At 33.8% G+C, this 57,671-nt stretch carries 51 protein-coding genes (2 of these 51 only partly in view); 30 read left to right on the top strand and 21 right to left on the bottom strand.

What is annotated here, in order from left to right; all coding sequences use genetic code 11:
* The 6 genes from paaZ to AAFU52_RS03905 all read left to right on the top strand — a co-directional run.
* Nucleotides 1–698, top strand: the 3' portion of a protein-coding gene (gene paaZ, locus AAFU52_RS03930) for a phenylacetic acid degradation bifunctional protein PaaZ (protein WP_438425599.1). Its footprint begins 1,804 nt before the window's first position; the window shows 698 of its 2,502 coding nt (coding positions 1,805–2,502); its start codon lies off the left edge, out of view; the stop codon is at nt 696–698.
* A 46-nt stretch (nt 699–744) separates the two neighbouring features.
* Complete coding sequence (locus AAFU52_RS03925) at nt 745–1,497, top strand: enoyl-CoA hydratase/isomerase family protein (RefSeq protein ID WP_024772702.1); 753 nt, start codon at nt 745–747, stop codon at nt 1,495–1,497.
* 28 nt (nt 1,498–1,525) lie between these two features.
* The gene (locus AAFU52_RS03920; RefSeq protein ID WP_438425597.1) at nt 1,526–2,122 is read left to right on the top strand and encodes a transferase hexapeptide repeat family protein; all 597 of its coding nucleotides are present in this window, start codon (nt 1,526–1,528) and stop codon (nt 2,120–2,122) included.
* Between the two features lie 170 nt (nt 2,123–2,292).
* Entirely contained in the window at nt 2,293–3,570 is a 1,278-nt protein-coding gene (locus AAFU52_RS03915) for a dihydrolipoamide acetyltransferase family protein (RefSeq protein ID WP_438425595.1), read from the top strand.
* A gap of 82 nt (nt 3,571–3,652) precedes the next feature.
* Entirely contained in the window at nt 3,653–4,726 is a 1,074-nt protein-coding gene (locus tag AAFU52_RS03910) for a branched-chain amino acid aminotransferase (protein ID WP_438425593.1), read from the top strand.
* A 162-nt stretch (nt 4,727–4,888) separates the two neighbouring features.
* Nucleotides 4,889–6,976 carry an alpha-ketoacid dehydrogenase subunit alpha/beta gene (locus AAFU52_RS03905; protein WP_438425590.1) on the top strand — a complete coding sequence of 696 codons (2,088 nt, stop codon included), beginning with the start codon at nt 4,889–4,891 and terminating at the stop codon, nt 6,974–6,976.
* Between the two features lie 56 nt (nt 6,977–7,032).
* Here the strand turns inward: AAFU52_RS03905 and AAFU52_RS03900 are convergent, their stop codons facing one another.
* From AAFU52_RS03900 to AAFU52_RS03880, 5 genes are all read right to left on the bottom strand, one after another.
* Complete coding sequence (locus AAFU52_RS03900) at nt 7,033–7,197, bottom strand: hypothetical protein (protein ID WP_159025524.1); 165 nt, start codon at nt 7,195–7,197, stop codon at nt 7,033–7,035.
* A gap of 149 nt (nt 7,198–7,346) precedes the next feature.
* Entirely contained in the window at nt 7,347–8,078 is a 732-nt protein-coding gene (locus AAFU52_RS03895; protein WP_438425588.1) for a glycoside hydrolase family 25 protein, read from the bottom strand.
* Between the two features lie 50 nt (nt 8,079–8,128).
* Entirely contained in the window at nt 8,129–9,067 is a 939-nt protein-coding gene (locus AAFU52_RS03890; protein WP_024772696.1) for a hypothetical protein, read from the bottom strand.
* A 203-nt stretch (nt 9,068–9,270) separates the two neighbouring features.
* A complete protein-coding gene (locus AAFU52_RS03885; protein WP_161635337.1) occupies nt 9,271–9,441 on the bottom strand; it encodes a hypothetical protein in 171 nt (56 codons plus the stop codon).
* 25 nt (nt 9,442–9,466) lie between these two features.
* A complete protein-coding gene (locus tag AAFU52_RS03880; protein WP_161635336.1) occupies nt 9,467–9,619 on the bottom strand; it encodes a hypothetical protein in 153 nt (50 codons plus the stop codon).
* A 198-nt stretch (nt 9,620–9,817) separates the two neighbouring features.
* Here AAFU52_RS03880 and AAFU52_RS03875 point away from each other — a divergent pair, with 198 nt between their 5' ends.
* Complete coding sequence (locus AAFU52_RS03875) at nt 9,818–10,684, top strand: bile acid:sodium symporter family protein (RefSeq protein WP_438425585.1); 867 nt, start codon at nt 9,818–9,820, stop codon at nt 10,682–10,684.
* Nucleotides 10,685–11,668: 984 nt separating this feature from the next.
* Here the strand turns inward: AAFU52_RS03875 and AAFU52_RS03870 are convergent.
* The gene (locus AAFU52_RS03870) at nt 11,669–15,094 is read right to left on the bottom strand and encodes an amidohydrolase family protein (protein ID WP_438425583.1); all 3,426 of its coding nucleotides are present in this window, start codon (nt 15,092–15,094) and stop codon (nt 11,669–11,671) included.
* 345 nt (nt 15,095–15,439) lie between these two features.
* On the opposite strand from AAFU52_RS03870, the gene AAFU52_RS03865 reads away from it, so the two are divergent.
* Both AAFU52_RS03865 and AAFU52_RS03860 read left to right on the top strand, forming a co-directional pair.
* Nucleotides 15,440–16,282, top strand: coding sequence for a carbonic anhydrase (locus AAFU52_RS03865; protein WP_438425581.1), 843 nt, complete (start codon nt 15,440–15,442; stop codon nt 16,280–16,282).
* 759 nt (nt 16,283–17,041) lie between these two features.
* Nucleotides 17,042–23,269, top strand: a complete 6,228-nt coding sequence (locus AAFU52_RS03860; RefSeq protein WP_438425579.1) for a fibronectin type III domain-containing protein — start codon at nt 17,042–17,044, stop codon at nt 23,267–23,269.
* Between the two features lie 342 nt (nt 23,270–23,611).
* Here AAFU52_RS03860 and AAFU52_RS03855 read toward each other — a convergent pair whose 3' ends face one another.
* Complete coding sequence (locus AAFU52_RS03855) at nt 23,612–24,511, bottom strand: hypothetical protein (RefSeq protein ID WP_024771790.1); 900 nt, start codon at nt 24,509–24,511, stop codon at nt 23,612–23,614.
* A gap of 171 nt (nt 24,512–24,682) precedes the next feature.
* On the opposite strand from AAFU52_RS03855, the gene AAFU52_RS03850 reads away from it, so the two are divergent.
* The 4 genes from AAFU52_RS03850 to AAFU52_RS03835 all read left to right on the top strand — a co-directional run bounded on the left by AAFU52_RS03850 (nt 24,683) and on the right by AAFU52_RS03835 (nt 28,374).
* Complete coding sequence (locus tag AAFU52_RS03850; protein WP_438425576.1) at nt 24,683–25,537, top strand: carbonic anhydrase; 855 nt, start codon at nt 24,683–24,685, stop codon at nt 25,535–25,537.
* 188 nt (nt 25,538–25,725) lie between these two features.
* A complete protein-coding gene (locus AAFU52_RS03845) occupies nt 25,726–26,373 on the top strand; it encodes a Crp/Fnr family transcriptional regulator (protein WP_438425574.1) in 648 nt (215 codons plus the stop codon).
* A gap of 194 nt (nt 26,374–26,567) precedes the next feature.
* Complete coding sequence (locus tag AAFU52_RS03840; RefSeq protein WP_438425573.1) at nt 26,568–27,425, top strand: carbonic anhydrase; 858 nt, start codon at nt 26,568–26,570, stop codon at nt 27,423–27,425.
* Nucleotides 27,426–27,675: 250 nt separating this feature from the next.
* Nucleotides 27,676–28,374, top strand: coding sequence for a Crp/Fnr family transcriptional regulator (locus AAFU52_RS03835; protein WP_438425571.1), 699 nt, complete (start codon nt 27,676–27,678; stop codon nt 28,372–28,374).
* An 18-nt stretch (nt 28,375–28,392) separates the two neighbouring features.
* Here AAFU52_RS03835 and AAFU52_RS03830 read toward each other — a convergent pair whose 3' ends face one another.
* The 9 genes from AAFU52_RS03830 to AAFU52_RS03790 all read right to left on the bottom strand — a co-directional run bounded on the left by AAFU52_RS03830 (nt 28,393) and on the right by AAFU52_RS03790 (nt 36,961).
* On the bottom strand, nt 28,393–29,634 hold the full coding sequence (locus AAFU52_RS03830; RefSeq protein WP_438425568.1) for a cation:proton antiporter: 1,242 nt from the start codon (nt 29,632–29,634) through the stop codon (nt 28,393–28,395).
* 18 nt (nt 29,635–29,652) lie between these two features.
* On the bottom strand, nt 29,653–30,450 hold the full coding sequence (locus AAFU52_RS03825; protein WP_438425566.1) for a hypothetical protein: 798 nt from the start codon (nt 30,448–30,450) through the stop codon (nt 29,653–29,655).
* Between the two features lie 11 nt (nt 30,451–30,461).
* Complete coding sequence (locus AAFU52_RS03820; RefSeq protein WP_438425564.1) at nt 30,462–31,493, bottom strand: Rieske 2Fe-2S domain-containing protein; 1,032 nt, start codon at nt 31,491–31,493, stop codon at nt 30,462–30,464.
* Nucleotides 31,493–31,900, bottom strand: a complete 408-nt coding sequence (locus AAFU52_RS03815) for a hypothetical protein (RefSeq protein ID WP_438425562.1) — start codon at nt 31,898–31,900, stop codon at nt 31,493–31,495. Before AAFU52_RS03815 ends, AAFU52_RS03820 begins: the two co-directional genes overlap by 1 nt.
* Nucleotides 31,897–32,115 (bottom strand): hypothetical protein, encoded by a 219-nt coding sequence (locus AAFU52_RS03810; RefSeq protein WP_438425560.1) that lies wholly within the window; start codon nt 32,113–32,115, stop codon nt 31,897–31,899. The genes AAFU52_RS03815 and AAFU52_RS03810 overlap by 4 nt, the downstream gene beginning before the upstream one ends.
* A 2-nt stretch (nt 32,116–32,117) precedes the next feature.
* Nucleotides 32,118–34,073 (bottom strand): thiamine pyrophosphate-binding protein, encoded by a 1,956-nt coding sequence (locus AAFU52_RS03805; protein ID WP_438425558.1) that lies wholly within the window; start codon nt 34,071–34,073, stop codon nt 32,118–32,120.
* Between the two features lie 19 nt (nt 34,074–34,092).
* Entirely contained in the window at nt 34,093–34,476 is a 384-nt protein-coding gene (locus tag AAFU52_RS03800) for a DUF2721 domain-containing protein (protein ID WP_438425555.1), read from the bottom strand.
* Between the two features lie 5 nt (nt 34,477–34,481).
* Nucleotides 34,482–35,228: a hypothetical protein gene (locus tag AAFU52_RS03795; RefSeq protein ID WP_438425552.1), complete on the bottom strand. Its 747-nt coding sequence runs from the start codon at nt 35,226–35,228 to the stop codon at nt 34,482–34,484.
* A gap of 122 nt (nt 35,229–35,350) precedes the next feature.
* Nucleotides 35,351–36,961, bottom strand: coding sequence for a glutamate synthase-related protein (locus tag AAFU52_RS03790; protein ID WP_438425550.1), 1,611 nt, complete (start codon nt 36,959–36,961; stop codon nt 35,351–35,353).
* A gap of 612 nt (nt 36,962–37,573) precedes the next feature.
* On the opposite strand from AAFU52_RS03790, the gene AAFU52_RS03785 reads away from it, so the two are divergent.
* From AAFU52_RS03785 to AAFU52_RS03775, 3 genes are read left to right on the top strand one after another with little or no spacing between them, the layout of a single operon-like run.
* A complete protein-coding gene (locus AAFU52_RS03785; RefSeq protein WP_438425548.1) occupies nt 37,574–38,866 on the top strand; it encodes a DUF5690 family protein in 1,293 nt (430 codons plus the stop codon).
* Nucleotides 38,853–40,007 carry a TIGR03364 family FAD-dependent oxidoreductase gene (locus tag AAFU52_RS03780; RefSeq protein WP_438425546.1) on the top strand — a complete coding sequence of 385 codons (1,155 nt, stop codon included), beginning with the start codon at nt 38,853–38,855 and terminating at the stop codon, nt 40,005–40,007. The genes AAFU52_RS03785 and AAFU52_RS03780 overlap by 14 nt, the downstream gene beginning before the upstream one ends.
* A gap of 2 nt (nt 40,008–40,009) precedes the next feature.
* Nucleotides 40,010–40,696 (top strand): phosphonatase-like hydrolase, encoded by a 687-nt coding sequence (locus AAFU52_RS03775; protein ID WP_438425544.1) that lies wholly within the window; start codon nt 40,010–40,012, stop codon nt 40,694–40,696.
* A gap of 48 nt (nt 40,697–40,744) precedes the next feature.
* Here the strand turns inward: AAFU52_RS03775 and AAFU52_RS03770 are convergent, their stop codons facing one another.
* Nucleotides 40,745–41,323 (bottom strand): helix-turn-helix domain-containing protein, encoded by a 579-nt coding sequence (locus AAFU52_RS03770; RefSeq protein ID WP_438425542.1) that lies wholly within the window; start codon nt 41,321–41,323, stop codon nt 40,745–40,747.
* 398 nt (nt 41,324–41,721) lie between these two features.
* Here AAFU52_RS03770 and AAFU52_RS03765 point away from each other — a divergent pair, with 398 nt between their 5' ends.
* Together AAFU52_RS03765 and hppD are read left to right on the top strand one after the other, a co-directional pair.
* Entirely contained in the window at nt 41,722–42,882 is a 1,161-nt protein-coding gene (locus AAFU52_RS03765) for a homogentisate 1,2-dioxygenase (RefSeq protein ID WP_438425540.1), read from the top strand.
* Nucleotides 42,883–42,907: 25 nt separating this feature from the next.
* Entirely contained in the window at nt 42,908–44,065 is a 1,158-nt protein-coding gene (gene hppD / locus AAFU52_RS03760) for a 4-hydroxyphenylpyruvate dioxygenase (RefSeq protein ID WP_438425538.1), read from the top strand.
* A 64-nt stretch (nt 44,066–44,129) separates the two neighbouring features.
* Here hppD and AAFU52_RS03755 read toward each other — a convergent pair whose 3' ends face one another.
* Both AAFU52_RS03755 and AAFU52_RS03750 read right to left on the bottom strand, forming a co-directional pair.
* Nucleotides 44,130–44,360 carry a ferredoxin gene (locus AAFU52_RS03755; RefSeq protein WP_024771809.1) on the bottom strand — a complete coding sequence of 77 codons (231 nt, stop codon included), beginning with the start codon at nt 44,358–44,360 and terminating at the stop codon, nt 44,130–44,132.
* Nucleotides 44,360–45,601 (bottom strand): peptidase U32 family protein, encoded by a 1,242-nt coding sequence (locus tag AAFU52_RS03750; RefSeq protein WP_438425535.1) that lies wholly within the window; start codon nt 45,599–45,601, stop codon nt 44,360–44,362. The genes AAFU52_RS03755 and AAFU52_RS03750 overlap by 1 nt, the downstream gene beginning before the upstream one ends.
* A gap of 296 nt (nt 45,602–45,897) precedes the next feature.
* Here AAFU52_RS03750 and AAFU52_RS03745 point away from each other — a divergent pair, with 296 nt between their 5' ends.
* A complete protein-coding gene (locus AAFU52_RS03745; protein WP_438425534.1) occupies nt 45,898–46,551 on the top strand; it encodes an OmpW/AlkL family protein in 654 nt (217 codons plus the stop codon).
* Between the two features lie 92 nt (nt 46,552–46,643).
* On the opposite strand, the gene AAFU52_RS03740 is transcribed toward AAFU52_RS03745, so the two are convergent.
* Nucleotides 46,644–46,979 (bottom strand): single-stranded DNA-binding protein, encoded by a 336-nt coding sequence (locus tag AAFU52_RS03740; protein ID WP_106793280.1) that lies wholly within the window; start codon nt 46,977–46,979, stop codon nt 46,644–46,646.
* Nucleotides 46,980–47,326: 347 nt separating this feature from the next.
* On the opposite strand from AAFU52_RS03740, the gene AAFU52_RS03735 reads away from it, so the two are divergent.
* The 11 genes from AAFU52_RS03735 (at nt 47,327) to AAFU52_RS03685 (ending at nt 57,517) form a co-directional block, all read left to right on the top strand.
* The gene (locus AAFU52_RS03735) at nt 47,327–47,857 is read left to right on the top strand and encodes a hypothetical protein (RefSeq protein ID WP_438425531.1); all 531 of its coding nucleotides are present in this window, start codon (nt 47,327–47,329) and stop codon (nt 47,855–47,857) included.
* 236 nt (nt 47,858–48,093) lie between these two features.
* Nucleotides 48,094–48,720, top strand: coding sequence for a DUF443 family protein (locus AAFU52_RS03730; protein ID WP_438425529.1), 627 nt, complete (start codon nt 48,094–48,096; stop codon nt 48,718–48,720).
* Between the two features lie 351 nt (nt 48,721–49,071).
* On the top strand, nt 49,072–49,704 hold the full coding sequence (locus tag AAFU52_RS03725; protein WP_438425527.1) for a hypothetical protein: 633 nt from the start codon (nt 49,072–49,074) through the stop codon (nt 49,702–49,704).
* A gap of 336 nt (nt 49,705–50,040) precedes the next feature.
* A complete protein-coding gene (locus AAFU52_RS03720; RefSeq protein WP_438425526.1) occupies nt 50,041–50,418 on the top strand; it encodes a hypothetical protein in 378 nt (125 codons plus the stop codon).
* A 25-nt stretch (nt 50,419–50,443) separates the two neighbouring features.
* A complete protein-coding gene (locus AAFU52_RS03715) occupies nt 50,444–51,562 on the top strand; it encodes a serine hydrolase domain-containing protein (RefSeq protein ID WP_438425524.1) in 1,119 nt (372 codons plus the stop codon).
* A 45-nt stretch (nt 51,563–51,607) separates the two neighbouring features.
* A complete protein-coding gene (locus tag AAFU52_RS03710; RefSeq protein WP_438425522.1) occupies nt 51,608–53,074 on the top strand; it encodes a serine hydrolase in 1,467 nt (488 codons plus the stop codon).
* 124 nt (nt 53,075–53,198) lie between these two features.
* The gene (locus AAFU52_RS03705; RefSeq protein ID WP_438425520.1) at nt 53,199–54,623 is read left to right on the top strand and encodes an AraC family transcriptional regulator; all 1,425 of its coding nucleotides are present in this window, start codon (nt 53,199–53,201) and stop codon (nt 54,621–54,623) included.
* Between the two features lie 68 nt (nt 54,624–54,691).
* Nucleotides 54,692–54,937 carry a hypothetical protein gene (locus tag AAFU52_RS03700; RefSeq protein ID WP_024771821.1) on the top strand — a complete coding sequence of 82 codons (246 nt, stop codon included), beginning with the start codon at nt 54,692–54,694 and terminating at the stop codon, nt 54,935–54,937.
* Nucleotides 54,903–55,346 carry a GNAT family N-acetyltransferase gene (locus AAFU52_RS03695; RefSeq protein WP_084050491.1) on the top strand — a complete coding sequence of 148 codons (444 nt, stop codon included), beginning with the start codon at nt 54,903–54,905 and terminating at the stop codon, nt 55,344–55,346. Before AAFU52_RS03700 ends, AAFU52_RS03695 begins: the two co-directional genes overlap by 35 nt.
* Before the next feature lie 264 nt (nt 55,347–55,610).
* Complete coding sequence (locus AAFU52_RS03690; RefSeq protein ID WP_438425515.1) at nt 55,611–56,753, top strand: FAD-dependent monooxygenase; 1,143 nt, start codon at nt 55,611–55,613, stop codon at nt 56,751–56,753.
* Nucleotides 56,754–56,824: 71 nt separating this feature from the next.
* On the top strand, nt 56,825–57,517 hold the full coding sequence (locus AAFU52_RS03685; protein WP_438425512.1) for a nitroreductase family protein: 693 nt from the start codon (nt 56,825–56,827) through the stop codon (nt 57,515–57,517).
* Between the two features lie 76 nt (nt 57,518–57,593).
* Here the strand turns inward: AAFU52_RS03685 and AAFU52_RS03680 are convergent, their stop codons facing one another.
* Nucleotides 57,594–57,671: the 3' portion of a hypothetical protein gene (locus AAFU52_RS03680; protein WP_159025632.1), read on the bottom strand. Its footprint extends 216 nt past the window's final position; 78 of the gene's 294 nt are visible here — the last part of the coding sequence; the start codon falls outside the window, past its right edge — the gene reads right to left on this strand; it ends in the stop codon at nt 57,594–57,596.

Genomic DNA, 57,671 nt, shown 5'->3' with positions numbered 1-57,671 from the left:
CTAATAAAGGTCCGGTAGCAGCGAATTATGGATTAGAAGAATGTAGATTTTTAAGACCGATCTATCATAATGACACAGTATATGTTAGACTAACCTGTAAAGAAAAAGTAGATCGTGATGTTGCAAGTGCAGAGCACCCTAGCGGAATTGTAAAATGGTTTGTAGAGGTTTTTGATACTGAAGACGAGTTAGTAGCTATTGCTACCATTTTAACGATGGTGCAGAAAAAACAAACCTCTCTTGTAGAAATGACTGAAGCAAAAATTAAGGAATGTTTACATAAGCTAACCACAGATGCTAAACCAAAATGGGGAATCATGACACCCCAGCATATGGTTGAACATCTGGAGTATACATACAAAATTGCTTCTGGAGAAATTCAGGATTTCGAGATTGCAACGCCAGAGAAGATTCTGGATAAAGTACATAATAGTTTATATAATTATGAAGCTTTTCCTAAAAACACAAACTTTCCATTGCTTAAAAAAGGAGAGTTAGAAGAGCTAAAGCATCCTGATCTTGAAACAGCTGTAACAAAGCTGAACGAAGCAAGAGAAGTGTATAAAACATATTTTAAGGAAAACCCAGATGCAATACTAAAAAATATTGTTTTCGGAGAGTTGAACAAATATGAATGGTATCTGTTAGAAAGAAAACATTTAAACCATCATTTTGATCAATTTAATTTGTTGGATTAAGAAGTTTTAGAAAAGAAAATATAAACCATAAAATTAAAAATTTAAGTTGACACAACCATACGTAAACATAAACATAGAAAATCAGGTAGGAACCATTGAGTTTTTTCATCCTGCTCATAACTCTTTACCAGGAGATATTTTGGCTAAGCTTGCTCAAACAATTACTGATGCTGGTAATAATGATGACATCAAGGTAATTGTATTAAAAAGTGGAAGAGACAGAACGTTTTGTGCCGGAGCCAGTTTTAAAGAATTGATCAATATTAATGATGCCGAAACCGGAAAAGTATTTTTCTCTGGTTTTGCTAATGTGATCAATGCTATGCGTAAATGTCCAAAATTTGTTATTGGGCGAGTACAAGGAAAAACTGTTGGTGGTGGAGTTGGATTAGCTTCTGCAACCGACTATTGTATGGCGACAAAATATGCATCCATAAAATTAAGTGAACTTAATGTAGGAATAGGACCATTTGTAGTAGGACCTGCGGTAGAACGTAAAATTGGATTGTCTGCGATGACGCAGATAGCGATTGATGCCAATTCATTTTATGATGCAGAGTGGGCTAGAGATAAAGGGTTATTTACCAAAGTTTTTGAAGATATAGAAACATTAGATGCTGAAGTAAAAGCTTTTGCAGAACATTTATGTACCTACAATCCAGAGGCAATGAAGGATATGAAACAAGCATTTTGGAAAGGAACAGAGGATTGGGATACACTTTTGGCAGATAGAGCCGTAATTAGCGGAAGATTGGTCCTAAGTGACTTTACAAAAGAAACATTGAAACGATTTAAATAATAAATTCCTGCCTACGCAGGATTAAGTTATGATATACAGCTTTAAAGGATATATACCCATAGTACACGAAAGTAGTTTTGTGCATCCGTTAGCAGCAGTAACCGGTAATGTTATTATTGGTAAAAACTGTTACATCGGACCAGGAGCCGCGATACGTGGAGATTGGGGAGAGATTATCCTTGAAGATGGAGTTAATGTCCAAGAAAATTGTACGGTACATATGTTTCCGGGTAAATCTATTGTGCTTAAAGAAAGTGCACATGTAGGACACGGAGCAGTGATTCATGGAGCAAATTTGGGACGTAACTGCCTAATTGGGATGAATACTGTGATTATGGATGATGCAGAAATTGGAGATGAATGTATAGTGGGGGCAATGTCTTTTGTGAAAGCAAATGCAGTTTTTCTAAAACGAAGTTTGATTGTTGGTAATCCAGCGAAGGTAATTAAAGAAGTGAGTGATGAAATGATAGCCTGGAAAACAAAAGGAACAAAGTTGTATCAACAATTACCAGCAGATTGTTATGAGTCACTTAAAGAAGTAGAACCTTTAAGAGAGGTTCCGAAAGATAGAACTAAACAAGAAGCATTTTATAAAACGCTGGAAGAGTTTAAGCAAAAATAGATAATTACGAATGTTACACCAAGCTTGTTGAAATATAATCAATGAAGGATATAAAAAAGTCTTCGACAAGTTAAATGTAGCATAAACGAATAAAATTAATATATTACAAATAATAAACTAACAAACATTAGTTAACCAAGATGTCGACAGTAGAATTAAAAATGCCCAAAATGGGTGAAAGTATATCAGAGGCTACCATTCTTAACTGGTTAAAGAATGTAGGTGATACGGTAGAAGAGGATGAGACGATTTTAGAAGTAGCTACAGATAAAGTAGATTCTGAGGTTCCTTCTCCTTGTAATGGAGTGATTACAGAAATACGTTACCAACCTAATGAAGTAGTAGAAATAGGACAGGTAATTGCCGTAATTGATGCAAATGCAAAATCTGTAACACTGAGCCAAAAATCTGAAAAGTCAAAAACGATTGGAAAATCACAAAAAAATCAGGAACCATTGGCTAATTCTGAATCAAGAAAAGCAAATAATTCTGAGTTCAAAACTTTAAACACAGGAGAAAATGATGGTTTCTTATCTCCTTTGATCATTAGTATTGCTCAAAAAGAAAATATAACCGTAGAAGAACTACAAAGTATTGCAGGTACAGGAGTAGATGGTCGTATACGTAAGAGTGATGTGATGCTTTATCTAAAAAATAGAAAATATCCTTTACCAAGCAGACCACAACCACAAGCACCAAAATCAACTTACAATGCACCTCCAATCTCTTTTGTAGAAGGAAAAGATCGTATTGTAGAAATGGATCGTATGCGAAAAATGATCGCAGATCATATGGTGTATTCTAAACATACCTCACCTCACGTAACCAGTTATATTGAAGTTGATGTAACTAATATTGTGAATTGGAGAAATGAAGTAAAGGTAAAGTTTAAGGAAAAACATGGGGAGAAATTAACATTCACTCCAATTTTTGTAGAAGCCGTTGCTAAGGCAATTCAGGAATACCCGATGATTAATGTTTCTGTAGATGACAAGAAGATTGTGGTACATAACGATATTAATGTTGGTATGGCAACTGCACTGCCTAATGGTAACTTGATCGTTCCGGTAGTTAAAAATGCTGATGAGAAAAACTTACTTGGATTAGCTAAACGTGTAAACCACCTGGCTAATAGTGCAAGAAATAATGCCTTAAAACCAGACGAAATACAGGGAAGTACTTTTACTATTTCTAATGTAGGAACCTTTGGAAGTTTGATGGGAACACCAATTATTAATCAACCCGAAGTTGCTATTCTTGCTTTAGGGATTATTAAGAAAAGACCCGAAGTAATTACTACAGAAAAAGGAGACGAAATTGCAATTAGAAGTATGATGTATTTATCCTTGTCTTTTGATCATAGAGTAGTAGATGGGTTTTTAGGAGGATCATTTTTACGTAAAGTAGGTGATGAATTGGAAGCTTTTGATATAAATAGAGAAATATAATAATAAATGCACAAGGGATAGAAGCTGGCTACCATGTAGCGCGAATAGCCCGACCCACTGGGATGTGCCCAAAACAATAATAATGGAGCAAAAAATCAAAATTACAACAACCTCAGATTCAAAATTAAAGGATATTGATTTTGATAATATTCCTTTGGGAAAAGCCTTTACCGATCATATGTTTATCTGTGATTATGAAGATGGAGCTTGGCAAAACCCACGAATCGAACCGTTAGCATTAATTCCTACGCATCCTGCAGCAATGGCTTTGCATTATGGGCAAGCAATTTTTGAAGGAATGAAAGCAACAGTAGGTAATGATAATACTCCGTTGTTATTTAGACCAGAAGAAAATGCAAAACGATTTAATCATAGTGCGGCCAGAATGGGAATGCCTTCTGTACCCGAAGAACTTTTTGTAGAGGCAGTAAAACAAATTGTAGGAATAGAGCATGGATGGATACCACCACAAGAAGGAAGTGCATTGTATTTACGCCCATTTATGTATGCAGATGAACCTTTTATCGGGATGCGAGCAGCATCAAGTTATAAGTTTATTGTAATCTGTTCTCCTGCAGGTCCATTCTTTACTAAAAAAATCAGATTATATGCTGAAACCGAATATATAAGAGCAGCAGATGGAGGAACAGGGGAAGCAAAAGCAGCAGGAAATTATGCAGCGGCAATTCTACCTACCGAAAAAGCCAAAGCCAAAGGATATGACCAAGTATTGTGGCTGGATGCCAATGAACATAAATATATCCAGGAAGTAGGAACGATGAATATCTTTTTTAAAGTAGGTGGCAAGTTTATTACTCCAAGAACCAATGGATCTATTTTAAAAGGAATTACACGGGATAGTGTGATCACTTTACTAAAAGATAAAGGTTTTGAAGTAGAAGAACGCCCGATTACGATCGATGAGGTTATTGCGTATTCGAAAGAAGGAAAACTAGAAGAGGCTTTTGGGACAGGTACAGCAGTTGCTATTGCTATGGTAGAAGCTATTGGATATAATGAAGAATTGATCACATTACCCGATACAAACCCTGTAAGCCAGGATATGAAGGATACTTTGGATGAGATTAAAATTCAGAAAAGAGAAGATAAACATGGTTGGATTATACCCGTACCTGTTAGAGAGAAAGTAAGATAAAAGTTTTGTCATATTGAGCCCTTAAATAAATCTGGAACAGTGCCTTTAAAAATGGCTTTACTCATGAGGTTTAGAAAAGATTTCGACCGGCTCAACCTGACCTGAGATTGATAAATGAAGAATTCGGAATTACAATTATTAGTAATTCAAAAATCAAAAAAAATGTTAGCAGAAAAGACCATAGCAAAAGAAGCATTACAAAAAGCGTTCATGACACTTTGTAAGGCTAAGTCGATGACCGAGTTGTATGAAGAGAATTTCAAAACTGTTTCTAAATATGTACATGCAACCTCAAGAGGGCATGAAGCAATCCAAATAGCTACGGCAATGCAATTATTGCCTCAGGATTATGCGTTTCCGTATTATCGTGATGATGCCATGTTATTAGGAATCGGAATGCGACCTTATGATTTGATGTTGCAATTGTTGGCTAAAAAAGATGATCCATTTTCTGGAGGTAGAACATATTATTCACATCCTAGTTTACGTGATGAGGATAAACCAAAAATCCCACACCAATCATCAGCAACAGGAATGCAAGCAATACCTGCAACGGGAGTAGCATTAGGGATGCAATACAAAGAATTAGTAGGGATAGATCATGTTTCTGGAAACGATTCTGGCAAGAGTGAGGTAACAAAGCTACCTCTGGTAGTTTGCTCTTTAGGGGATGCTTCGGTAACCGAAGGGGAGATTGCAGAAGCTTTTCAGATGGCTGCTTTAAAGCAATTACCCATTTTGTATTTGGTACAGGATAACGGATGGGATATTTCGGCTAATGCAGAAGAAACACGTGCGCAAAGTGCTTTTGAATATGCAGCAGGATTTAATGGATTAGAAGCTATTTCTATCGATGGGGCTAATTTTACCGAAAGTTACCTGGCGATACAAGAAGTAATCAAGACGATTAGAGAAGAAAGAAGACCGATTCTGGTACATGCTAGGGTACCGTTATTAAATCATCATACTTCGGGAGTACGAATGGAATGGTATCGTGATGATCTAGAAGAGGCTCGCTCTCGTGATCCATATCCGGTATTAAGAAACCAATTACTTTCATCTGGTTTTACAGAAGATGAAGTGTTGACTATCGAAGCAGAAGCAAAAGCAGTAGTAGCCAAAGATTTGAAAGAAGCAATGAAGGCTGAAGATCCAAAACCAGAAGATCTGTTTACTCATGATTTTGCACCAACACCAATTACAGAAGAGAAAGGAGAACGATCTCCTGCAGATAAAGAAGAAGTAGTGATGGTAGATTGCGCTCTGTTTGCTGTAGAAGAATTAATGAGAGAGCATAAAGAGTGTTTACTATATGGTCAGGATGTAGGAGGAAGATTAGGAGGTGTATTTAGAGAAGCGGCTACGCTGGCACAAAAATTTGGAGATGAGCGTGTGTTTAATACTCCTATCCAGGAAGCCTTTATTGTAGGCTCTACCGTGGGAATGTCTGCAGTTGGATTAAAACCTATTGTAGAAGTACAGTTTGCCGATTATATCTGGCCTGGATTAAACCAATTATTTACAGAGGTGAGTAGATCATGTTATTTGTCTAATGGGAAATGGCCGGTATCGATGATTCTTCGGGTTCCGATTGGAGCATATGGTAGTGGAGGACCTTATCATTCTTCTTCTGTTGAATCTGTAGTAACCAATATTCGAGGTATTAAGATAGCATATCCAAGTAATGGAGCAGATCTTAAAGGATTGATGAAAGCTGCATATCACGACCCAAACCCTGTAGTTATTTTAGAACACAAAGGATTGTATTGGTCAAAGGTAAAAGGAACTGATGCCGCCAGAACTATAGAACCATCAGAAGATTATATTTTACCTTTTGGAAAAGCTAATGCTGTACAACGTATATGGCAACAGGAAGAAAAAGAGACTATGACTATCGTAACCTACGGAATGGGAGTACATTGGGCTCTTAATGCTACAAAGGATATGAAAGAAGTAGTTGAGGTTATTGATTTACGCACATTATATCCTCTTGATGAGGAAACTATCATGGAATCGGTAAAGAAAACAAAGAAATGCCTTGTTGTAACCGAAGAGCCAACCAATAATTCTTTTGCAAGAGCTTTATCGGGTAAAATCCAGGAAGAGTGCTTTAGATATTTGGATGCTCCTGTAATGACAATTGGGTCAGAAAATATGCCAGCTATTCCTTTAAACAGTACACTTGAGCAAACCATGATTCCTTCTACAGAAAAGGTAAAAGAGAAGATAGACGAATTATTAAATTATTAAGCAATTAATAGTAATAACCCTGGTGACTTTTATTTAAAGCAACCAGGGTATATTTTTTATCCCCACATACAGAATCTACCGTTGCATTCTCCAATGCCGCAAAAACCATTTCGACAACATAGGTCTCCCATTTGGTAACAATTAGGCCCGGATCCACTAATAGATTTTTGAAGCTCTTTACTTAATTTTTTTACCCCATTTACATTTAGAATACTTTTCATTTTTGAAGGTTTTAAGAGTTTATATTCAATAAATTAATGATGGTATAAGATATTAATAATAAGTGTTTTTTACTTGAAGAGATATGATAAGGTTGTGTAAAATTATTGCTGCATCGATATCACCTAAATCACTTTCGTGATGAGATGCATTATTTTTTTAACAATTTCCTGAACGCTTCAGCATTTCCATGAAACAGATCATAATCTACGTCACCTTTGATTCCTTTTAAATCTTTAAGATCTGTACGTTGCCAGATAATCCAGCCTTCATTTTTCCAGGTTTTAGGAACTTTTGGAGTTTTTTTGGTATACTCGGCAATCCATAATTTATATTTTGCAAAATCGGGATGGTCAAGATATTTAATTCCAAAATAAAGATTAGAATATATAATTGGGGCCACTCCCCATTCTTTTTCTACAATTTGTAACCAGAGTAAAGTGTTTTTTTGGTACTCTTTTTTGGTCACAGGGGCTTTAATCCCTAATTCTTCCAGATCTAAAACAGGAGGTAAATCTCCCGGTTCTAATTTACCAACTGCTGCTATAAAATTTTGAGCTTGCTTTGTAGGATCGTAGCCGGTTTCATAAAAATGATAAGCACCTCTGTAGATACATTTACTTTTTGCAGCTGCTCTGTTTGTTTTAAATTTTGGATCTTTAAAATCATCACCTTCAGAAGCTTTGATATAAACAAAATTAACACCGTCTTTCTTAATGTCATCCCATTTGATGTCACCTTGAAAATGAGAAACATCCATTCCTAAAATAGAAGGATCTGTTTCGAGTCTTTGATTTTCTGAATTGCACAAATTGCTTTTGTCTGTTGCACAAGAAAGTAGTATTAACGATAATATAAAAAGTTGAATAGTAATTTTTTTCATGAATTCTATTGGTTAAGTCTTAAGAGTATTTGATTGTATAAAGTTTTAGATTACTGTGAACTATTGGTAAAATCTTTGCCAAGTTTTTTTAAATTTTCCTCTTGGGTTTCTTTGATTTTACTTAATGCAGAAAAATGAAAGAACTTTTTAAGTAAGAAACTCATGAAATAAAAATATAATAGTGGCAAAATAAGAAAAAGAACAATGAGGTTACTAATCATATTTATAATAAGTTTCATCAATTCTTTTTTACCTTCTTTCAAAATTTCAAAAGCTTCAGAAAATCCTTCTCCTACATCCACACTAACATCTTCAACTTTATCAACAACTGCATCTTCAACTTTTTTAAAGAGACCTATTTTTTTATGACCTTTTTCTTTAGCTTTCTCTAATTGCCTTTCTTTTCGAGCTTCTTGTTTTGATTTAATGTGCTTTCTCTTTGCTTCATATTTATTTTTGATAGATGAAAGGTGCTCATGTAATGAAGAACCAAGATCTAGTTCCATAGTATCAGATACATAGTGTATTCCATTAACGTATAAAGAAAGTCCCGGATTGATGAGTAATGCTATAATAAGCAATTTCAAAGCTACTTTTTTATATTTTTCAAAAAATATACCTATAAGGAAAAACACAGGAAGTAATTTAAACAGTAATGATTTACCCATATTTACCAATATGGTTTGAACAGCAATTACAATGTTGGCAAAGGTTAAATAATTGATTGCCCGTGTAAAAATATCAGAAAGCTCTATTGCCAGTCCCCCCACTAAGAGGATACCCGAATGGTCAATACCTGTAGTAATACTTTTTAATTCCATGGCTACACCAAGGCCTAGCATCATATCCCCATTTACATCAGATAAAAAATCAATAGCTGGATCCACTAATAGGTTACTAAATCCCAAGATGATAATAACCAAAGAGATAATGATAACCCAGATTTTATCATTCTTAATAAGGTTGGATAGTGTTTGGTTGATATCCATAGTAATATTGAAGTTGGTTCGTTTTGTGTAGTTTAAAGGTAGAGAATTTTTGAAGTAAAAAGTATAGGTATTTATACGTAATTATTATGAATGTATTGGTATTACAAGGATTGTTATTTATCGGGGCTTCTTATAAAAGTTTCTATGCTTAAAACCATTCAGTAAAGCCCTGTTACCTTCCAATTCGTAACAGGGCACTATTATCACTTATAAAAAATTCTATGTCTGTCGTTTTTACTTTGTATTCCTTCTGAGCCAGGAGGATATAAAGCTTTACTCATGGCCGTGATGTAATTAGATAACCATTTTGTTACTAGTGTATTGATTTTTCTTTTTATATTTTTTTCTTTAGTATTGGTAAGTTGTGTTTTCATAATATTACTTTTTTTGAATTGTTATTTATGTGCCTCGTGATGATTCATATCCGCGTGAGTCAATTTTTTGAAAAGAATTTGCATAATTTTCTGTTCGTTTCTTTGTTGTAGAGTTCACAATGAACTTTCCTGTTTCTTTGGTTTTATGTAAAAACCATTGTGATACATTATTTCTCATGATTGTTGTTTAAAAGGTTAATAGAACCGATAAGGTTATCTTATCAGTTTTTTAGGTATATGTTAATTGTGCATTGTATTAGATGATCTGTAAATTGGTGGCAATTAGATGCTTGAGGAATACCGTATTCCTCATGATGTTTTACCAGAATATCCTTCGAAAATTTCTATATTGCTTATTCAATTAGAACTATAAAACATGGATAGTATATCAACAATTATTTTAGCTTTATCTCTTATTATTATAATGCTTGGAATGGGATTGTCTTTGGTTGTTGATGATTTTAAAAGAATATTTATATATCCTAAAGCAATACTGTTAGGGTTGACTAATCAAATACTAATTTTACCAGTGTTGGGATTTGCATTGGCATCCTTATTCCCGATACAGCCCGAAATTGCAATTGGAATTATGATCTTAACTGCATGCCCTGGAGGACCTACTTCTAATTTAATATCTCATTTGGCAAAAGGAGATATAGCATTATCTGTTACTCTTACTGCATTAAGTAGTTTGATTACTATTTTAACTATACCTTTTATTATAAATTTTGCACTTCTTCACTTTTTGGAAGAAGGACAAATGATTAGATTGAATGTGATGACTACCATTATTCAGATATTGGTAATTACCATTATTCCTGTAGGTATTGGTATGTTGATTAGAAAATATAATGAACGATTTGCTTTAAAAATGGCTAAACCTGTTCGACGAGCTTCTGGGATTGTACTCATACTTGTAATTGTGGGTATCACAATTAAGGAAAAAGATAATATTGTGTCTTATTTTCAACAAGCAGGAGTAGTAGCTTTATGTTTAAATGCTATTACAATGATTGTGGGATATTATTCTTCTAGATTATTTAGAATTAAAGATAAAAGAGCCATTTCAATTGCAATTGAGTCGGGGATTCAAAATGGGACTTTAGCAATAACTATTGCTGTTGTTTTATTAAAAAACACTTCGTTTGCAGTTGCTCCGGCGGTATATAGCTTATTAATGTTTTTTACAGGGGGTGTTGCTGTCTATTTGGGTATTAAGAAAAGTAATACCCAGAAAAATTAGTAGTACTGATCCCGCAGGACGGGATGTACACCCAAGAGACAGTCGGATGCACTAGCAATTGTGCTACAGTACATACTATACTATAGAGGTTCTGGTATTAGAACCTAATACATTTAGTTTTCTTCAATATGTCAATGAACTATATCAATAAAAAAAGACGCCTTATTAGGGCGTCTTTTTTATATCTCGATTTGTTTATAAGTTATATTCTTATAATTATCTTTTCTATATAATAGACACCTTTTATGTTCACTCCAGAACAATACCTCCATTGTTTATTAAAAAGTCGGGTTAACATATGTTGTGAATTACTAGGTGTCATTTTTATTTCTTTAAGTTAAATACGTACTATTGATATTAATCTAAGTTCGTAATTGTTTCGATGCAAAGATCAAAACAATTTTTTAAAAAGTAAATATTTTTTCAAGTTATTTTATTGATAATCAGTTAGTTGTAGTCATTTTGAAACATAGGAATTCCTGTCCGTCTTTCAACAGATTTTGGATAGTTGCAGTAATTGTCTGTCTCCCTGTTGCTTACTTTCCAAATGGTATTTTTTATGTGCTAATTAATTTCTATTCATATGTTTAATTTTTTTGCTGAGTTTTTTCAGATTACTTAATTTATTAGATTAAAATGTATTGTTACTTTATAATATTCTACACTTTAGGGGGATTATTTCGACTAGATTTTCTGTATTCGCTTCATTTTACATCAAAAAGATTCAACAAAAAAAGCGTCCAATTTCTTGGACGCTTGAGTTATATTTAGTCTTTGTTTTAAATCACTTCAAAAAAAATCAAAAATAACTACATAGCATCCTATTATGTTGGGATAATATAATTACCCAACGATATTTACATTGTTTATACAATGTTTTAGGATTAATATGTAGTCTGTTGTTTCTCATTTTGTTATGCAAATATTACTAGTTTCTCTGTTGTTTTCCAAATATTTATTGAAATTAACTCTATTTTCACATACCTACTTCTTAATTCCGGGCAATCCATTAGGCTTTTTGGTTTGCCAATGAAAAATTTCTGCTTTTTGTTTTTTTGGCCACTCTTCATCCAATGTATTGGCATTATACACCCTTCCGTTTTTGATTACATGAGTTAGTGTATTTGTGTTTCTGATATTTTCTAATGGGTTTTTTGATAAAATTAAAATATCTGCCAATTTTCCGATTTCAATACTTCCCAAATCAGTATCTAATCCTAATGCTTCTGCACCGAGTGTGGTGGCAACCCTAAGGGCATCATGATTTTTCATTCCACCACTACCCACAGACCACAATTCCCAATGAAACCCGAGTCCCTGTAATTGTCCATGACTTCCTATTCCGGCCAAGCCTCCTGCTTCTATCAGGTCTTTCATAAATACGGCATGTTTTTTAAACACATGTTCTTCTTCCATAAACCAACCTGGTCTTCTTCTGGATTTTTGTGCTAATTCTTTATATGGTGTGAAATATTGTATTTTTTGATCACCCCAAACATTCTCACGGGAGTAATAATAATTTTCTGCCCAAGGCCCACCATAGGATACTAATAGAGTAGGTGTTACTGCCATTTTTGAATCAGCTATGGTTTTTACGACATCTTTATAGATAGGGTAAATAGGTAAGGAATGTTCATGGCCTGGATAGCCATCTAAGAGTTGAGTCATATTTAATTTAAAATCCAACCCTCCTTCGGTAGTAGGCATTAGTTTTAGTTCTTTTGCAGCCATCATAATCCACTGTCGGTGTTTACGATTACCTACCAAATACATTTTGATACTCTTAGTATTATAATACTCACTATACTGTTTTAATACATCTTTTGCATGATCCAGACTTTCGATTTGATATTTCCAAAACCCAACTCCAGGACCTGTGCTATATACACGTGGGCCATGAATCATACCAGACTCTACCATATCGGCATAGGTAAGAACATCGGTTGTACCGGTTTGCGGATCTCTGGTAGTGGTAACGCCATAGGCCAGATTGGCAGAATACATCCATACCTGGTTTTTATGTACACCCCAACTGGGCCACATGTGAGCATGAGTATCAACAAATCCGGGAACTAATGTTTTTCCAGAAACATCAATGGTATGGGTATCTTCAGGAATTGTTAAGCTCCCCGAAATACCAATAGCTTTAATTCTATTATTTTCTATAAGAATATCTCCTTTTTTAATAACATTGTACCCTTTCATGGTAACAATACGCCCTCCTTGCAATAATAAAGTTCCTTTGGGTATATCCTTTTTATAGTTTACATTGATTTTGAATTCTTCAGCTTCAAATTTTGGATCTTTCTTTTTTTCTTTATCTTCTTTTTTGTCTGTTTTTGTAGTATCTGATTTTTTCTCTGTTTCTTTAAGTTCTTCTTCTTTTTTCTTGGCAGCAGCTATGCTATCATTAAACTTTTTCCCTGCTTCTAAATCATATCTAAAATGACTTGCCCCCAGAGACCAATGTACTTTTTTACTATTCGAGGACCAGGTAGGAAACTCTCCACCTATAACTGTTAATTTCATAGCCGGAAATGCAGCTCCACTAACTTTGGCTACAGAAACTGATGGTGTTTTACCATATCGAGGAATAAGCACAGTATAGATATCATTATTGATTAATGCAAGTGCTGTTTTTCCATCTGGCGAAATTTGTATTTCTGATGGTTTAGAAGCTTTACTTTTATCTCGCCATCCTTCTTCTGATGATGGTAAGGCATTTGATATATAATTGCTAAGATTACCTTCATGATGATCTTTACCAAAGATATCCTGAGAACCATGAGTAGTGATTCCGGTTAATTTTAGATGCTGCTTTTCATCAGATCCATCCCAACGAATAGAAACCAATCCTTTTTCATTATTACTTAGGTAAATACGATTATCTATTTTGGTAAAATGAGGGTTTTGTCTTCCTTTTGTTTTATCTATCAAATTGATAGCACCTCCATTGGCCTGTATCCATACCAAATCTTCCTGGGTTCTATTCGAAAATGGGTCAATGGCATCATCATATGTTTGAGCAACTCCTCGATGAAATGCAATTCTATTTGAAGAATAAGACCATGAGGGTTTTGTGTAAATACCTGGTTGTTTGGTTAATTGTACAGGTGCAGAACGACCATCGAGATTTACTTTAAATAAATGACCTCCTCCTTGTTTCCAGGTAGTGAATACAATATATTTTCCATCGGGAGACCAGGTGGGTTGTGCTTCTGTATACTTATTTGTGGTTAAACGTTTGGGAGTACCATTGGGTAAACTCATTACATATAATCGATTCAGTGCAGTAAACGCCAGTTTAGAGCCATCTGGAGAGGGCTTGGCATCACGAATCTGGGTTACCAGCACATTTTCAGTATCTTTTATTGGGTATTTAAAAGCTAATTTTGGACCTAAATCAAGATTTATATCTGCCTGAAAAGGGATTTCTTTGGCAGTATTATTTTCTACAGAAACGGCATATATTTTTCCGCCATAAGAAACAATTAGGCTCTTATTGTCTGGAGTGAATGACATTGCTGGTAACACTCCCAAAGGAGCAATCGATTCTTGTTCATCACGTTGAACCGGGTATGCCAACCATCGTTCTTTTCCAGTTTTTAAGTTTCGTAATACAAGACCAGTTTCTTCTTCAAAACGAGTTCCGTACACTAACCAGTTACCGTCATTGGATAAAGTAGGAGTAAAAGCAGAACCATATCTAGAGGTTACTACTGCCATATCGCCATCTTCCATATCATAAGTCCCTATTTGATATTGTGGTAATTGTGCATTGTAATCCCAGGAACCTTTACGTTGTGAGAAATACAATAATTTACCATCTGCACTAAAAGCAGGATCAATAGCTTTGATGTTTTTGGGTTTTTCAAACAATTGACTTCCAGAGCCACCTTCTTTATGATAAATATGTAGTTTAATATTTCTACGTCCTTTGCCACCTACAATATATTCTCCATCAGTTGTCCATTCTGCAGAAAAGAAATTATGCTTTTCTTCTTTAGTAATTTGTTTATCTTCTTGAGTAGCAAGATCCAGAGTCCAGATATTATCAGAACCACTTTTATCCGAGATAAAAACCAAAAACTTACCGTCGGGACTATATCTGGGATGTACATCATATGCCATACCACTGGTGATTTGCGTTGCTTTACCACCATTAATAGGAATAGAATAAATATCACCCATAAGATCAAAAACAATAGTTTTTCCATCTGGACTTACATCTAGTGAAATCCAGGTTCCTTGATCAGTTGTAAATGATATTGTACGTTCGGGCTCTAAAGGAAGCTCCTTAGTTGCTTTTTTGATTGAATCTTTTTCCTTTTTAGCACTTTGAGAAAATGTAGTGAGAGTACATAAAAATAACAGTAGGGAAGTAACCCTTAGCGTGATGTGTGAGTTCATTGATTGTGAATGTTGAATTGTTTTTGAGAAGTAAATATAAACAATAAATTGATGGACTCTGTTATTAACCAAGGTGTTAAATACTTGATTTTTGTGAAATATAACATATGCTTTTAAAGATTGAAGAAGGTTTGTTAGACTCTCTGAGAGTAGTAAAAATACGAATTGTATTATTTATCCTTAATCATAGAAATTCTGATCTAAAAGGAATGATTATACCATGAAAACAGATCACTTTTGTCAAATAAATAACTGATAAGTATCATAATTAGAGTTGATGTATCTAAGCGTTTAAAATAGTATTAATAAATACTTTTGACTCATTAATAATACAAACTCAACATTATGAAAATAAACAAGTTAAAAACCCTATTAGTTTTGGCTATAGGAACAGTAATCATCTCTTGTGAGAATGAGCAAACAGAAAATCTGGATTTAAATCAAGATGTTAAAGATGAAATGATTATAGATTATCTAACCGGACGTAAAAGTTCGTCAGATTGTCATTTTGAATACGAAGGTGTAGAAGGACCCGAATTTTGGGATTCTCTTTGTAGTGGAGCCTGGACAGATTGTGGAGGCAATACACAATCACCAATCAATATTGAAGATAGTTCTGCTATCGAAAATCAAGGCCTGGGAGATATTGCCACTAGTTTTGGATCAAGTACAACCGAGATTGTTAACAATGGACATACTATTAAATTTATTTATAATAGTGGTAGTACATCTACTATTAACGGTATTACTTATACTTTGAAACAATTTCACTTGCATACAGGTAGTGAACATACCGTTGATGGAGTGCGATCTCCTATGGAAGCTCATCTTGTTCATCAGGATCCTATTACGGGAGATTTGGCAGTAATCGGAATATTCTTCGAAGAAGGAGCAGAAAATGAAATGCTTAGTAATTTTATGAATGATCTTCCTGTAAATGGAGGAGGTCATTATAACAGCAGTTTTACCTTTAATGTAGAGGATATACTTCCTGCCGATATGAATTATTATACATATAGCGGATCCTTAACCACACCTCCTTGTTCAGAGATTGTAACTTGGTATGTTTTGAAAAATTCTATAGAAGCTTCTCAGGAGCAATTACATTCGTTTGAAACTATCATGCATGAAAACTTCAGGCCAGTACAAGCATTAAACGGGAGGGTTGTTAGTACAAATAATAACTGAAATTGATTTTTTAAACATTTTGGAGTACCCTTTTTTCAATTGAGTTAATTTGAGAAAAACAAGAGTTGTCATTTGGCGGCTCTTGTTGTTTTTTGATAGTATTAAATAATAGAATCATAGTATTTTGATGTAATAGATTCTATTATAAAGTCCATAAATACAAATTTGTAAGTAAGCATTTGTCAAAAAAATAATTGATAAATATCAGGTTTTAGATTGATTAATTCTAGAATTTGAATGATGATAAGAAAGTATTTTTGAAGCATCATTAACCGCAAATCTACTCAAACTCATGAGAACCAGGAAAATACCCTTATCTCTAACCTTATATAATATCTTCTATTACTGTTTTAAATTTCTATTTGTAGAAAAAGACAAAACCACACTACATTTTTATAAGAACACATAGCACTTTTATAAAAGAGTGAATTCAATTTGTGAAAAAATAATGAATTACGTTCAGAATAGGTGTAGTCTATAGTATTAGCTCATAATCTATTGATAGTAAAACTTTTATTTCATTTTAAAAAATAATGTACTAGGGGGAGATCATGATTAATACGTCATAATAAATAGACACAACCATTTTAATTAGTAATCAAATTAAAACCTATGAATACTCAAAAAAATGCAAGTATTAAGACAAAGATTATTATTCCCCGACCCCAATGTCTTTTTTAGACATAAAAGATTTTTCTCTTTTAAAATCTTAAACTAATTTTTTAAAACACACAATCTTAATTAATTAAAACTCAACACATGAAATCAAGGAAGAGTATATTCCTCCTTATTCCTTTTTTGTTGTTTTCGATACTCGTTAACGCACAAAATCAGAATGACCGAGAGAATATTAAAAAACAAACCGATTTACAAGCCCTACAAAAGATTATTAGCAGATCTAATACTATAAACAATGCCAATAAGGCTAAAGTTGCAAATCAAAAAGTACCTCTTACAAAGACCACAATAGATGGTCGGCTAGGAGTTTTTTATTCTTTTAATGAAAAAGGAGAACCCATTTATGCTTATGATGATAATGTCGATGCTGCCGCTTCAGGACGTACAAACAAAATTTGGACGGGAGGATCATCAGGTCTTAATCTTACTGGTGCCGGCATTGAAATAGGTGTATGGGAAAGTGGTTATGCCAGGCCGACTCATCAGGAATTTGGAGGCAGAGCTTCTAATGGAGGTGATGGAGGATCTGTTACTAGTCATGGAACACATACAGGAGGTACATTAATCGCCAGTGGTACCGATCCAGCAGCCAGAGGAATGGCCTCTGGAGCAACTGTCAAAAACTATACAGCCTCTGGGATGGTAACAGAAGCGGCTTCATTTGCTGCTGCCGGAGGAATTTTGGCTAATAATTCAAATACACCAAGTGGTTCGGCGGGAGTTTATGACGCTACTGCTCGTGATATGGATGAAGTTGCTCATAATGCTCCATTTTATCTGCATTGTAAATCTGCAGGAAATAGTGGGAATAATTATGGAGTAGTAAAAACAAACCAGCTGGCAAAGAATTTACTGGTTGTCGGAAATTGTAATGATATCCTAAACTATACAGGACCTTCTTCTGTAAGTATGTCTTCATCTAGTTCTTACGGCCCTTCTGATGATTGGAGAATTAAACCAGATATTACTAATAATGGTACTACGGTATATTCTTCTGATAATGCCAGTGATACAGATTATGGTAGTAAGAGTGGTACTTCGATGTCTACTCCAGCAACTGCAGGTACTATTGCTTTGTTACAGGAACACTATAAAAATATCAACGGAGTTTACATGAGAGCTGCCACAGCTAAAGGATTGATTATTGATACTGCTGATGAAATGGGAGCCAATGATGGTCCTGATTTTGCAAGTGGATGGGGGCTGGTTAATGCAGAAAGAGCTGCTCAGGTTATCAGTAATAATGGTAACACATCTATTATGGATGAGTTAACATTAAATAATGGAAGTACATATACCAGAACTATCATTTCTGACGGATCTACACCATTAGCTTTGACTATCGTATGGAACGATCCTGCTGGAGCAATTGGTTCAGGAAATACACCTGTATTGGTAAATGACCTGGATGTTCGTATAACTGGTAACAGTAATACATATTCTCCCTGGGTAATGGTACCTAATGGAAGCTTTAATAATTATAGTGATGCTGCGCAAAAAGGCGATAATTTTAGAGATAATGTCGAAAAGATAGATGCCGTTTTAGCTGCCGGAACATATACAGTTACAGTTACTCATAAAGGTACACTAACTAATGGTTCTCAGGCTTTTTCATTAATTGCTAATGGTGTAGTTGTTAGTACAGATACACAGGCTCCAAGTGTGCCAGCAAACCTTACTGCTTCTAATACTACTACTAACAGCACAGATTTGTCCTGGACTGCATCGACAGATAATGTAGGAGTTACCGAATATGAGATATTTCAAGGAGCTGCAAGTATTGGTACATCTGTAACCACCAGTTTTAGTGTAAATGGATTAACAGCAAATACTGGATATAGTTTTACGGTAAAAGCGAAAGATGCTGCAGGTAATGCATCTGGAAGTAGTAATGTAGTTAATGTAACTACATTAACACCTATCCCGGATACACAAGCACCTTCTACACCATCGGGATTAACTAGTGCGAATATAACGCAAACAACAGTCGATTTATCCTGGACTGCTTCTACAGATAATGTAGGCGTTACTGAATATGAGATATTTCAGGGCGGTAGTAGTATAGGAACATCGACAACCACTAGTTTTAATGTTACCGGTCTTACTGCTTCTACAGCATATAGCTTTACAGTAAAAGCTAAAGATGCTGCGGGTAATGTATCAGGGAACAGTAATGTTGCTAATATTACTACTACAGTATGTGCTGGGATTAACAGTTTTCCATACAGTGAGAGTTTTGAGTCTGATTTTGGAGTTTGGACCAATGCTACAGGAGATGATATTGATTGGACTAGAGATTCAGGAGGTACTCCATCGAGCGGTACTGGTCCTGCAAGCGGACAGGATGGTTCATTCTATCTGTATACCGAAGCATCGACCAATGTAACTCCGGCAGGTAGTCCAAATAAAGTTGCTTTATTAAATAGCCCTTGTATAGATTTAACAGGAGTTCCTAATGGATCATTAGAGTTTGGATACCATATGCAGGGAACTGCTATGGGTAATATGGAAGTTTTAGCAAGTACCGATAATGGAGTTACTTATACTTCAATCTGGTCAAAGAATGGTAGCCAGGGAGATGTTTGGAACCAAGCTACTGTTGCACTTACTTCCTACGCTGGATCTGTAATCAAGTTACAATTTAAAGCAACTACAGGATCGGGGTGGAGTAGTGATATAGCGATCGATAATGTGAAGATCATTTCTACAACACCTGACATCCAAGCACCAAGTGCACCGGGAAGTTTAGCAGCTTCTAATATTGGAGCAACAACAGTCGATTTATCCTGGACTGCTTCTACAGATAATGTAGGCGTTACCGAATATGAGATATTTCAGGGAGGTAGTAGTATAGGAACATCGACAACCACTAGTTTTAATGTTACCGGTCTTACTGCTTCTACAGCATATAGCTTTACCGTAAAAGCCAAAGATGCTGCGGGTAATGTATCAGGGAATAGTAATGTTGCTAATATTACTACCACGGCTACTCCAGGGTGTGCTGGGATTAACAGTTTTCCATACAGTGAGAGTTTCGAGAGTGGTCTTGGAGTTTGGACCAATGCTACAGGAGATGATATTGATTGGACCCGAGATTCAGGAGGTACTCCATCGAGCGGTACTGGTCCTGCAAGCGGACAGGATGGTTCATTCTATCTGTATACCGAAGCATCGACCAATGTAACTCCGGCAGGTAGTCCAAATAAAGTTGCTTTATTAAATAGCCCTTGTATAGATTTAACAGGAGTTCCTAATGGATCATTAGAGTTTGGATACCATATGCAGGGAACTGCTATGGGTAATATGGAAGTTTTAGCAAGTACTGATGATGGGATTACTTATACTTCAATCTGGTCAAAGAATGGTAGCCAGGGAGATGTTTGGAACCAAGCTACTGTTGCACTTACTTCCTATGCTGGATCTGTCATCAAATTACAATTTAAAGCAACGACAGGATCAGGATGGAGTAGTGATATAGCGATCGATAATGTGAAGATTATTTCTACAACACCTGACACCCAAGCACCAAGTGCACCGGCAAGTTTAGCAGCTTCTAATATTGGAGCAACAACAGTCGATTTATCCTGGACTGCTTCTACAGATAATGTAGGCGTTACCGAATATGAGATATTTCAGGGAGGTAGTAGTATAGGAACATCGACAACCACTAGTTTTAGTGTTACCGGTCTTACTGCTTCTACAGCATATAGCTTTACAGTAAAAGCCAAAGATGCTGCTGGTAATGTATCAGCAAACAGTAATGTTGCTAATGTTACTACCACAGCTACTCCAGGGTGTGCTGGGATTAACAGTTTTCCATACAGTGAGAGTTTTGAGTCTGATTTTGGAGTTTGGACCAATGCTACAGGAGATGATATTGATTGGACCCGAGATTCAGGAGGTACTCCATCAAATAATACCGGTCCTGCAAGCGGACAGGATGGTTCATTCTATCTGTATACCGAAGCTTCGACTAATGTCACTCCGGCAGGTAGCCCAAATAAAGTTGCTTTATTAAACAGTCCTTGTATAGACTTAACAGGAGTTCCTAATGGATCATTAGAGTTTGGATACCATATGCAGGGAACCGCTATGGGTAATATGGAAGTTTTGGCAAGTACCGATAATGGAGTTACTTATACTTCAATCTGGTCAAAGAATGGTAGCCAGGGAGATGTTTGGAACCAAGCTACTGTTGCACTTACTTCCTACGCTGGATCTGTAATCCAATTACAATTTAAAGCAACCACAGGATCAGGATGGAGTAGTGATATAGCGATCGATAATGTGAAGATTATTTCTATCATTCCCGATACACAAGCACCTACAGTACCTGCGAACTTAACAGCTGCTAATATTGCAAACACATCATTAGATCTTAGCTGGGATGCCTCTACAGATAATACAGGGGTTACCGGGTATGATGTATATCAAGATGGAGCAAGTATTGGTTCATCAACCACTACTACGTATAGTGTTAGTGGTCTTACTGCCAATACTAGTTATAGTTTTACGGTGCGAGCCAAAGATGCTGCAGGTAATGCATCTGCAAATAGCACTGCTGCTAATGCCACCACAACAAATGTTGTTCAATATACCTTAACGACCAATACGACAGGACAGGGAACTGTAAGTGGTGGTGGAACTTATAACTCAGGAACCTCAGTTACTGTTACCGCTACTGCTGCATCAGGATGGGATTTTAGTGGATGGTCTGGTGCCTTGTCTGGTAATACCAACCCGGGATCTGTGACCATGAGTTCTGATAAAACAGTAACAGCAACCTTTACTGAAACTCCAGTGATCAGTACATCAACAGAAAAGTATCGATTAACCTGGAGAGGTAACACATCCACGACTATGGTTGTAGGATGGAATCAAGTAACAGGAACCAATCCTGTGGTACATTATGGTACTACAGATTTTGGTAGTAATGCTGCATCATATCCATTTAACAAAGCTGTAGACAGAACTGTTTCCAGTAAAGGAATGAATAATAACTATGCAAGACTAACAGGACTTCAGGCAGATACTGCTTATTATTTTGTGATCAAGGATAGTGAAGGGGTTTCTAAGAGGTTCTGGTTTAAGACAGCACCTAGTGATCCTAATACTCGTTTATCAATTATTGCAGGAGGAGATTCGAGAAACAATCGTACTCCAAGACAGAACGCCAATAGACTGGTTGCTAAGATCAGACCACATGCGGTACTATTTGGAGGAGATATGACAAGTTCTTCTTCTAGTTCTCAATGGAAAAACTGGTTTGACGACTGGCAATTGACTATCGGTGCTGATGGAAGAATGATTCCGGTAGTAGCTGCACGAGGGAATCATGAAAGCTCTAATGATATCAGAGATCTTTTTGATATTCCTACTGCTGCAGGAGGAGAATATTATGCATTGAGTTTTGGAGGGAATCTGATAAGAACCTATACCTTAAACACAGAGGTAACCCCAGCAGGTACACAGGGAACTTGGTTGGCTAATGATTTAGCATCCAATTCTGCTAGTCACACCTGGGCTGTAGCTCAATATCATAGAGCAACCAGACCTCATGAACCTGGTAAATCAGAACAGAATGATCAGTATGAAGCATGGTCTAAACCTTTTTATACTCATGCCGTACAATTGGTGATGGAGAGTGATTCTCATGTGGTGAAACGTACCTGGCCAATCAAACCTTCGACAGGTTCAGGAAGTGATGAAGGATTTGTGAGAGTGGATACCGATCCAAAGAGAGCTGTTTATGTTGGTGAAGGATGTTGGGGAGCTCCCTTACGTAATGCTTCTGATACCAAAACATGGACAAGAGCTGCTGCATCGTTTAACCAATTTAAGTGGTTATGGATCGATAAGAATAAGATAGAGCTTAGAACTATTAAAGTAGATAATGCTACCAGTGTTGGGCAGGTGAGTGATAACAACTTGTTTGTTTTACCAACCAATATCGATGTTTGGAATCCTACAGGAGGTAGTCTTGTGACTATTGATAACCCGCATACTATCGCAGCTGTTGCACAAAGAAATGATACTTCATTGGCAGACGAGAACAGTGTTGTAGAGAAAGAACTGGAAATTTATCCAAATCCGATAGAATCTGGTGTATTACACATCAAATATCCTAATTATACTAAGGCCAATAGGTCTGAAGCTATCATTAGAGATATGTTCGGAAGGGTGGTTGATAAAGTATACTTTAAATCAGAAACAACAACCTATGCTATTGATAAATTAAATGCAGGGGTATATTTCATTGTTATTAAAACAAGAGAAGGAGAGGAAAGTAAGAAGTTTATTAAGAAATAGAATATCTTTCTTACTAGTAGTAAACTGCCTGAACAAGATGTTCAGGCAGTTTTTTTATTCTAAGAAGAGTTAATATCCCAAGATTTGCTCAACAAAATATCATTGTTTTTTTTAAGCTTGATGATTGATCAGATTATGAAGAAAGAAGATTAGTATGAAATTCATTTTCCATTTCACAGTGCCCAATCCTATAACTAACAAAAGTTGTAGCTCAATTCATTAAAAATTAAAGTAAGGAGAAAGAATATGACGTATTATATAAAGATAATTAACTGAACTTAATCTAGTATAACCCTCGGGGTTTATCCCGAGGATTATTTATGAAGTATAGTGATGAATGAATTATATAGTTTGAGGGTTTTTTCTGAAAGAAAGCTTCTTTAGATAACGTAAATTAGGACGATCAGCAATCATCACAAACAAGGGAATTAAACCATGAGGTAATCTAATCAACATTTCCCAGGTCCATTGACTGAATGAGTTCCATAAAAAAGCAACGTGAAAATGACCTACTAGTCGGGCTATAGCGGTTAACCCTCCCCATACAAAGGCATATACTAAAGCAGCATAAGATATCCTGGGAATAAAAATAGCAATGGCAACTACAAAATCAAGGATGCCTGCTGTTTTTAACATTAGATGTGCGCTAGGTTCGCTAATTGGCAAAGTGTTGAGTGTCATGTCAATAAAACTGCCTGGTCTAGGATAATATCCGATAGCATATAAACCATGACAACTAAATGTAAGAGCAATAGCAATAAGAGCAATTAAGCGTATTTTTTTAAATTCAATAGAGGTGAATAATACCATATAAAGAAGTACTGGAGTCATGAATTGAATTGTATATTCAAAAAATTGCCCAACATGTAAAAATTTCTCTTTACAATACAAGATTGCCAAAATAAAAAGTCCGATACTCCCTCCTAATAAAAAGAATTTACCGGTTTTTTTCATGTTAGGTTTTATCATTAAAGTAATGATAGCACAAATGAGATAAAAGACACCTATTGCTTTTATTGAAAAAGAAATTGTATTAGCAGCCGAGAGGCTGGTTACATAATCATTCCAGGCGATACCAAAAACATTTTCAATACTACTTTTTAGGATACTTTCGTCCCATAGAAAAGTTCTGTAGGGAGCGTCCCAAACAATGTGTTGGTAGGCTCTGCCTAAAAAAATAAGAAAAGTAGAGAGCTTTAAAATAGTAATTAATCTATGTTGTAAATCAGAAGATTGTGTCATGAGTTTTGTGTGATAGTTAATACTTTAAAAATATCGATTTATTATGATTTAAACCACTCAATAGTCAATAAATTAATTGATAAATATCATATTCTCGATTGATAGATATTGCACAAAAAATAATAACAAGCCCATATTTTTGAGCACATAAAATTATAAACTCAACACATTATGAAATCAAATTTTTTTAAGTATTTATTTACTTTTGCTTTAATTTATGGATTAGCTTCTTGTGAGAATGAAAAAACAGATATTCAGGATCAAAATGTTAATCAGGATATTAATAAAAATGACGAGACAAATCTAGGGAACATCTTTTTTGGACGAAAAAGTTCATCAGATTGTCATTTTGAGTATGAAGGATCAGAAGGTCCAGCATTCTGGGCTGATCTTTGCGGCGAGGATTGGAAAGATTGTGGAGGTAACGCACAGTCTCCAATTGATATTGTAACAGATGATGCAGATGATGCGGATGATATTAATAATATCAATACCAATTATACTACAAGTACTACAACTATTGTTAATAATGGTCATACTTTACGTTTTGATTATACTTCTGGTAGTTCGGCTTCATTAAACAATATTGATTATGATCTTTTACAGTTTCACTTTCATACTGGTAGTGAGCATACTGTAGATGGAAATAGATATCCTATGGAGATGCATTTGGTACATAGAAACCCAACTACTGGTTTGTTGGCAGTAGTCGGTATTTTCTTTACCGAAGGAGCAGAAAATGAAGTTTTGTCTCAGTTTATGGATAATCTTCCCAGACATAAGGACGAATATTACACAAGTAATGATGAGTATCATATAGCCGATATACTTCCTGGTAATATGGATTTTTATACCTATAGTGGTTCTTTAACGACCCCTGCATGTTCAGAAATTGTTACCTGGTATGTTGTTAAACAACCTATCCAGGCATCACATGCACAGTTAGAGCAATTTAAGCATATAATGCATGAAAATTTCAGACCAGTTCAAGCATTGAATGGTAGGGTTGTTAATACTAATAATTAGTATTTAGGTATATTATTTTTGATAGTTGTAAAAAGAGGTGCTGCCATTTGGTAGTATCTCTTTTTTCTTTAAGAATAAAAAAATAAAAATAAAAGTAGGGTATTTTAAGCTTGACTTGTTTTAGACAAACAAAACTCAACTTAAATATTATGATCAACACTCTTTTTCCTCATAAACGATATTCTTTTATGAGTTCCAATATTTTTGAAATGATTCCGGACAATGTTTCATCTTTGATAGAAGAAAATATAATTCCGATAAAACTAAAGAAAGGACAAGTATTGTTCTATGAAGGTACTATTCCCAGCGGAGTATATGTATTGAAAAAAGGAAAAATAAAAAAATACGCTACTGGGTTAAATGGTAAAGAACATATCTTTTACCTAATCAGAGAAAACGAAATTCTAGGCCATCATAACCTGCTCTGTAAAGAAGTGTATTCTCATTCTGCTGCTTGTCTTACAGATTGCCTACTTCATTTGATTCCTAAAGAAATCTTTCTGTCAATAATTGAAGATAATCAAGAAATACTTCAAGGCCTTTTAAGGAGTATTAGTCATGAATTTGGAGTGTTTATTAGTAACTCTAAGATCATGGCTCAACATAGTGTTAGAGAACGGACTGCTTTATCGATATTAAGACTAGATGAATTCTTTGAAGAAAAGGGTTGCTTCAAATTATCGAGAAAAGACCATAGTAACTTAATTGGTACTTCGATTGAATCTTTGATAAGGGTATTACATGATTTCAAAAAAGAACAAATTATAGATGTTGAAAAAAATACTATTCTCATTAAGGATACAAAAAAATTAATCACGGTTGCTAATTTTAGATAGTTGATTAATTTAAATGTAATGTTTTGATTATCAATAATTTTAAAAAAACTGATAAGCTGTGCTGTGTTTGTAAATAATTAACAAATATCAAATAAACAGTTGATATAAATCAATTATTTACTTGATGAATATGGACTTTTAATTCTAAGCATCTAATACTTTTGGCAAAATAGTAAACACAAATTCAACTTATTATGAAATCAAATTTTTTTAAGTATTTATTTACTTTTGCTTTAATTTATGGATTAGCTTCTTGTGAGAATGAAAAGATAGATATTCAAGATCAAAATGTTAATCAGGATATTAATAAAAATGACGAGACAAATCTAGGGAATATCTTTTTTGGACGAAAAAGTTCATCAGACTGTCATTTTGAGTACGAAGGATCAGAAGGTCCAGCATTCTGGGCTGATCTTTGCGGCGAGGATTGGAAAGATTGTGGAGGTAATGCACAGTCTCCAATTGATATTGTAACAGATGATGCAGATGAGGACGATGATATTAATAATATCAATACCAATTATACTACAAGTACTACAACTATTGTTAATAATGGTCATACTTTACGTTTTGATTATACTCCTGGTAGTTCGGCTTCATTAAACAATATTGATTATGATCTTTTACAGTTTCACTTTCATACGGGTAGTGAGCATACTGTAGATGGAAATAGATACCCTATGGAGATGCATTTGGTACATAGAAATCCAACTACTGGTTTGTTGGCAGTAGTCGGTATTTTCTTTACCGAAGGAGCAGAAAATGAAGTTTTGTCTCAGTTTATGGATAATCTTCCCGAACATGAGGACGAATATTACACAAGTAATGATGAGTACCATATAGCCGATATACTTCCTGGTGATATGGATTTTTATACCTATAGTGGTTCTTTAACGACCCCTGCATGTTCAGAAATTGTTACCTGGTATGTTGTTAAACAACCTATCCAGGCATCACATGCACAGTTAGAGCAATTTAAGCATATAATGCATGAAAATTTCAGACCAGTTCAAGCATTGAATGGAAGAATAGTTCGTTCTAATGATGATTAAAGGTTAAGTTTCCCCATCACTAACCTAAATTGAGAGGAGAGGTTGTCTTTAGAAATAAGGGGAACCTTTTCTTTATGATTAAGATAACGTATACTATTATATTTGTCTCTCTTTCTGCTATTAAGACACAATATAAAGTAGCCTTACCATTACAATAAATTCATGTTTTTTACGTTAAATTAACATAAAAGATGTTAATTTTTGAATCAAATGTCGTTTTTAAATAAGATTCACTAAATAATTATACCCTATGATTAGTGCTCTTTTCCCCAATAAGCAATATTCATTTATACATGAATCGTTTTTACAATGTATTCCAGATGATGTATTAGAAATAATTGAAGAAAAAAAAACTGTTCTTAAGCTTAAAAAAGGTCAGGTATTGTTTCATGAAGGATCAATCCCGACTGTGGTATATATATTAAAGCAAGGAAAAGTAAAAAAATATGCTACTGGGTTAAATGGAAAAGAACATATTTTTCATTTGGTAGGAGAAAATAGAATTCTTGGCCATCATAATATATTATGTAATGAAACCTATTCCCATTCTGCAGCTTGTTTAACAGAATGTACATTTTATTTAATTCCTAAACACATTTTCTTTTCGATCATAGAAAATAATCGAGACATGTTGAATCGTTTATTACAAAATATTAGTCATGAGTTTGGGGTGTTTTTAAATAATTCTAAGATTCTGGCTCAGCATAGTGTTAGAGAACGAACTGCTTTGTCTATCATAAAACTGGAAGAATTCTTTAATGAAGAATCAATTATGGACGTGGGAGTTAAATTATCCAGGAAAGACCACAGTAATATAGTGGGAACATCGATTGAGTCTTTAGTTCGAGTATTGCATGATTTTAAGGAGGAGAGAATTATTGAGATCCAAGAAAATGTAATTATGGTTAAAGACATGGAAAAACTAATAAGTATAACTAACCTCGTATAACAATGATTTCATGGTTGGTTAATCGTATAATTTCTTTACTAATTTCCCTATGCTAAGTCCTTGTATAATAATAGAAAATAGGACTACTACATAAGTAATATATAATATGATTTCTGAAGAAGGATTATCGGCTAAACTTAATGCCAATGCGATAGAAATCCCACCTCTTAAGCCTCCCCATGTTAATATAGTCACCGTTTTTATTGGGTTATTTTCTGAATGTTTCAACAAAGAATAGGGAATAAATACAGAAATGAATCTCGAAATCAATACAATCAGGATAGCTATACTTCCCAGGATTAAATGATCCAGATCAAATTTTAATAAATGAATGGCTAATCCAATAAGTACAAATAAAATACCATTAAATACATCATCAAGTACTTCCCAAATATCATTAAGCATTTTTCTGGTCGGACCTTTATTTGTAGCAATATTTAATTTATTTCCAATGATCATTCCTGCAACTACCATAGCTAATGGACCAGAAACATGGATGAGGGATGCAAATGCATAACCACCCATTACAATTGCCAGGCTAATCATTACTGCCAATTGAGGATTGTCTTTTACAGATTTGATAGATTGATATCCAATAAAACCAAGAAGTCCTCCATATAATATTCCGCCAATAGCTTCTTCAAGAAAAAGCTTGCCTATTTCAGAGATTATAGAGCCTTCTATAGGGTGCTCTCCCATTCCCGCAAGAATCAATATTGCAGAGAAAACGACAACCCCAATACCATCATTAAAAAGTGATTCTCCTTCAATTTTAATGCCAAGGCTTTTAGCAATATTCGCCTTTTTAAGAATAGCCATTACTGCTATTGGATCCGTAGGGGAAATCAATGCACCAAATAGTAAGGCATGTAAAAAAGGAAGCTCAAGACCAATTAATTGTGCAGTTCCAAAGGTTAGTCCACCTACAATAAAGGTTGAGATTAATACACCAAAAGTTGCAAATAGAAGAATGGGCCATTTTTCTTTAGCTAATTCGTCAATATTTACGTGTAACGCTCCTGCAAAAAGAAGAAAACTTAAAATTCCATCCAAAAGTAAAGATCTAAAATCTGAGTTGGTAACAATGTCACAAAAAAACTGATAGAATTCTGGGATAATACTTTTGCTAATGGTTATGATTAAGATTGTAGCCAAACTCATCAGCATCAACCCAATAGTAGTAGGTAGTTTGAGCCACTTATAGTTCACAAAGTTGAAGAAAGCAGCGATAGCAAAAATGATGCTGAAAGATTGTAACATGTTTTCTAAGGTTTTATATTAATATATTTTTGAAGGCCTGTGTAAATCCTTAATGGTATTAACATCAATTCGTAATTGATACCAATCTTCTAATTGTACGATACTACCGGTAAGCAATGATGGCTTTCCGATGTAGGGTAATATCTTTTTGTTGATAGGATTTCCCTTGAGATCTGTAATCAGATAATATTCTGATATATTATTTTCATCTGTAGTAGCCAACACAGGCGGAATCCCTCCAGAAATACATAGTACGGCACAGCTTCTATGAATTTTTCCTTTTCCGGGTTTCATCACTCCAAAATAACATTTGGGATCAATGATTTCTCCTTTAAGTTCCATGTTTTTAACCAATGATTTTATTTCAGGTAATCTTTTTGAATTTGCTTTTTCTACCAATGTTATTTTCTCATCGTTTGTGATTTGCAATAATGTCTTTCCATTATAGTAGATGAGATTACCTTCAATACTTAGCATACTCCCGGATAATTGAGATACTTCATTTCTTATTTTTTTTAGAAATGGATTAGCACTGGATTTTCCAAAACCAAGTAGCAGTATATTTTTAAAAGTATCTTCTGCTGTTTTAACTTTTAGCATAGGATAGGGCATTTCATGATAAACCCCCATGATTTTGGTATTGGTCGTAAGTTCGAATGAGCTGTTCTTAAAAGTATTTTGTGTAAAAGCAAAAGTAACAGCTATGGTTATAAGAGCTAGTATACCAAAGAGTACAAAGCTCTTTATTGTTTTTTTTGTTTTTGTAGAAACATGATCAACGTATCCGATGTAAAAATCATCCTCTTTATTTTCCATAAATCTAATGTTTAAAAGATGATAGGTTCGACCTCGGTTCCTTCTGCAAGGGCTTCTGGTAGAACGTATATTTTATTATTGTCATTTTTAAGTCGATAGGTGGTTATTTTTTCGGTAAAAGGAGGTGGTGATTGCCCATTGTGAGGTAGGTATTGATATCCATGCCAGGGGCAAGTAACGCATCCATCTACTACTTTTCCTTCGCCAAGAGGGCCGCCTTGGTGCTTGCATACGTTAGAGATAGCAGATAATTTATTATCGTATTTAAAAACTGCTATTCGTTCTTTGTCTACAATAAATATTTTGGCTCTGTCTTCTGGTATTTCATCAATATCACATATATATTCCCATCCGTTTTTGATATGTTGAGTTTTAATTTTATCTGCTTTGGTCTCCTTTATTCCGGTTACCAAATGTAATGTAGCAATAGTTATAAACCCTAAGCTCATAATAGCAATAGACCCTATTGATGGTTGCTGTTGTAAAGCACCCAGAAAAACATGTAGAATTATCAATCCATAGGCTGGATATACCATCATATGTAAGCGTTTCCATGTTTTAGGAGAAAGGTTTTTTAGCCAGAAATCATGACTGGTTGCCGCCATTAGAAATAGAATGACCAATGCAAAAAAACCTAATACCTGAAAAGGAAAATTTGCGAGGGAACCATAATCCATATTAGATGTAAAAATGGCATAGATAGGATTTACATTTCCTAAAGAATGAAATTGAAAAATTGAAAACCCGCCATGAACCATCGCGGCCAAAAACATACTTACTCCCAGATGTCTACGGTTATATAATAAAGGCAAAAATCTGGAATTTAATCTGGCGAGAGGTCCAATAGCTAATATGATATGCAATAAAGCAATTGCCAATGTCCCAAAAGCTCGTATAATTAATGTTTCTACACTTGTCCCATTATTAGTGATTATAGTAATTCCTATGAAACATAAAAGATAGATAAGTATACTGATTACGATCCATTTATCATAGATCTTTTTGTTTCGATTCCAAAGGACTGGTTGATAATTTACTCCCATTATAATTCTATATTAATAATGTCATTTTTCTTTATTTCATCATAAACTCTTATACTTCTGATCTTCTTATCGATTTCAAAAGTGTATACTCCTTTCTTATTTATGGTTCCTAAATAGGTATCTTTTTTATGATTAGAAATACCATATATAAGTGATGAAGCACTTTTTAAAGGTCTCTTCAGAATGATTTGAAGCGAGTTGAAGGAACTTTGTTCTTTTATACTAATAAAAAAATTATCATCTTCTATAACTATACGTTCCCCGGATAGTGTAGAGGTTAATGATACATCACCATCTGTGAGTAAAGGTTCCTTAATACTCTTAATAGATAAGATGATTACTACTGGCATGATAATGATCAGTAATATCCATATAATTTTATGCATTTTTCTTAATCCTGAAGTCATGAGTCGATTCTTGATTTATTAATTATTTTCAAAAGAAGAATAGGCCAAAGACCTATTGCTCCCGGAACCAGTAATAAACGAACTGTCCATTTGCTTTCGGTAATTAATTCATCTAATTGAGAAGCACCTTTGATGAAAAAATAGATTCCGAATAAAAAACCTATTCCAAAATACAACCCTAAAAAGCTTACTATAATCTGAATTACTATTGTCATAACTAAATAAGATTTACATCTGTTATTACTTCAAGAAGAGCAGGGCCATTATGGTCTCTTAATTTTTCCATAGCAGTAGGTAGATCTTCTAATTTTTCTATTCGTATTCCTAAAGCACCACAATTCTCTGCATATGCAGCAAAACTTGGGTTATGGAGTGACGTTTGCCAGACATCTAATTCTGCAGCACGTTGTTCTTTAGAGATTTTACCAAGTTCAGAATTGTTTAATACGATATGCTTAATATTCATATTGTATTTTACTAATGTCGAAATCTCTGCCAGATATTGTCCCAAACCTCCATCTCCTGATACAGACCATATGGGTCTCTCATGCCCTTGTGCTGCCCATGCACCCATAGCGGCGGGTAATGCAAATCCTATGGATCCTAAATAACCAGACATTAAAATGGATTGGTTTTTGGGTTCAAAATATCTTCCGAAAGAGTAAGTGTTGTTTCCGACATCTACAGCAATTACTGCATTTGCAGGAGTTATTTTATTCATTGCATCAAAAACAGCAATAGAGCTTAGTCCTTTACTACTAGAATCTTCGAGACGACTTTGTTTTTCTTCTTTCCAAAGTTTCCAGCGTTCGTCTATTTCTGGTTTTTGATCTATTGTATTTGTTTTGCCTTTTGTCTTTTCGGTAAGAATATTTAGTGTTTCTGAAATTTCTCCCCATAAGGCGGCATCAACTTTATGAAATTTACTTAATGCCATTGGGTCAAAATCTACCTGGATAATAGGTTTTTTTGGGGTGATACCGGTATGATTAGAAAAAGAAGCTCCAAAGACGATAAGCAGATCACTTTCGTTCATAAACCAGGAAGCAATAGGAGTACCACTTCTACCTAAAACACCACACCCTAATTCGTGATCATCTGCAATAAGTCCTTTTCCTTTAAATGTAGTAATCACAGGACAATTAAGAGTCTTGGCATAATCAATAATACTAGTCATATTAAAACGAGCTCCATGGCCAACAATGATAACGGGTCTTTTTGCCGAAAGAATCATATCACTCGCTCTATTGACCATTTCTTTTGGTGGAGAAATACCAAAAGTGGTAATTCTGTTTTCTGGAGTTTGTGGTTTTGCGTTACCAGGTTTTTTACTGAAAGCAACTTCATCAGGAAAAGTTAAGTGCGAAACATCTCTTTTAATAAGTGCAGTTTTAACTGCTAATGCCATCAATTCACTATGGTTAGAATTTTGATGAACAGCGTGATTAAATTCTGCTACAGAATCAAATGCTTTGGTAAGATCTACTTCCTGAAAAGCTCCGGTGCCAACTACTTGAGTATTTACTTGCCCTGATAGTGCTAATAGCGGCGCACGATCTACTTTAGCATCCCACATACCAGTGAACATATTGGTTGCTCCGGGGCCTGCGATTCCAAAACAAGCAGCGGGTTTACCAGTTAGTTTGGCATACCCTGAAGCAGCAAATGCTGCTGCACCCTCATGGCGAATACCAAAGAAGCGTAATTTACCTTCCTTTTCCTGTCTTCGCATAGCATCTGCAACACCAAGATTACTATGACCTACCATTCCAAAAACAGTATCTATTCCCCAGTTAACCATGGTTTGAATCATAACATCAGAAACGGTCTCTTCGTGAGCAGGTTCTTCAGGAATACCTACATAAATAGCATCACCTTCTTCTTTAACATCAAAAGTAGTTACACCGTCATCATAACCTCCGGGAGGAAGTCCTGTACATGGATCAAAATCCCAGCCATGCCAAGGGCAACGAAGCAAACCGTTTTCTATAGACCCTTCTCCTAGTGGCCCTCCCTGATGAGGACATCGGTTATCCAATGCAGAGAATTTTCCTTCAAAATGGGTTAGGCATACACCTTGGTGACCAGCAGTAACGGTTTGAACCCTTCCTTCAGGAAGTTTATCTTTATTACTGAGTACTTTATACCATACTATTTCTTTTTCTGAAGTCATGATCGATTATTTTTAGGTGTTAACATTTGTTATTAAATTGATCTTGCCTGATTTTTACCGCTCTAAATGAATATACAATTAGCGCAATCAAACCTAATAAAGCACTAATAATGCCTGCTATGGTAATATATATTGCAGAATCAAAACTGGTTTCTACGCTTTTATATACTCCAGAAATTAGTGCAGAGATCACAAAACTGGCCACAGCGACATATAAGAAAACCATAGCGCTGTTTAATAATTTAAGTTGCTTAAGCTTACGTTTTATGAGGACTTCCTTGAGTGTTACTTCTACAATTAAAGTTTTAATCTCGGTACTGAGATTGACTAATAGATTAGAAGTAGATAATATCAAAAGCCCAATACCTGGTATTATGGTAGCCGGGATATACCAATGTTCCATAGTATTTAATTTTTATAGGCCGTAAATGCTTCTTCAAAAAAGGTAATAACTGTAGCTTTATTTACTCCAGAAATAGGTAAAACAGCGCCTTTAAACTCTGCATCATACCATTTTCCTGTTGTTAATGGTTTGAAATCGGAAGTACCCAGGCTATCATGACCTTGATACCCACTGATATAGAAATAATAATCATTGCACATCGTATCAGGAATGGCAAGTCCTAGACCTATGGCAAGGCCAGATTCGTCTTCTAATGAGGCAAAAGCCCCTGTGTCAAAGTGGTGAGGCCATATTCTAATCTCAGAATTTAGTAGATTGTTTTGTAGAAATTCTTGGATAGCAGATTTGGATAATTTTCTAAATGCTACCAGTTCTCGTAATCTACTTATATTTTTCAGTGTATAGATGTAGTCATCTGTTATCGTATAAGGCAGCTCATAATGCAGAGCATAGGTATAAGGTGTATTGATATTGCTATCTTTTGCCATACGTCTTATCCATTGCAAAACTTCTGCATGTGAAGTACCATCTAATTGCAATGTCTTTGTTAAGTTATGACTGTTCCATTCTAAAGCGAAAAGATTATAATTAAGAGACAGTATATCTTTAGATGAATTAAGAGGTCTGGTATATAAAGTTCCTTTCTCTATAGAAAACCCCAGGTTAGTATGGCTATCATCATTTTTCTTTTCTAGAAAGCTAATCCCCGCAGCTGCCAGATATTGCGCTGCTAAATGCATTTGAGTGGTCATGTTTTGTTGATTTATTAGTTTATCAGGTCAATTTGTTTTCAATACTTCAGAAATTTTCATTTTTGAAGTAAGGCCTATGTCTACCATTTTATACTGGCGTTTTAATCTGTAATGTTTCAATTTTAGACAATACCAGCATAATTAATACCTGCTAATCGGTACATGTTATAATCATAAGTAGAGAGGTCATCATGATTAAATTTTGAAACATCATCATATCCACAAGCTCTTGCAATTACCTTTATAAGGTCATTGGTCGCGTCAAAATAATTATGTAATTGTTTAGCAGAAGATTCTATAATCATTCTGCTTCTTAAAGATTCTTTTTGTGTTGCAATCCCTACTGGACAATTATTACTTCCGCAAGCACGCATCCCCAGGCATCCAATCGCTTGCAGTGCAGAATTGGATACGGCAATAGCATCTGCTCCCAGCATCATTGCTTTTGCAAAATCTTCGGCAATACGAAGCCCCCCGGTAATGATTAGTGTTACATCGGTTGCACCTACTTTATCCAGATATTTTCGTGCTCTTGCGAGTGCAGGTATGGTAGGAACATTAATATTATCACGCAAAATAGTAGGAGCAGAACCTGTTCCTCCACCACGACCATCAAGAATAATGTAATCTACACCTACATCTAATGCAAATTGAATATCTTTTTCGATATGACTGGCAGCAATCTTAAAACCGATTGGGATACCACCAGTTCGTTCACGTACCTGATCTGCAAAAGCTTTAAAATCTTGTACACTATGAAAATCCGGAAAGGTTGCAGGAGAGATTGCGGTCTGTCCTTCCTGTAATCCTCTAACTTCTGCAATCTCTTTACTTACTTTACTTCCTGGAAGATGCCCTCCTGTTCCTGTTTTAGCACCTTGCCCTCCTTTAAAATGAAAAGCCTGTACTTTATCTAATTTGTCCCATGAAAATCCGAATTGTGCCGAAGCTAATTCATAAAAATATTTGGTGTTATTTTCCTGTTCTTGTGGTAGCATTCCACCTTCTCCCGAACAGATACCGGTTCCTGCCATTTCTGCCCCTCTGGATAATGCTATTTTTGCCTCTCGAGAAAGCGCTCCAAAACTCATATCACTTACGAATAGAGGCATATTAATGGTTAAAGGCTTTTTGGCTTTAGAACCTATTATTACTTTGGTGGCTACTTCTTCATGGTCTAATAAAGGCCTGTTGGCTAATTGAGCAGGTAAAAATTGGATATCATTCCATTTTGGTAGTGTATTTCGATCTACTCCCATTGATGCAGAGAATCCATGATGTCCCAGGTTTTTCAAACCATTTTTTGCTAATTCTTTGATGTACCCAGTATATGGTTCTGTATCTTCAGGATGAGTATCCGCATAAGCACCAAGATATTCTTCACGATTAAATGGTTGCGGGTGATCTTCAATATAGGAATTGATTTCAATTTCATCTACATAGAGGTTACCTCCTTCAACTTTAGTACTAAATTTATGTAAAACCTCACTGTTGTTATATTCAGAAACACCAGAATCGTATCGATAATCCCAACCATGTACTCCGCAGATGAGGTTATGTCCATCAATATGTCCATCTGCCATAAGCGCTCCTCTGTGTAAACATCTCCCATATAATACAGAAATGTCATCATCATACTTTATAATGACCAAATCTAATCCATTTACTAAGGCATGAGCGGGTTCTTTATTTTCTAAATCGCTAAGTTGTGCTATTAAGACAGGTTGCTTCATCTATTTTTTTATTAGGTTAGGTAGAATTTATTTTGATCTTGATCAGAATAAATATTGTATTTGGTCTCAAAACTTTAGCAAGACTTTCATCTGTTCATAAAATTTGTTTTTATTCTGCAGATAAAACTGACTAATAATCACTTCGTTATTGGTGTTAAATTATTTAAAAAAACAGACTTTATTATAAAGTCAAATAGATCTCCATATAGACTATTAATAACCTGTGTTGGCAATAAAATAGATTATTCTTCTAGCTCATTATAGAGGGTTAGTTATTAGTAGTATTGTTAAAAATACTCAATTTTAAGAATACTACCGTATAATTGTTTTTGAAAATTATCTTGAGTAAAATCTTGTAATTTCATTGACTATCAGTAAAGTAAAAGATGAAGGAGTGAGGTTTTTGTGTAGTATCCTAATCAAATTATAATAGTTATTATTGCTTTCTCAAGATTAAGAATTCGTTATCAGTCCTCTTTATTTCTGAAACATCCTTAACCATAGTTTTACAATTAATCAAAGCTATGGTAAATATTTCTTAAACCTTATAGTTTTACAAATAGTAAAATATTGTTCAATTTTGAATCATAAAATTTACTAATTGTAAAAAAATTGAAAAAAATTAAGTTCTCTAACCTTAAATTTATTTTACATGCCTGTATAGCTTCTTTTGGAGCATACTTTTGTATGTATGCCTTTAGAAAACCATTTAGTGTTGCTACTTTTGAGAACCTTTCTGTCTTCAATATAGACTACAAAATCATATTGATTATTGCTCAGGTATTGGGATATACCTTATCAAAGTTTTTTGGAATTAAAATAATTTCAGAATTAAAAACAGGGAAGCGTATATTTTATTTAATAGGACTAATTTTTTTGGCAGAATTAGCATTACTATTTTTTGCAATACTTCCGAGACCATACAATGCAATTTCTTTATTTTTTAATGGATTACCATTGGGAATGATATGGGGTATTGTGTTTTCTTATTTAGAGGGACGAAAATTCACAGAAATACTTGGGGTTGCACTATGTTCCAGTTTTATTGTATCTAGTGGAATTGTAAAGTCTATTGGCTTATATCTTATGAATACCTGGGAGATCTCTCAGTTTTGGATGCCTGCAGCAACAGGGGCATTATTTATAGTCCCATTGTTATTTTTTGCATGGTTGTTAGAAAAACTACCTGGTACTACTGAAGAGGATAAGAAAATGCGTTCTGTACGTGTACCAATGTCATCCAAAGATCGTAAACATCTATTGTTTTCTTTTTTTATACCAATTATAGGAATTGTAGTGTTTTATATGATCTTAACTGCATTTAGGGATTTTAGAGATAATTTTGCCCGCGAGCTCTGGGATAGTATCGGTTATCAGGGTGACATATCTGTGTATACCGCTTCAGAAACTATCATTGCTATAGTAGTCTTATTAATCTTAGGAAGCACATTTTATATCAAAAACAATGCAAAAGCATTGTATATCTATCATCTTTTGATTTTAACAGGTATCCTGTGTATTGGAGTTTCTACACTTCTATTTCAGTTAGAGATATTGAACCCTTTTATCTGGATGGTGATTTGTGGTTTTGGACTCTACATTTGTTATGTTCCCTTTAATTGCTTGTTTTTTGATCGATTTATAGCAGCATTCAAAGTAAGAGGAAATGCAGGTTTTTTAATCTATATCGCAGATTCTTTTGGATATTTAGGCAGTATATCTGCTTTATTATATAAAAATTTTGGACAAGCAAATTTAACATGGTTAGACTTTTTTATTTACGGAGCATACGGCGTAACAGTATTAGGAATTTTTTGCATTCTGGGATCTTTGTTTTATTTTAAAAATGCATATCAAACCCGATTAAAAACTATACAAACAGAATTATACTATGAAAAAATATGACCTCATTGTTATAGGAGGTGGAGTGCTGGGTACGTTTCATGCATATCATGCGCTACAAAATGGATTGCAGGTAGCCTTACTTGAGAAAAATAAAATACCGCAAGGAGCTACGACTCAAAATTTTGGGCAAGTGGTTCCATCTGGGATGAATACCAAATGGCAGACCTATGGTAGAGAAAGCTTAAAAATCTACAAAGAGATTCAGCAACAATTCGATATTACACTTCGAGAAAATGGATCCGTTTATCTTGCTTCAAATCCAGAAGAAGTACAACTTATCGAAGAACTACATCAAATTAACAAGAACAACCAATATGCCTCAGTAGTATTAACCAAGGAAGAATGCCTGAAAAAATACCCAGGATTGCGATCAGATTATATACAAGCAGGATTATTTTTTCCAGAGGAAGTTACCGTAGAAGCTCGGGAAATGATCCATCGATTGCAGGATTTTATGGTGAAACATATGAATCTGACCTATTTCACAAATCAAAATGTAATCTCTTGCGAGGAAACAAATACAGGAGTACGAGTTATCTCTTCTTCAAAAGAAATTTTTGAAGCAGAGAAAGTGATCATTTGTAATGGAAACGAGTTTAAAAACCTGTATCCAAAGCTTTTTAATGAAAGTGATCTCGAAGTAACAAAATTACAAATGCTTCAAACTAAACCTCAATCGAGATATCAATTGCCAGGAAATATATTAACAGGTTGGTCTATTAGACGATATGAAGCATTTACCGAATGTGGGTCCTTTGCAGAAGTTAAATCTCAAGAAGATCCGGATTCACTTCAGAAAAAATGGGGAATACATATGTTGTTTAAACAGGCACCAGATGGATCAGTAATTATTGGAGATTCTCATACATATGCCGATGCAAAGCATATAGAAGATTTGGGGTATGATTTAGATATGAATATAGATGATTTTATGATTACCGAAGCACAAAAAATCATTGATTTACCGACCTATGATATTCAACATCGATGGTATGGAATGTATTCTCAATGTAAAACAAAAGATATATTTCAGAAAACGATAGGTAGCAATATCCATATTATTACCGGAATCGGAGGCAAAGGAATGACAGGAAGCGCTGGCTTTGCAAAAGAAAATAGTATTAGAATTTTTAATTTATAAATATGAATAAAAAAATAGAACTCGCTGTTTTTGATATGGCTGGAACCACAGTAGATGAAGATAATATCGTTTATAAAACAGTACAACAAGTTATTAATGACGAAGGGTATGATATAAGTTTGGATAACGTACTTGAATATGGAGCAGGTAAAGAAAAACATCAGGCAATAGTTGATATTTTGACTAGTGTGACTTCTTGTGAAGAAGTAAAAAGTACTGCAAAAAGAGCATTTTCTAATTTTAAACCTATTTTAAAAAAACTATATAAAGAGTTAGATGTTGTAGCTTTTGACAGGGTTGAAGAGTTATTCGATATATTAAAGAATAATGAAATAAAAGTAGTTCTTAATACAGGATATGATTCAAAGACAGCAAATCAACTTATTACGAAATTGGGTTGGAAAAAAGGAGAACATTTTGATGCACTGCTCACAGCAGATGATGTAACCAATGGTAGACCGCATAAAGAAATGATTTGTAAAGCAATGAAAATGTTTGATGTTACAGACGCTTCTAGAGTATTAAAAGCTGGAGATTCTGGGATTGATATTGAAGAAGGTAAAAATGCTGATTGCGGAATTACGGTTGGTGTTTTAACCGGAGCGCAAAATAGAGAACAACTAGAAAAAGCTAAACCAGATTATATTGTAAATGAGTTAATAGAGTTGATCAATATTATATTTTATTAGAATAACGTTTTAATTGTTTGTTTATGAAAACCGCCTTATGGCGGTTTTTTAGTTTTCCTTGTCTAAAAAGAAATATAAAACAATCATTTTAGATGGTGTTTCTCCACGATTAACAGGCACGTGAGGAATCCGCCCGTCAAAGAAAATCGAATCTCCTTCTTTCAAAAGAACTTCTTCATCTCCAATAATATAATGGCATTCTCCAGTTAGGATATATTTAAATTCATAAGCATCGGTCTCTACTTTATTACGTTTAGAACCTGGTTGGATTTCCAAAAAAACAGCTTCAAAACCAATAGAAGACAGCTGTTTGCCAAAAATATATTTGTAGCTAAACCCAATAGCATCGTCCTCTTTTTCAATGACACTATACTCAGAAGCTCTGGTGACTAAAAACTTAAAATTAGTCTGACTAGGCATCCCATTAAAAAAAGCAGGAATCTCTATATCGAGTGCTTTGATGATATTTAACAAAACAGGTAAAGAAGGTATGGTTCTTCCATTTTCAATTCGAGAAATAAGTCCATTGCTAACCCCTGCTTTAGTGGCAATTTCATTAATGGTATTTTTATCGCTTTTGCGAATTTCTTTTAGACGTTTACCGATACCTATTAAATAATCTTCCATTTGTTTGTAAATAGTAAATAATAGTAGAACAATATTCTTAAAAGGAAAGACAAAGAAAATGTTTCTGATCGTAATATCAGGGAAATAACTAGTATTATTTAACAAATTTATTGTTGCTTCTGATTTAAGAATTGAAATGGTAATAGCAGCTCTATCTTCTTTGATATGCTACATATAGTTTTTCTGATTTACTATGTTCTTTGTCAGAAGAATAAATGTGTTGTAATATGATATTTATCATGTTTTTTCTAAGACACAATACTTTTATTAGCGTTGTGAATTCTCAATGGATATACATACTCATCTATTTGCACTTTCTCATCAAGAGAAACCCAGAATAAGGTTTACCTAACCTTACGCCTATTTATTTCCTATTAATCATTTTAACGCTATAATTTATGCCTAGATATCATTCATTGGGAGAGATCCCTCATAAAAGACATATCACTTTTGATAACCCTAAAGGAGGGTTGTATCAAGAAGAATTATTTGGAACAGCTGGTTTTGCCGGGATGTCATCACTTATCTATCATCTATACCCTCCCACAGTAGTTTCAGAAATTAAAAGAGGTAAAGATGTCACTCCAAAAATTGCTATCGATAAAAACATGAAAGCAATGAGTTTTCAGGGATTTTCACTTCCTAAAGGAGAAGAATTTCTGGAAAGCAGAAAAATACTATTTACAAATAACGATTTAAAGATAGGTCTGGCTGCTCCCATAGCATTTTCGCAAGATTATTTTTATAGAAATAGTGATGCAGACGAAATGTTATTTATCCATGTTGGTTCGGGAACATTAAAAACAATGTATGGTAATATTTCTTTTAAATATGGAGATTATTTGATCATACCAAGAGGAACAACTTATCAGATAGATTTTGATACCGAAACCAATAGAATATTATTCATCGAATCATCAAGTGCAATAGAATCACCTAAACGTTACAGAAATAATTACGGGCAGTTTTTAGAACATTCTCCGTTTTGTGAACGTGATTTTAGATTACCACAAAATTTAGAAACTCATGATGAAAAAGGAGAGTTTAAGATCATTTCTAAAAAACAAGATGTATTATGGGAATATACCTATGGCAATCATCCTTTTGATGTAGTTGGTTGGGACGGATTTAATTATCCATTCGCTTTTTCAATTTTTGATTTCGAACCTATAACGGGGCGTATACATCTGCCACCACCAATACATCAGCAATGGGAAGCAGCAGGATTTGTAGTCTGCTCTTTTGTACCGCGATTATATGATTATCACCCTAAAGCAGTTCCAGCGCCTTACCATCATAGTAATATTGATTCTGAAGAGTTGCTGTATTATGTAGATGGCGATTTTATGAGCAGAAATAATATCCAAAAAGGTCAGATTACACTACATCCAGGAGGTATTCCTCACGGGCCTCATCCGGGAGCAATAGAACGAAGTGTTGGTAAAAAATCGACAGAAGAACTTGCGGTTATGATAGATCCTTTTAATCCTGTTATGATTACAGAAGAAGCAATGAATTTACAAGTAGATGATTATTATAAATCCTGGAAAACCGAATAGGGTTTTCTTTTAAAAACTTAAAGATATGCCAGATTTAAAAAATATAGAAAATTATAAATATAGTTTAGAGAAAATATTTCCTGAAGCTGAAGATTTTTTACCACTTTTAGGAACAGATTACGTAGAGTATTATGTGGGGAACGCAAAACAAGCAGCCCATTTTTATAAAACAGCACTTGGATTTCAATCTTTGGCCTATGCTGGATTAGAGACCGGTCTAAAAGACAGAACATCTTATGTTGTGGTACAAGATAAAATACGTTTGGTCTTTACAACACCGATGCCAAGTGGTGAGAGCAAAGAAATATACGATCATATTCAAAAACATGGAGATGGAGTCAAAGTTATTGCATTATGGGTCGAGGATGCACGTAAATCCTGGGAAGAAACTACAAAAAGAGGCGCAAAATCTTATTTTGAACCAAGAGTAGAAAAAGATAAAGATGGAGAAGTAGTGCGATCAGGAATACATACCTACGGAGATACAGTGCATATTTTTGTAGAACGTAAAAACTATAATGGAACATTTCTTCCAAAGTTTGAAAAATGGGAATCTCATTACAATCCAACAAGTTGTGGTTTAAAATATATCGACCATATGGTAGGTAATGTAGATTGGGGTCAAATGAATGTTTGGGCAAAATTCTATAACGAAGTGATGGGATTTGCAAACCTGATTACCTTTGATGATAATGATATTTCTACAGAGTATACTGCTTTAATGAGTAAAGTAATGACCAATGGAAATGGAAGAATTAAGTTTCCGATAAATGAACCTGCCGAAGGCAAAAAGAAATCTCAGATTGAAGAATATATTGATTTTTATGGAGGTGCAGGATGCCAACATATCGCAGTAGCTACCGATGATATTGTTTTTACAGTTAGCGAAATGAAAAAAAGAGGGGTAGAATTTTTATACGTGCCAGGAACATATTATGATACTGTTGGCGATCGTGTAGGAGAAATAGCAGAAGATATGAAACTCCTTAAAAAACACGGGATTATGGTGGATAGAGATGATGAAGGATATTTGCTTCAGATTTTCACCAAACCATTGACCGATAGACCTACATTGTTTTTTGAAATCATTCAACGTAAAGGAGCCCAATCTTTTGGAAAAGGAAATTTTAAAGCTTTGTTTGAATCTATAGAAGCAGAACAAGCAAGGCGAGGAACACTATAGAAATGCATTTATAGAATAGACTGCCCTTTAAAGAAAAACGTTACATTATTAAAGATAGGAGGGGTTATACCATCTTTGTCGTAATAATCTTTACAGGGCAGGCTTTTTGAGCCTGCACACAATCATCATAAATGGTATTATCAGGAGATTTTAAGGTATGAAACCCTTTTTTATCTGTAGCGTGCAGTAATACCGTTTTCCCATCTTTTTTAGACATCTGAAACTGGGTAGGTGCCATTTCTACACAGTAATTACAACCAATACATTTTTCGCGCTGTAAGGTAACTACTACCATTATTCTTGAACGATTTTATAAAGTTTATCAGACGGGCGTATTCTAAAATTAGTGGGGATAGTGCACGAATCTCCTTTTTGTGCAGTATCTAATCGCTCATCGTTTACCATCATCTCTTTGAGTTCAAATTCTTCTACTCCCGTTGTTGGGCCTGTAATTAAAATGGTATCTCCTAGTTTAATATCATAAGCTTCAATTTTAAACTCTGCGATACTGGGCTTAGGAAAAAAGTGAACACCTTTACCGATATACACTTTCTTTTGTGTGGCTTTGGATCCGGAAACATCACTCCATTCTCCTAATTTTTGTCCTAAATAATACCCACTCCAAAAACCTCTGTTATATACTTTTTCTAACTCCTTCATCCAATGATCGACCTTCGTTTTGGTAAAAACTCCATCGGCACAGGCATCTATAGCTTCGCGATAGGTTTTAATTACTTTTGCCACATATTCGGGAGCTCGCCCTCTACCTTCAATCTTTAATACTTTGGCTCCTGTATCTATAACCTGATCTAAGAAATCTAATGTGCATAAATCTTTAGGAGACATGATATACTCATTATCCAATTCCATTTCAAAACCGGTTTCCTGATCTACAACACTGTACTTCTTTCTGCAATTTTGTTTGCAGGCACCACGGTTGGCAGATGAATTGTGTGAGTGTAAACTCATATAGCATTTACCAGACACGGCCATGCAAAGTGCTCCATGTCCAAAAATTTCAACTTCAACTAACCTTCCCGAAGGGCCTTTAATTTGCTCTTTCTCTATCTGATCACAAATTTTCTTTACCTGTCGTAAACTCAATTCCCGACTCATTACCATAGTATCTGCAAATAGGGAATAAAATTTTACCGTTTCAATATTGGTAATATTGATTTGAGTAGAAATATGAACTTCCATATCGATCTGTCTAGCATAGGCTATAACAGCTTGATCCATGGCAATCACAGCAGTCAGATTTGCCGACTTGGCAGCATCTAATAACGTTTTTATAATCGATAAATCATGATCATAAATTATGGTATTAAGCGTGAGGTAGGTACGTACATTTTTTTCGGTACAGCGACGAGCTATTTCAGGTAAATCAGCAATCGTAAAATTTATGCTGGCTCTGGCTCGCATATTTAATTGATCTACTCCAAAATAAACAGAATCTGCTCCATTATCAATAGCAGCTTGTAAAGATTCAAAATTACCTGCCGGTGCCATTAATTCCATTGTTCCTGTAGGGGTCATATTTTCTTCATTAATTCAAGTGCAAAAATACATTATTTCCATCTTTTTTTGAAGTGAAAACTTGTGCACTAAGAGTAATTATTTTTAAAACGCAAATGTATGTTATTTACTGAGTAAAAATGATATTTAAAATCATTCTTTTTTATTCTTTTTGTTAGCGATAATATGTTGATTTTTAAGTGTATAAAAACAATTGTTTTTAAGGCATGAAAGGTCTAATCCAAGGAATGATAAAAGTCATATTTAGCCCTTTTTCTTGTCGATATTTTTGTTACATAATTCAAAATTCTTTCAAGATGAAAAATGTAATAATTACTGTATTGGTTGTACTATTAGGAGTGACTAATTTTGCGTACGCGCAAGAAGAATCAAATGATAATGCTGATTTTAGCAAATGGCAGATCAGACTAAGAGGAATCGTTGTATCACCAGATGAAAGTGCTACAATAGAAACCATAGGAGGTGACGTAGATATTTCTACTGCTATTGTTCCAGAATTAGATATCACTTATTTCTTTACCGAAAACTGGTCTGCAGAATTAATTTTAGCAACGACAAAACATGATGTGAAAGCTGTGGGTACTGCTGCAGGAAACATAGATTTAGGAGATGTGTGGTTATTGCCCCCTACTTTACTTGGGCAATATCATTTTACCGGCGGTAATTTTGTTCCTTACCTTGGTGCAGGGCTTAATCTAACTCTTTTTTATGGAGCAGATGAAGGACCTGTGGCGGATGATGTTGATTATGATACTGCTGTAGGTTTTGCATTTCAGGGTGGTTTTGATTTTATGCTTAATGACAAATGGTTTATAAATGTTGATGTTAAAAAAGTATTTTTAAGTACTGATGCTACGGTTAATGCTACAACTGCATTAGGAGCAACTGTAGGAGCAGATGTAGATATTAATCCATGGATATTTGGAGCTGGTATAGGTATTAAATTATAAATAAATACAAGTTATATCATGTAAAAACCGCTTAACATTTTTATTAAGCGGTTTTTTGATTAGCTATAATATATACTCAAATAAATTGGTGACTATTTATTTCCTAACATTAATAGTTCATTACAAACTACCTCTGTGATATATCGTTTTTGACCTTCTTGATCTTCATAGCTACGAGAGGTAAGTTTTCCCTGGATAGCGATCTCTTGTCCTTTGTTTACATATTTATCTACGATATCTGCAATTTTACCCCAGGCAATGATATTATGCCATTGGGTATCTGTGATTTTATCGCCTTCTTTGTTATAATAATGATCGTTTGTTGCAATAGAGAATTTAACGAGTTTTTTACCAGATTCAAGACTTACGATTTCTGGTTCTTGTCCTAAGTTTCCAATCAACTGTACTTTGTTTTTTAGCGTGTTCATAATTTTAATTTTACGTGTTAAACAGTTAATACCTTGTCCTGAATGCGTTTCAGGAACTTTTTAATGAGTATCGAATTTATAAACTTCTTGTATTGTATAAGAAAAGCTTGTTTAAATTCAACACTGCAAACATAAAGTGGGGTCTCACGTAGATTCGGTTAGGAAGTGTTTATTTTCGCTTGTAGTCATTTGTAGTCGTTTGTAAATAAATAAAAATATTGATTATCAGGTGTTTGTGATGTTTTTTTAAAACTGAATTTTTTATTCTAAAAAGTGTATTTTTAAAACAAATTATAAAAATAAGCACAATAGGTGTGTTTATTTACTTGTTGTAAAACATTCTAAAAATGAATATCTCCATTAGATTTATCGGAATTTTATTCTCTTGCTTTTGCTCCTGTAAAAGTTTAAATGATGAAAAAGAAAGGCAAATAGAAGAAAGCTCAATTCTGTCCGATGATAAAGTAGTGATATTATTAAATTCTGATCATAACAAATGGCTTCATGAAAATTATGGGTATCAAAAATGGGAACCTAAGGAAAACGAAATCATATCTATCCAAGAAATCATTGACAAAGCTATCAAAAATGAAGAATTTGACTTTTTAAAAAAGCCAATTAAGGAGAGCCTTAATAAGTATTACAAACAATATATCCCGTATATCAATAAAAAAGGAGAGAAAGTAATTGAAATTAATGCCTTTTGCGAAATTTTGGAAATTCCACCTTTACCCGAAAGCAAATCAAAACAGTGGACAAAAATGGATTGGAAAAATGAATATGTAATGGTTGATGATGGAGGAACTTGTTATTGGCAAATAACCATTAATATTGACAAAAAGACTTATGAAAACTTAATGGTAAATGGAGTGGGATAAAAAACGCTTTACAACATTATATATGAAATCAGAGCAAAGTGTAGTGTTTAATCGAAAGGTCGTTTCCTTTTTGTGATGGCGCTAGATTTTTATAAATTAAACAAGAAATAAAAATACGCAGATAAATAGAATGGTTCAGGCTTGTTTGCATTGCTCCGATTCATATATTTGGCGTTGTGTGTAATTGCGAAATAAAATTGGAAATCACAAAGAAAGACATAGAAAAACTAATTGAATTGAGAAAAGGAGACACTTTTCTAAATCATTTGTGGAATGTCTTTTCTCGTGACTTTAGACCAAAAGGAGAAATTAGGAGAAATGAAATAAAGGTTTGGAACCAGAATTTATGGAATAGTGCCTTCTATCCAATTTTTAAATTCGAACTGAACGTAAATAATCACCTGATAAACATAACGGATAAATTAAATCCAATTGGAAAAACTTTAATTGGACTATTCTCAATAGGAATTCTCTACTTTGTTTTGACTAATGTTTCGCCTGATTTTGATTTTCTAGAAAATTGGTTGCCAATTTTAATTGGTTCCGTTTTCTTACTGATTTTAATAACAGTTTTTCGCAAACTCTATCTATTCGAGAAAAAAAATCAACTTGAAGAAATATATGAAATATTAGATATTGAAATTGAGAAAAAGCAACCTGAAAAGGAATGGTCATTAAAAAACATATTGATTAGACTGTTCACTTATCCTTTTTGCCTGTTTTTAATTGGTATTAATATATTTTTACTCATCCCTAAGGGACAATTTATTATGGCATTATGTAGCTTTGGATTTGTTATGTTTTATTTAGTTACGGATTTGAAAATGATATTTCGAAAAAAAACTACTGGCAACAAGGTATAAGAAAACATAGGGCTTTTGGGCATAATCGAAAGGTCTGTGTTTATTTGAGAAGTCGCCAAATATAAAATTTGGTATTTACGAAAAATGATAAAAGCAAAATATTTATATTTGGCTTAGTACCAACCCGAAACGTATCGCTTATCACCTGCCCTACGTTTCTTATACTAAACGTTAGCTACAATTTGAATGAACATTAAGATAATAATTATAATCGTCCTGACTTTTATATGTTTTGAATCATATTCTCAAAACATTTATTCAGCATTACATCACGATAGGCCTATTGATTTAAGAGAAAACTCAAATGTTTCACAAATTACTTCTACAAATACATTCTATAACTCAAATGGAATGGAAATACATAAAGAAGTCTCAATCATAAATGAAAATCGAAGACTTGTTTCTGAGATGAGATATGACGAAACAGGAAAATTAGAAGCAAGACTTTCTTTTAAATATGACTCAACAAAAATAAAAAGTACTTCCGGCAAATTTGAACGTTGGAACAAATATAATGGATACACATCCGAAATATCAACCTTTGAATATAATGAAAAAGGATTTTTAATAAAGATTAATACTAGAAATAAAAACAATGTTTTATTTAGAGAAATTTTTTTAATAAATAATGAAAAAGGTCATCCGGTTGAATTAAAGTTAAAAGAGAAAAATTTTAATTTTTCAGGTAAAGAAATTGCTGAATATGACTATATAAACAATATTTCAAAAACAAAAGTGCTTGACGAAAATGGAAAAGTTATTTCTACAAATAAAAGCCAAATTGATTTTTTGATTAGAAAATACCCGAATTCAGAATATAATGAACTTGGAAATTTGATTAAATCTGATAACTATGAGTATGAGTATAAATATGATAAAAATTCAAATTGGACTAAACAAACTATTTATAAAATAGTTAATGGAAAAAGAAAAAAAAATCGAGTCTTCAAAAGGAAAATAAAATATCGGAAACAAAGACAGTAGCTACCACTGTATATAGTAAATAGGGCGATTAATTTTTAACCAAAAGGTTTGCCTTTATTTGCAATAGTTGTCAAATATTTTGTTTCGGGATTAAAAGAAAAAATTAAAGCAAAATACAAAAGATTTGACTTGTGACTAAACCGAGAATAATTGCTTGTTTTCGGCCCAACTTGCCATATATTTAACGTTGTGTTCAATGAAATCAAAATGAGTAAATTTGAAGAAATTGAATCTAAAATAGATTGGCTACTTGAAGAATCAGGAATGGGACTTCAGGGAATTAACATGAATGATTTGAAATGATTATTTCTGCTAGAATCACAATATTGTTTAACATTGATAGAAAGAATAACAGGTATGATTAATTTTAGATCTAAAATAGAAATCGAAGATATTTCGGTTTGGATGGATGGCGGTTCAATCACACTGAAATGCAGGAATGAAAATGATCAATATTTTGAGATTGAATTTGTTCAAAATGTTTCTTGGAGCTTATACGAATCTCAAAACATTCCTGGAAGGATCTATCTAGACAAAGAATTAATTAACCAAAGGTCTAATTTAGAAACTGAAATTATCAATGGGTTGATCAAAGCTGAGTTAAAATCTAGGAATTCCTTAGACCAAAGGATGTTAAACGAGAAACTAGAATATGTCAGTTCTGAAGGATATTTGACTGATCAAGTAAAAATTAGAAGAGTAAAAAGAACATAACAATTTAAACCAGTTAATAGAAGCCATGAGCAAGACTTTATTTGCAATCTTGATTATTATATTAGCTGGATATCATATCCCTTCAAATGCACAGTATCAAGAAAAAAATGATCTTCAAACTATAATTAGTGAATTTGGGAATAAGATTAAAAAAGATGTAGAGGATGATAATGTCAAAGGGAGTATCTCTGCTGTTATAGTAAAAGGAGATCAAATCATTTGGTCAGGTGCTTATGGATTATCAGATATTGATAATAAAACAAAGGCCGATTCTACCACCATTTATCGTACAGGTTCAATCTCTAAATCCTTTACTGCATTTTTAATGATGCAATTGGTTGAAGAAGGAACGATTAAATTAAATGATCCCATAGAGAAATATTTACCAGAAATTAAAGAGCTAAAAGGATATTCAAATGCGACTAAAATTACATTTCAACAACTTGCAAGTAACACCTCTGGATTAATTAAAGAACCTGAATTAAAAGATGCCGCATCTGGTCCAATTGAAGATTGGGAAAGTAAGATTTTACAATCAATTCCAAAAACATCGTTCATATCTAAGCCGGGACAAGAATTTAGTTATTCTAATATCGGGTTTGGAATTTTGGGATTTGCTCTTTCTCGAGCGGCAAATAAGTCATTCATCGAATTGGTTAAAGAGAGAATATTTAAGCCATTAAATATGACCAATAGTTTTTTTGTAGTGCCAGAAAATAGGATGGTTGATCTTGCAAAAGGGATGAAATATGAATCAATCGGTGAAATTAACACCAAATCTGAATTGGAACATATGGGCCGAGGATATAAAGTGCCAAATGGCGGTATTTATTCTACGCCAAATGATTTGGCAAAATTCATTGCCAGTACTATGGGATATAAGGCAATATTAAGACAGGAAAGTCTAGCCACAATGCAAAGCAAACAAACGCCAGATGGAAAATACGGCTTGGGCTTTTTTCTCTATCAGGATAGCACAATTTCAACAGTTGGACATCCTGGAGCAGTTGCAGGATACAATTGCTCTCTTCTTTTTGAAAAGAAAAGTCAGTACGGGGTGATCCTAATGAGAAATTATAATAGAGGATTAACAAATTTAAGTTTGCAATCAAAGATTTTATTACGAAAACTGAAAAGTCTATAAATAATAAATGCACAATACAAAAGACGTTAGGAACAATTAGAAAAAATGAAATTCATTCAATTAATATCAATCTTTTCAATCTTATTTTTAGGATGTAATTCATTAAAGAATGTTAGTGAGAATAAAACAAATTCAAATTTCGACATTAAGTTTATCGATTATTTATTTAAAGATTATAGTGGAAGTAAACCAAGTGCAAGTATTATTGTAATAAAAAATGGAGAAATTGAGTTTGCAAAAAGTTATGGATACGCAGATTTAGAAAATAAAATACTCGCAACACCAAAAACAAATTATCGAATTGCTTCGGTCACAAAACAATTTACAGCATTGGCAATAATGATTTTGATAAATCAAAACAAACTATCTTACGAAACAAAACTTACCGATATATTTCCTGAATTCCCTAAATATGGAAAAGATATTACCATAAAACATATTTTGACACACCGTTCTGGTTTAGTAAAATACAATCGTTTTGTCGAGAAAAATAGAACAGAACAAATGTTGGACAAAGATGTATTAAACGGACTTTTGAAAACCGATAGCACGTATTTCTATCCCAACACAAAATATGCATATAGTAATACTGGTTATGCTGTTTTGGCTCAAGTCATTGAAAAAATATCTGGAATGTCATTTGCAAAGTTTATGGAAAAGGAAATATTTCAACCATTAAATATGACTAATTCCAGAGTTCTTGAAATAGATAAAGAAATTAAAAATCGAGCTTACGGTTATCTAGTTAAAGACACTGCGATAACTGCGAAAGACCAAAGTATGACAAGTGCTATTCAAGGAGATGGAGGTGTTTATTCATCTGTTTTAGACTATTATAAATGGGACAAAGCATTGTATTCTGATAAACTGATTTCACAAACTGAATTAGATAATGCTTTTTACAATTACGATGAAAACGGAAAATCTAATGAAAATGGCTACGGATATGGTTGGATAGTCAATTACGACAAAGGAGTTAAGATTTTGCAACATGGTGGTTCATCAACTGGTTTCGGAAGTCATGTCATTAGAATACCTAGTGAGAATATTTCTGTAGCAATATTTACCAACCGAAATAAAAAAGGACAAGAATTACCAAATAGAGCAAAAGCTTTAATAAGTCATTTTACAGATGGTAAATTTAAAATGCCATTTGAGATAGTTTTAGAAAAGGAAATAGACCAGAATGGAATTACTGACGGAATTGATTTGTACAACAGAATCAAAACAGATACTCTAAATTATAATGTATCGAAAGGTGCACTATTCAATTTCGGAATTAGCTACATTAACGCTAATAAAAAAAATGACGCATTACAACTGTTTTCAGTTTTAGAAAGTGATTATCCAGACTATTTTGGTGGATATTATGGAACGGCTGTAATTTATCAACAAGAAAAGAAGATAGAAAAAGCAATAGAATATTTTGAAAAAACAATTGAACATTGTACAGAAAATGAAAAATGGGCATCAGAGCATTCCCAAAAAATGATTAATGAACTTTCGGAATAAAACTGAGCCTGACATAGTATGTAAAACATAGCTGATGAGTGCTAAGTCGAAAGGTTAGTGCTTTTTTATGCTATGTTTCATACACAAACCGTTGTGTTTAATTGTATTAAAATCAAGTGAAGAAATGCAATCTGAAATAAGCAAGACAAGGCGAGAATATATTAAACGAATAAATTACGTATTGGATTTTGTTGAAAAGAATCTTGATGCAGATTTATCACTTGAACAGCTATCCGAAAAAGCCAATTATTCATTGTATCATTTTCATAGAGTATTTTCAGCTATTGTAGGTGAAAATTTAAACGAATTCATCAATAGAAAGCGAATAGAACGTATTGCATCTATCTTACTAGTGGATAGTAGTAAATCTATAAAGGAACTTGCTTACAGTTATGGTTTTAATAGTGAAAGCTCATTTTCAAGGTCATTTAAAAAATATTATGGTATTAGCCCTACTGTGTTTAAATCGGAAGGAATAAGTGTACTTAGCAAGATTGGTATAGAACCTCTAACAATGGAAAAATACATTTGCAGCATTGATAACATTAAAAAATGGATTGATATGAATGCTCAAATAACAGTAGAAGAATTGTATGAGATAAAACTTGCTGGTATAATGAATATTGGAGAATTTGATAAAATTGGTGATATGTATCAAAGATTAATAGAATGGGGAACTCAAAAAGAAGTGTTGAGTGTGTCTGATTTTAAGGCAATTACCGTGTATCACGATAACCCCAATGTGACCCAGACTTCAAAAGTAAGATATAGTGCGTGTGTTACCATTAATAAGGATATCGAAGCAGAAGGAGAAATCAGACCACTTGTGATCCAAAAAGGTATTTATGCTATCGGACATTATGAAATTAAAGCAAAAGATTTTTCAAAAGCATGGGAGAGTATTTGTATATGGGTGATAGAGAATGAGTATAACTTTAGAGATGGAGATTATTTTGAAGTGTATCATAATGATCATAAAACTCATCCTGAACAAAAATTTATAGTAGACATATGTATCCCTCTTGAAAAAAGCAATAAAATTAAATTTGATAAAACTGATAAGACATTAAATAAGGGGAACTTATCCAATTATAGAAAGCAAATCAGTGAAGGGCAGATACAAAAGGATTATAGTCAATTGATAAATTACATCAAAGAATTAAGGACCTATTTTCGTAATGAATATGCTTCAGATTTTATAATAGGAAATATTTATCAAGGAAATATGGATTTTTCCTATTTTTCCTTGACTACTCAGGAATTGAAAAAACAAAAATTAAAATTTGTCATAATATTCAATCATAAGATGATGCGATTTGAAATTTGTTTATCTGGTCAGAATAAAAATATTAGGAAGAAATATTGGGAGGTATTTAAAGACAGTAGTTGGGATAAATACCATTTGGCAGAATCAATTAATAGCAGTCTTTCTATTATAGATCATATAATAGTGGAAAAGCTTAATTTTGATAATAGAAGTGTCTTAACAAAGCAAATTGAAACCGAATCATTAAAATTTATAAATGAAATTAGAGATATTCTCGAATGATAAAAACGACACTATACACAGAAGGTTAGCAAATACACAAAAAACAATATTGAGAGTAAACTAATTAAATGAAAAATCAAAATAAATTAGAGATAATAGGATTTATAATTTTAGTAATCGGAGGAGTTTTATTTCTAATCGACAACTTCTTGAATTTAGAATTCTTAGACCCAATACTAGAAGTTAGAGAAATCATTTTATATTTTGGACTTGCGATTTGGGCATTAGGATTGATGAAAAAAGAAAACCTCAAAAGAAAAAACTCAGAAAGAAAAGCAAATGGAAATATCGATAAGACCGGTAACATTAAGTGAATTGGAGATAATTTATAAAATTGAGGAAAATGTATTTTCCCCAATGAACTATCCACTATTTGTAATTAGACAGTATTATGATTTATTTTCAGATTATTTTCTTGTTGCCGAAAATGAAGAAAAGGAAATAGCAGGATATGTTCTTGGAGGAATTAATCCTAAAGAGAAAGTTGGCTGGATACTCGCTCTGGCAACTGAAAAGAGGTTTAGAAAACAAGGAATAGGCCTAAAACTAGTTTCGACCGTTATAAAAAAAATTAATGAGTTGGATATTGGCAGTATTATTTTGACCACCGAACCAGATAGTCCTGCAGTTGATTTTTATAAAAAAATAGGGTTCGAGATTATTAAAAATGATTCAAACTATTACGGAGGTAATTCACAACGAGTACTAATGGAATTAAAATAAAAGAATTTCTACATTTTTGATATAAATAATCCAGGAATATATGATAAAAATAAATAGAGAGAATTTTCGCGTTCTTGTCAACAAAACAAAAGTGTAATCACTAAACAAAACATTGTAAATTCTTTGATTTAACTGCTGTAAAATGAGTAAATTTAGAATCCATAAATAAAGATTTTGGTACAACCTATTCTTGATTAAGATGTAGGTCATAGTTTTCTATTCTGTATGTAGTAAAGTCTTTAAATTTTAAGATAAAAACAAGATATGCTATATACAATAATAGGAGCAGGAATCGGAGGATTAACCACAGCTTTAGCTTTTGAAAAATGTGGGATAGAGTATCAGATATTCGAAAAAGCTCCTGAGTTAAATGAAGTAGGGGCAGGGATTTGGCTCGCTCCAAATGCTTTGCAGGTGTTCGAATGGCTTGGGATACTAGACGATGTTGTAACAAAAGGAAATTCTATCGATAGAGTAACCGTAGGTACATCTGATCTGTCGCCTTTATCAGATAGTTTTCAACATGATGTAAAAGACAAATTTGGGTACTCTACCATTGCTATTCATAGAGCAGAACTTCAGAAATTATTACTTCAACAAGTTCCAAAAGAAAAAATTCATTTGGGAAAATCGTTTAAAGAATTTAAAGAAGCAGAAGAGGGACGAATCCTGGTTACTTTTAATGATGATTCTAAGGTCAAAACTGATTTTTTAATTGGTGCCGATGGAATTAATTCTAAAATACGAAATCAGCTTTTTCCATCAAGCAAAACAAGATATTCTGGCCAGACCTGTTGGAGAGGGATCGCAGATTATACGATGGATGCTGATTTTGAACACAGAGGAATAGAACTATGGGGAAATCAAATTCGATTTGGAATCTCAAAAGTAGCCAAAGATAAAGTGTATTGGTTTGCAGTCTCATTAAGCAAGCCAAATCAGAAAGATGATGATACATTGATAAAAGATAAGCTGTTGAAAACATACGCTAATTTTCATCCATTAGTCAAAGAACTCATCGCAGCTACATCTCAAGATAAAATAGTGAGAAATGATATCAGTGATTTAATACCACTTAATCATTGGTATAAAAACAACATTTGTCTAATTGGAGATGCAGGTCATGCCACAACTCCAAATATGGGGCAGGGAGGAGCACAAGCTATCGAAGATGCTTATTATTTGAGTAACCTTATTAAAAACGAAAATAATACGAATGTTTTCAGGCTATTTCAGGAAAAACGAAAACAAAAAGTAAATACAATAGTAAAACAATCCTGGGCTACAGGAAAAATGGCACATTGGAAATATGGAAAAGGAATGAGGAATTTTATACTAAAAAGTATTCCAAAAAACTTGATTCAGAAAAAAATGAATGAGATGTATCAATTAGAAAAAGTATATTAACTTTATATAATAATATAAATGCAGGATAAGAATATTGAAGTAATAATTAACGATAATACAAAACTATAAAAATGGAATCACCAAGTAGCATTACCATCAACGGATATAACCATGTTTCTTACCATTCTGATGTTTTCTCTGAAGAAGAGTTAGTTTTAAAAAGTAAATCATTTTATGATTGGTTAGACAAAAGGAGATCTGTGCGAGATTTTTCTGACAAACACGTTCCAAAAGAGGTTATTGAGAATCTTATCAAAAGTGCTTCTACTGCTCCATCTGGAGCACATAAGCAGCCCTGGACATTTTGTGCCATTTCTAACCCTGCATTAAAAACTCAAATCCGTAGAGAAGCAGAAATCGAAGAAAAAACCAACTATGGGAATAGGATGAGTGAACGATGGAAAAAAGACCTCGAACCACTAGCTACCGATATGAACAAACCTTTTTTAGAAATCGCTCCCTGGTTGATTATAGCATTCAAAAAAGCATATGAATTCGAAGAAAATGGTGATAAGCATAATAACTATTATGTGAATGAATCTATAGGGATTGCGTGCGGAATGTTAATCTCTGCAATTCATAATGCTGGATTGGTGACATTGACCCATACCCCAAGTCCTATGAATTTTTTGACAAATATCCTTAAAAGACCAGCTAATGAAAGAGCTTTTTTATTACTCCCAGTTGGCTATCCCAAATTTCCTGCCTATGTGCCGGATTTAAAAAGAAAAGGATTGAATGAGATGACCGTTTTTTATGAATAAAATTAAAAACCTAAAGTAGAATTACTCTTTGTAATAAGGAAAAAAATCGAATTATTTCATAACCTGGATTAGAGATTTATGCACTAATCTTTTCGAAGACGCAATAATTTCTGGATTGATCATTACAATAATACCCTGCATTATTCTTTTTTTT

It is taken from the genome of Aquimarina macrocephali (assembly GCF_051627225.1).
Lineage (GTDB): Bacteria > Bacteroidota > Bacteroidia > Flavobacteriales > Flavobacteriaceae > Aquimarina > Aquimarina macrocephali.
This window is presented reverse-complemented; position numbering and strand designations above follow the sequence as displayed.

Excerpts from the sequence above, each read along its gene's own strand:
- AAFU52_RS03745 (WP_438425534.1), top strand. The coding sequence starts at position 45,898 with ATGAAAAATGTAATAATTACTGTATTGGTTGTACTATTAGGAGTGACT.
- AAFU52_RS03880 (WP_161635336.1), bottom strand. The coding sequence starts at position 9,619 with ATGAGAAATAATGTATCACAATGGTTTTTACATAAAACCAAAGAAACA.
- AAFU52_RS03820 (WP_438425564.1), bottom strand. The coding sequence starts at position 31,493 with ATGGGAGTAAATTATCAACCAGTCCTTTGGAATCGAAACAAAAAGATC.
- AAFU52_RS03775 (WP_438425544.1), top strand. The coding sequence starts at position 40,010 with ATGAATAAAAAAATAGAACTCGCTGTTTTTGATATGGCTGGAACCACA.
- AAFU52_RS03900 (WP_159025524.1), bottom strand. The coding sequence starts at position 7,197 with ATGAAAAGTATTCTAAATGTAAATGGGGTAAAAAAATTAAGTAAAGAG.
- AAFU52_RS03755 (WP_024771809.1), bottom strand. The coding sequence starts at position 44,360 with ATGGTAGTAGTTACCTTACAGCGCGAAAAATGTATTGGTTGTAATTAC.
- AAFU52_RS03805 (WP_438425558.1), bottom strand. The coding sequence starts at position 34,073 with ATGACTTCAGAAAAAGAAATAGTATGGTATAAAGTACTCAGTAATAAA.
- AAFU52_RS03695 (WP_084050491.1), top strand. The coding sequence starts at position 54,903 with ATGGAAATATCGATAAGACCGGTAACATTAAGTGAATTGGAGATAATT.
- AAFU52_RS03850 (WP_438425576.1), top strand. The coding sequence starts at position 24,683 with ATGAAATCAAATTTTTTTAAGTATTTATTTACTTTTGCTTTAATTTAT.
- AAFU52_RS03890 (WP_024772696.1), bottom strand. The coding sequence starts at position 9,067 with ATGGATATCAACCAAACACTATCCAACCTTATTAAGAATGATAAAATC.
- AAFU52_RS03795 (WP_438425552.1), bottom strand. The coding sequence starts at position 35,228 with ATGACCACTCAAATGCATTTAGCAGCGCAATATCTGGCAGCTGCGGGG.
- AAFU52_RS03905 (WP_438425590.1), top strand. The coding sequence starts at position 4,889 with ATGTTAGCAGAAAAGACCATAGCAAAAGAAGCATTACAAAAAGCGTTC.
- AAFU52_RS03750 (WP_438425535.1), bottom strand. The coding sequence starts at position 45,601 with ATGACCCCTACAGGAACAATGGAATTAATGGCACCGGCAGGTAATTTT.
- AAFU52_RS03910 (WP_438425593.1), top strand. The coding sequence starts at position 3,653 with ATGGAGCAAAAAATCAAAATTACAACAACCTCAGATTCAAAATTAAAG.
- AAFU52_RS03885 (WP_161635337.1), bottom strand. The coding sequence starts at position 9,441 with ATGAAAACACAACTTACCAATACTAAAGAAAAAAATATAAAAAGAAAA.
- AAFU52_RS03705 (WP_438425520.1), top strand. The coding sequence starts at position 53,199 with ATGCAATCTGAAATAAGCAAGACAAGGCGAGAATATATTAAACGAATA.
- AAFU52_RS03735 (WP_438425531.1), top strand. The coding sequence starts at position 47,327 with ATGAATATCTCCATTAGATTTATCGGAATTTTATTCTCTTGCTTTTGC.
- AAFU52_RS03865 (WP_438425581.1), top strand. The coding sequence starts at position 15,440 with ATGAAAATAAACAAGTTAAAAACCCTATTAGTTTTGGCTATAGGAACA.
- AAFU52_RS03860 (WP_438425579.1), top strand. The coding sequence starts at position 17,042 with ATGAAATCAAGGAAGAGTATATTCCTCCTTATTCCTTTTTTGTTGTTT.
- AAFU52_RS03815 (WP_438425562.1), bottom strand. The coding sequence starts at position 31,900 with ATGACTTCAGGATTAAGAAAAATGCATAAAATTATATGGATATTACTG.
- hppD (WP_438425538.1), top strand. The coding sequence starts at position 42,908 with ATGCCAGATTTAAAAAATATAGAAAATTATAAATATAGTTTAGAGAAA.
- AAFU52_RS03725 (WP_438425527.1), top strand. The coding sequence starts at position 49,072 with ATGGAAATACATAAAGAAGTCTCAATCATAAATGAAAATCGAAGACTT.
- AAFU52_RS03690 (WP_438425515.1), top strand. The coding sequence starts at position 55,611 with ATGCTATATACAATAATAGGAGCAGGAATCGGAGGATTAACCACAGCT.
- AAFU52_RS03915 (WP_438425595.1), top strand. The coding sequence starts at position 2,293 with ATGGGTGAAAGTATATCAGAGGCTACCATTCTTAACTGGTTAAAGAAT.
- AAFU52_RS03835 (WP_438425571.1), top strand. The coding sequence starts at position 27,676 with ATGATTAGTGCTCTTTTCCCCAATAAGCAATATTCATTTATACATGAA.
- AAFU52_RS03830 (WP_438425568.1), bottom strand. The coding sequence starts at position 29,634 with ATGTTACAATCTTTCAGCATCATTTTTGCTATCGCTGCTTTCTTCAAC.
- AAFU52_RS03875 (WP_438425585.1), top strand. The coding sequence starts at position 9,818 with ATGGATAGTATATCAACAATTATTTTAGCTTTATCTCTTATTATTATA.
- AAFU52_RS03770 (WP_438425542.1), bottom strand. The coding sequence starts at position 41,323 with ATGGAAGATTATTTAATAGGTATCGGTAAACGTCTAAAAGAAATTCGC.
- AAFU52_RS03765 (WP_438425540.1), top strand. The coding sequence starts at position 41,722 with ATGCCTAGATATCATTCATTGGGAGAGATCCCTCATAAAAGACATATC.
- AAFU52_RS03740 (WP_106793280.1), bottom strand. The coding sequence starts at position 46,979 with ATGAACACGCTAAAAAACAAAGTACAGTTGATTGGAAACTTAGGACAA.
- AAFU52_RS03825 (WP_438425566.1), bottom strand. The coding sequence starts at position 30,450 with ATGGAAAATAAAGAGGATGATTTTTACATCGGATACGTTGATCATGTT.
- AAFU52_RS03895 (WP_438425588.1), bottom strand. The coding sequence starts at position 8,078 with ATGAAAAAAATTACTATTCAACTTTTTATATTATCGTTAATACTACTT.
- AAFU52_RS03700 (WP_024771821.1), top strand. The coding sequence starts at position 54,692 with ATGAAAAATCAAAATAAATTAGAGATAATAGGATTTATAATTTTAGTA.
- AAFU52_RS03710 (WP_438425522.1), top strand. The coding sequence starts at position 51,608 with ATGAAATTCATTCAATTAATATCAATCTTTTCAATCTTATTTTTAGGA.
- AAFU52_RS03810 (WP_438425560.1), bottom strand. The coding sequence starts at position 32,115 with ATGACAATAGTAATTCAGATTATAGTAAGCTTTTTAGGGTTGTATTTT.
- AAFU52_RS03870 (WP_438425583.1), bottom strand. The coding sequence starts at position 15,094 with ATGAACTCACACATCACGCTAAGGGTTACTTCCCTACTGTTATTTTTA.
- AAFU52_RS03685 (WP_438425512.1), top strand. The coding sequence starts at position 56,825 with ATGGAATCACCAAGTAGCATTACCATCAACGGATATAACCATGTTTCT.
- AAFU52_RS03800 (WP_438425555.1), bottom strand. The coding sequence starts at position 34,476 with ATGGAACATTGGTATATCCCGGCTACCATAATACCAGGTATTGGGCTT.
- AAFU52_RS03920 (WP_438425597.1), top strand. The coding sequence starts at position 1,526 with ATGATATACAGCTTTAAAGGATATATACCCATAGTACACGAAAGTAGT.
- AAFU52_RS03855 (WP_024771790.1), bottom strand. The coding sequence starts at position 24,511 with ATGACACAATCTTCTGATTTACAACATAGATTAATTACTATTTTAAAG.
- AAFU52_RS03840 (WP_438425573.1), top strand. The coding sequence starts at position 26,568 with ATGAAATCAAATTTTTTTAAGTATTTATTTACTTTTGCTTTAATTTAT.
- AAFU52_RS03790 (WP_438425550.1), bottom strand. The coding sequence starts at position 36,961 with ATGAAGCAACCTGTCTTAATAGCACAACTTAGCGATTTAGAAAATAAA.
- AAFU52_RS03715 (WP_438425524.1), top strand. The coding sequence starts at position 50,444 with ATGAGCAAGACTTTATTTGCAATCTTGATTATTATATTAGCTGGATAT.
- AAFU52_RS03845 (WP_438425574.1), top strand. The coding sequence starts at position 25,726 with ATGAGTTCCAATATTTTTGAAATGATTCCGGACAATGTTTCATCTTTG.
- AAFU52_RS03780 (WP_438425546.1), top strand. The coding sequence starts at position 38,853 with ATGAAAAAATATGACCTCATTGTTATAGGAGGTGGAGTGCTGGGTACG.